The sequence below is a fragment of the Aerosakkonema sp. BLCC-F183 genome, from assembly GCF_041929145.1.
Lineage (GTDB): Bacteria > Cyanobacteriota > Cyanobacteriia > Cyanobacteriales > Aerosakkonemataceae > Aerosakkonema.
This window is the reverse complement of sequence record NZ_JBHFNU010000040.1, coordinates 173015-230685: the sequence shown is the minus strand read 5'-3', so window position 1 is coordinate 230685 and position 57671 is coordinate 173015. Positions and strand designations below refer to the sequence as shown.

General features: G+C 45.8%; 41 protein-coding genes (2 of these 41 running past the window's edge). 19 read left to right on the top strand and 22 right to left on the bottom strand.

Annotated elements, in window-relative coordinates; translation table 11 throughout:
• The 4 genes from ACE1CD_RS10455 to rpsT all read right to left on the bottom strand — a co-directional run.
• Positions 1–1760, bottom strand: the 5' portion of a protein-coding gene (locus tag ACE1CD_RS10455; protein ID WP_374796512.1) for a DNA-directed RNA polymerase subunit gamma. 112 nt of this gene lie to the left of the window's left edge; the window shows 1760 of its 1872 coding nt (coding positions 1–1760); it begins with the start codon at positions 1758–1760; its stop codon lies off the left edge, out of view.
• A 150-nt stretch (positions 1761–1910) separates the two neighbouring features.
• Positions 1911–5342, bottom strand: a complete 3432-nt coding sequence (locus ACE1CD_RS10450) for a DNA-directed RNA polymerase subunit beta (RefSeq protein ID WP_374796514.1) — start codon at positions 5340–5342, stop codon at positions 1911–1913.
• A gap of 684 nt (positions 5343–6026) precedes the next feature.
• On the bottom strand, positions 6027–6851 hold the full coding sequence (locus ACE1CD_RS10445; RefSeq protein ID WP_374823738.1) for a TatD family hydrolase: 825 nt from the start codon (positions 6849–6851) through the stop codon (positions 6027–6029).
• Between the two features lie 167 nt (positions 6852–7018).
• Positions 7019–7324, bottom strand: a complete 306-nt coding sequence (gene rpsT / locus ACE1CD_RS10440; RefSeq protein ID WP_374796516.1) for a 30S ribosomal protein S20 — start codon at positions 7322–7324, stop codon at positions 7019–7021.
• A gap of 215 nt (positions 7325–7539) precedes the next feature.
• Here rpsT and hisD point away from each other — a divergent pair, with 215 nt between their 5' ends.
• The 3 genes from hisD (at position 7540) to ACE1CD_RS10425 (ending at position 10695) form a co-directional block, all read left to right on the top strand.
• A complete protein-coding gene (gene hisD, locus ACE1CD_RS10435) occupies positions 7540–8931 on the top strand; it encodes a histidinol dehydrogenase (protein WP_374796518.1) in 1392 nt (463 codons plus the stop codon).
• Positions 8932–9194: 263 nt separating this feature from the next.
• Positions 9195–9620, top strand: a complete 426-nt coding sequence (locus ACE1CD_RS10430) for a universal stress protein (RefSeq protein WP_374796520.1) — start codon at positions 9195–9197, stop codon at positions 9618–9620.
• Between the two features lie 184 nt (positions 9621–9804).
• A complete protein-coding gene (locus ACE1CD_RS10425; protein WP_374823736.1) occupies positions 9805–10695 on the top strand; it encodes a DUF928 domain-containing protein in 891 nt (296 codons plus the stop codon).
• A gap of 228 nt (positions 10696–10923) precedes the next feature.
• Here ACE1CD_RS10425 and ACE1CD_RS10420 read toward each other — a convergent pair whose 3' ends face one another.
• The gene (locus tag ACE1CD_RS10420; protein ID WP_374796524.1) at positions 10924–11313 is read right to left on the bottom strand and encodes a hypothetical protein; all 390 of its coding nucleotides are present in this window, start codon (positions 11311–11313) and stop codon (positions 10924–10926) included.
• 181 nt (positions 11314–11494) lie between these two features.
• On the opposite strand from ACE1CD_RS10420, the gene hslO reads away from it, so the two are divergent.
• Positions 11495–12391 (top strand): Hsp33 family molecular chaperone HslO, encoded by an 897-nt coding sequence (gene hslO / locus ACE1CD_RS10415; RefSeq protein WP_374796526.1) that lies wholly within the window; start codon positions 11495–11497, stop codon positions 12389–12391.
• Between the two features lie 249 nt (positions 12392–12640).
• A complete protein-coding gene (locus tag ACE1CD_RS10410) occupies positions 12641–14830 on the top strand; it encodes a hypothetical protein (RefSeq protein WP_374823733.1) in 2190 nt (729 codons plus the stop codon).
• On the opposite strand, the gene ACE1CD_RS10405 is transcribed toward ACE1CD_RS10410, so the two are convergent.
• Together ACE1CD_RS10405 and crtD are read right to left on the bottom strand one after the other, a co-directional pair.
• Complete coding sequence (locus ACE1CD_RS10405) at positions 14817–17159, bottom strand: tetratricopeptide repeat protein (RefSeq protein ID WP_374823730.1); 2343 nt, start codon at positions 17157–17159, stop codon at positions 14817–14819. The two genes, ACE1CD_RS10410 and ACE1CD_RS10405, sit on opposite strands and share 14 nt — an antisense overlap.
• A gap of 72 nt (positions 17160–17231) precedes the next feature.
• Entirely contained in the window at positions 17232–18779 is a 1548-nt protein-coding gene (crtD, locus tag ACE1CD_RS10400) for a C-3',4' desaturase CrtD (protein ID WP_374823727.1), read from the bottom strand.
• 193 nt (positions 18780–18972) lie between these two features.
• On the opposite strand from crtD, the gene ACE1CD_RS10395 reads away from it, so the two are divergent.
• Positions 18973–20286: a M16 family metallopeptidase gene (locus ACE1CD_RS10395; protein ID WP_374796534.1), complete on the top strand. Its 1314-nt coding sequence runs from the start codon at positions 18973–18975 to the stop codon at positions 20284–20286.
• A 156-nt stretch (positions 20287–20442) separates the two neighbouring features.
• Complete coding sequence (locus ACE1CD_RS10390) at positions 20443–21309, top strand: fructosamine kinase family protein (protein ID WP_374796536.1); 867 nt, start codon at positions 20443–20445, stop codon at positions 21307–21309.
• Positions 21310–21470: 161 nt separating this feature from the next.
• Here ACE1CD_RS10390 and ACE1CD_RS10385 read toward each other — a convergent pair whose 3' ends face one another.
• On the bottom strand, positions 21471–22766 hold the full coding sequence (locus ACE1CD_RS10385; RefSeq protein WP_374823750.1) for a HetZ-related protein: 1296 nt from the start codon (positions 22764–22766) through the stop codon (positions 21471–21473).
• 711 nt (positions 22767–23477) lie between these two features.
• Between ACE1CD_RS10385 and ACE1CD_RS10380 the strand changes: the two genes are divergently transcribed.
• Positions 23478–25970 carry a tetratricopeptide repeat protein gene (locus ACE1CD_RS10380; protein WP_374796538.1) on the top strand — a complete coding sequence of 831 codons (2493 nt, stop codon included), beginning with the start codon at positions 23478–23480 and terminating at the stop codon, positions 25968–25970.
• Positions 25971–26015: 45 nt separating this feature from the next.
• Here the strand turns inward: ACE1CD_RS10380 and ACE1CD_RS10375 are convergent, their stop codons facing one another.
• The 9 genes from ACE1CD_RS10375 to ACE1CD_RS10335 all read right to left on the bottom strand — a co-directional run bounded on the left by ACE1CD_RS10375 (position 26016) and on the right by ACE1CD_RS10335 (position 40293).
• Positions 26016–27920, bottom strand: a complete 1905-nt coding sequence (locus ACE1CD_RS10375) for a M10 family metallopeptidase C-terminal domain-containing protein (RefSeq protein WP_374796540.1) — start codon at positions 27918–27920, stop codon at positions 26016–26018.
• Positions 27921–28031: 111 nt separating this feature from the next.
• On the bottom strand, positions 28032–30413 hold the full coding sequence (locus ACE1CD_RS10370; RefSeq protein WP_374823724.1) for a M10 family metallopeptidase: 2382 nt from the start codon (positions 30411–30413) through the stop codon (positions 28032–28034).
• Between the two features lie 97 nt (positions 30414–30510).
• Positions 30511–33768: a M10 family metallopeptidase gene (locus ACE1CD_RS10365; protein WP_374823721.1), complete on the bottom strand. Its 3258-nt coding sequence runs from the start codon at positions 33766–33768 to the stop codon at positions 30511–30513.
• Between the two features lie 214 nt (positions 33769–33982).
• Entirely contained in the window at positions 33983–36364 is a 2382-nt protein-coding gene (locus ACE1CD_RS10360; RefSeq protein ID WP_374823718.1) for a M10 family metallopeptidase, read from the bottom strand.
• A 331-nt stretch (positions 36365–36695) separates the two neighbouring features.
• A complete protein-coding gene (locus ACE1CD_RS10355) occupies positions 36696–37604 on the bottom strand; it encodes a S1 RNA-binding domain-containing protein (protein ID WP_374796548.1) in 909 nt (302 codons plus the stop codon).
• Between the two features lie 13 nt (positions 37605–37617).
• On the bottom strand, positions 37618–37752 hold the full coding sequence (locus ACE1CD_RS10350; RefSeq protein WP_374796550.1) for a hypothetical protein: 135 nt from the start codon (positions 37750–37752) through the stop codon (positions 37618–37620).
• Between the two features lie 106 nt (positions 37753–37858).
• Complete coding sequence (locus ACE1CD_RS10345; protein ID WP_374823716.1) at positions 37859–38620, bottom strand: dienelactone hydrolase family protein; 762 nt, start codon at positions 38618–38620, stop codon at positions 37859–37861.
• Positions 38621–38655: 35 nt separating this feature from the next.
• Positions 38656–38805 (bottom strand): hypothetical protein, encoded by a 150-nt coding sequence (locus tag ACE1CD_RS10340; protein WP_374796554.1) that lies wholly within the window; start codon positions 38803–38805, stop codon positions 38656–38658.
• 267 nt (positions 38806–39072) lie between these two features.
• Positions 39073–40293 carry an RNA-guided endonuclease InsQ/TnpB family protein gene (locus ACE1CD_RS10335; RefSeq protein ID WP_374823713.1) on the bottom strand — a complete coding sequence of 407 codons (1221 nt, stop codon included), beginning with the start codon at positions 40291–40293 and terminating at the stop codon, positions 39073–39075.
• Positions 40294–40577: 284 nt separating this feature from the next.
• On the opposite strand from ACE1CD_RS10335, the gene ACE1CD_RS10330 reads away from it, so the two are divergent.
• Positions 40578–41561 carry a GntR family transcriptional regulator gene (locus ACE1CD_RS10330; RefSeq protein WP_374796556.1) on the top strand — a complete coding sequence of 328 codons (984 nt, stop codon included), beginning with the start codon at positions 40578–40580 and terminating at the stop codon, positions 41559–41561.
• Between the two features lie 291 nt (positions 41562–41852).
• On the opposite strand, the gene ACE1CD_RS10325 is transcribed toward ACE1CD_RS10330, so the two are convergent.
• The 4 genes from ACE1CD_RS10325 to tig all read right to left on the bottom strand — a co-directional run bounded on the left by ACE1CD_RS10325 (position 41853) and on the right by tig (position 47226).
• Positions 41853–42713, bottom strand: a complete 861-nt coding sequence (locus ACE1CD_RS10325; RefSeq protein ID WP_374823710.1) for an alpha/beta fold hydrolase — start codon at positions 42711–42713, stop codon at positions 41853–41855.
• 115 nt (positions 42714–42828) lie between these two features.
• Positions 42829–44172 (bottom strand): ATP-dependent protease ATP-binding subunit ClpX, encoded by a 1344-nt coding sequence (clpX, locus tag ACE1CD_RS10320; RefSeq protein WP_374796560.1) that lies wholly within the window; start codon positions 44170–44172, stop codon positions 42829–42831.
• A 480-nt stretch (positions 44173–44652) separates the two neighbouring features.
• The gene (gene clpP / locus ACE1CD_RS10315) at positions 44653–45357 is read right to left on the bottom strand and encodes an ATP-dependent Clp endopeptidase proteolytic subunit ClpP (RefSeq protein WP_374796562.1); all 705 of its coding nucleotides are present in this window, start codon (positions 45355–45357) and stop codon (positions 44653–44655) included.
• Positions 45358–45747: 390 nt separating this feature from the next.
• On the bottom strand, positions 45748–47226 hold the full coding sequence (gene tig, locus ACE1CD_RS10310; protein WP_374797057.1) for a trigger factor: 1479 nt from the start codon (positions 47224–47226) through the stop codon (positions 45748–45750).
• A 769-nt stretch (positions 47227–47995) separates the two neighbouring features.
• On the opposite strand from tig, the gene ACE1CD_RS10305 reads away from it, so the two are divergent.
• From ACE1CD_RS10305 to ACE1CD_RS10290, 4 genes are all read left to right on the top strand, one after another.
• On the top strand, positions 47996–49039 hold the full coding sequence (locus tag ACE1CD_RS10305) for an aspartate-semialdehyde dehydrogenase (protein WP_374796564.1): 1044 nt from the start codon (positions 47996–47998) through the stop codon (positions 49037–49039).
• Between the two features lie 104 nt (positions 49040–49143).
• The gene (gene dapA / locus ACE1CD_RS10300) at positions 49144–50028 is read left to right on the top strand and encodes a 4-hydroxy-tetrahydrodipicolinate synthase (protein ID WP_374823707.1); all 885 of its coding nucleotides are present in this window, start codon (positions 49144–49146) and stop codon (positions 50026–50028) included.
• A gap of 170 nt (positions 50029–50198) precedes the next feature.
• A complete protein-coding gene (locus ACE1CD_RS10295) occupies positions 50199–51959 on the top strand; it encodes a ribonuclease J (RefSeq protein WP_374796568.1) in 1761 nt (586 codons plus the stop codon).
• A 529-nt stretch (positions 51960–52488) separates the two neighbouring features.
• Positions 52489–52860 (top strand): Mo-dependent nitrogenase C-terminal domain-containing protein, encoded by a 372-nt coding sequence (locus tag ACE1CD_RS10290; protein WP_374796570.1) that lies wholly within the window; start codon positions 52489–52491, stop codon positions 52858–52860.
• Positions 52861–52908: 48 nt separating this feature from the next.
• Here ACE1CD_RS10290 and ACE1CD_RS10285 read toward each other — a convergent pair whose 3' ends face one another.
• Entirely contained in the window at positions 52909–53760 is an 852-nt protein-coding gene (locus tag ACE1CD_RS10285) for an ADP-ribosylglycohydrolase family protein (protein ID WP_374796572.1), read from the bottom strand.
• Positions 53761–54329: 569 nt separating this feature from the next.
• Between ACE1CD_RS10285 and ACE1CD_RS10280 the strand changes: the two genes are divergently transcribed.
• From ACE1CD_RS10280 to ACE1CD_RS10255, 6 genes are all read left to right on the top strand, one after another.
• Positions 54330–55100 (top strand): hypothetical protein, encoded by a 771-nt coding sequence (locus ACE1CD_RS10280; protein ID WP_374796574.1) that lies wholly within the window; start codon positions 54330–54332, stop codon positions 55098–55100.
• A gap of 197 nt (positions 55101–55297) precedes the next feature.
• Entirely contained in the window at positions 55298–55558 is a 261-nt protein-coding gene (locus ACE1CD_RS10275) for a hypothetical protein (RefSeq protein WP_374796576.1), read from the top strand.
• Positions 55555–56712, top strand: coding sequence for a murein transglycosylase A (locus ACE1CD_RS10270; RefSeq protein ID WP_374823704.1), 1158 nt, complete (start codon positions 55555–55557; stop codon positions 56710–56712). The genes ACE1CD_RS10275 and ACE1CD_RS10270 overlap by 4 nt, the downstream gene beginning before the upstream one ends.
• 100 nt (positions 56713–56812) lie before the next feature.
• A complete protein-coding gene (locus ACE1CD_RS10265; RefSeq protein WP_374796580.1) occupies positions 56813–57040 on the top strand; it encodes a hypothetical protein in 228 nt (75 codons plus the stop codon).
• Positions 57041–57179: 139 nt separating this feature from the next.
• A complete protein-coding gene (locus ACE1CD_RS10260; RefSeq protein ID WP_374796582.1) occupies positions 57180–57344 on the top strand; it encodes a hypothetical protein in 165 nt (54 codons plus the stop codon).
• A gap of 96 nt (positions 57345–57440) precedes the next feature.
• Positions 57441–57671, top strand: partial view of a cation:proton antiporter gene (locus ACE1CD_RS10255; protein ID WP_374796584.1) — the 5' end (the start) only. The gene runs 1656 nt beyond the window's last position; only the first 231 of its 1887 coding nucleotides appear in the window; the start codon lies at positions 57441–57443; its stop codon lies beyond the right edge, outside the window.

The window sequence follows — 57671 nt, the reverse complement described above, 5'->3', positions numbered from 1 at the left end:
TAAATTTGGATGATGCTACCATCTGCTTCTGTGGTAACTTTGAGCGGTTCGCTCTCCGGTTCGTCGGTTTCCATCGGTCCGTCGTAACGCACCCAGATGTATTGATGCAGGTCGATTTTGCCTTGTTCGTAAGCGACTGTCACATCTTCTAAGTTGGCGAAATAACGTTCTTGTTTATTTGCCAACGCTGGGTTTTCCGCAGTCAGGTAATAGCAACCCAATACCATATCTTGGCTGGGTGTCACGATCGGACGACCTGTCGCCGGCGATAATATATTGTTCGATGCCAACATCAACAATCTCGCCTCCGCTTGCGATTCCAAGGAAAGAGGAACGTGAACCGCCATTTGGTCGCCATCGAAGTCCGCATTGAACGCCGGACACACCAGCGGATGCAGTTGAATGGCGCGACCTTCTACCAGAATCGGTTCAAAGGCTTGGATACCCAATCTGTGCAGCGTCGGGGCGCGGTTCAGCAGGACTGGATGACCTTCAATCACTTCTTCCAACACATCCCAAACACTGGGGTCATTGCGCTGTATTAACTTTTTGGCCGCTTTGATATTATTTACCAACCCCTGCCGAATCAATCTATGGATCACAAAAGGTTGGAAAAGTTCGATCGCCATCTCTCTCGGCAATCCGCATTGATGGATTTTCAACTTTGGCCCCACCACAATCACCGATCGCCCCGAATAATCCACCCGCTTACCCAAGAGGTTCTGCCGGAATCTTCCCTGCTTACCCTCAATAATATCGCTGAGAGATTTTAAGGGACGGTTATTTGCCCCCACCACCGTCCGTCCCCGCCGACCATTATCGATTAAGGCATCCACTGCTTCCTGCAACATCCGCTTCTCATTACGGACAATGATTTCCGGTGCGAGGATTTCTTGCAATCTCGCCAATCGATTATTCCGATTAATCACCCGGCGATAGAGGTCGTTCAAATCGCTAGTCGCAAATCTTCCCCCATCCAACTGCACCATCGGACGCAAGTCGGGCGGGATGACCGGAATCACAGTCAGCACCATCCACTCCGGCTTCGACCCAGTAGCAATAAAATTGTCGATCACCCGCAGCCGTTTGATTAATTTGGCACGTTTCTGTCCCTTCGCATTCGCAATTTCTTCCCGCAGCTGCTCCGCCTCCGTCTCCAAGTTGATATTCTGCAACAGAGTTTGCAAAGCTTCCGCACCAATGCCCACTTCTATCCCCACCAGATGCGAATCTTCGCTATATAGCTGGTCTTCGATTTCCATCCACTGGTCTTCCGTCAACAATTGCTTATAGGTGAGATTATCCGCATTGCCGGGATTGAGCACCACATAGGCATTGAAATAAACAATTTGCTCCACATCCCGCAACGGCATATCTAACAGGATAGAAATGTAGCTGGGAATGCCCTTGAGATACCAAACATGGGCGACAGGAGCCGCCAATTTAATGTAGCCCATCCGATGGCGGCGCACCCTCGATTCCGTTACCTCCACACCGCAGCGTTCGCAAACAATACCTCTGTGACGGACGCGCTTGTATTTACCGCAATGACATTCCCAATCCTTCGCCGGACCGAAAATGCGCTCGCAGAACAAACCATCCATCTCCGGTTTGAGCGTGCGATAATTTATCGTTTCCGGCTTAGTAACTTCTCCTACGATTTGACCGTTAGGAAGCGTGCGTTCTCCCCACTGCCGAATCCGGTCTGGAGAAGCAAGACCGATTTTGACGTAATCAAAGCGCTGTTCGAGTTTTGCCATCAGTCAATTTTGGATTTTAGATTTTAGATTTTAGCTTTTAGATTTTAGATTTTAGATTTTGGATGAGAGGAGATTCGATCGACTATTGAGCGATCGTGCAAAATTTCCTCATTGCTTAACCCCAATTCCATTATCTAAAATCTCAAATTCTCAGTCTTCTTCGTCAACTAAATCTTCGCGAGTCAAAGATTCATAAGTCGGCTTCGTAGGTGTGCGACGAGTGCCCACATCGGCCATCAAGTCCACCTCTACATCCCGGCTACTACCATCTGCGGCAGTTTCCACCTTATGAACCGCAATATCCAATCCCAAAGATTGCAATTCCCTCATCAAGACCTTGAAAGATTCGGGTGTACCGGGACGGGGAATCGCTTTACCTTTAACGATCGCATTCAATGCCTCATTGCGTCCCTGCATATCGTCCGACTTCACAGTTAACAATTCCTGCAAGGTATAAGCCGCACCGAAAGCTTCCAATGCCCACACTTCCATCTCTCCAAATCGCTGACCGCCTTGTTGAGCTTTGCCGCCCAGCGGTTGTTGCGTCACCAGCGAGTAAGGACCGGTGGAACGAGCGTGGATTTTGTCATCGACTAAGTGGACGAGTTTGAGCATATACGCCTTACCCACCGTAATCGGGCGATCGAACGCCTCCCCAGTACGTCCGTCATAAACCACTATTTTGCCCGGATTATCTGGATTGAACAGCCAATCGTAACCAGTTTCATCCGCCGCTTGAGCGAGTTTGCCATGAACTGTCGTGCGGGAAGCTTCTTGGCCGTAGCGTTCGTCAAAAGGCGTAATCTTGAACCGGAATCCCATATTTTCTCCCGCCCAGGAAAGCAAACACTCGAACACTTGACCCACATTCATCCGGCTCGGCACCCCCAGAGGATTGAGGACAATATCTACCGGTGTCCCGTCAGGCAGGTAGGGCATATCTTCCGGTGGGAGGATGCGGGAAATAATCCCCTTGTTACCATGGCGTCCCGCCATCTTATCGCCAACTTGGATTTTACGTTTTTGCGCCACATAGACCCGCACCACCATATTGGCACCGGGGGGCAGTTCGTCACCTTGTTCGCGAGTGAACACGCGCACATCCACGACTCTCCCCTTTTCTCCGTTGGGGACGCGCAGAGAGTTATCCCGCACATCACGGGCTTTTTCCCCAAAGATAGCTCGCAGCAGTTTTTCTTCTGGAGGTTGGTCGCTTTCGCCTTTGGGCGTAACCTTCCCCACCAAAATATCGCCCGATTCTACCCACGCACCAATACGGATGATGCCCGTTTCGTCAAGTTGGCGCAGCGCATCTTCCCCCACATTAGGAATTTCGCGCGTGATTTCTTCCGGGCCCAGTTTGGTTTGGCGAGCTTCGATTTCGTATTTTTCAATGTGGATGCTGGTATATATGTCATCAATGACGAGGCGCTCGCTGATCAGGATGGCGTCTTCGTAGTTATAGCCTTCCCAAGGCATATAAGCGACCAGGATATTGTGACCCAGCGCGATTTCGCCCCCTTCTGTAGCAGAGCCATCCGCAATCACTTGACCCGCCTTGACCCGATCGCCTACCTTGCTCAAAGGGCGTTGATTGAGGCAGGTGTCTTGATTCGATCGCTGATATTTCTGGAGTTGGTATTCGTGGCAGTTGCCATATTTTTCCCGGAAAGCAGAGCTATTTTTCGATCGCAACTCGTCATAATCGCGGATGAGAAATTCTGAGGTAGGGGTGAGGGAATAGGGAGTGGGGGATAGGGAGGAAGAGCGAGAATTATCACCCCCCTGCTCTCCCGCCCGCACGATCATCCTCGTCGCATCTACGTAAATCACTTCTCCATCAATGCGAGAAACAATCACCATACCGCTATCTCTAGCAGCTTGAGCCTCCAAACCAGTCCCCACCAACGGACGTTCCGGCTTCAGCAAAGGCACCGCCTGCCGCTGCATATTGGAACCCATCAGAGCCCGGTTAGCATCATCGTGTTCCAGAAATGGAATCAGCGACGTCGCCACCGAAATGATTTGCACCGGCGAAACAGCCACGAAATCCACTTGGTCGGGCGTCGTAGTAGTGAATTCCTGACGATAGCGCACCGGCACAGTTTCCCCCAAGATTTTGCCATCCTCATCAACCGGAATATCCCCAGGCGCAACGCGCTTATCATCCTCCTCATCCGCAGTCATATAGGCAGGGATGCGATCGTTCAGGATGCGTCCATTTTCCACCGGCCAGAAGGGTGTTTCCAGAAAGCCGTATTGATTCACCCGCGCATGAGTCGCGAGAGAACTGATTAAGCCCGCATTCGGCCCTTCTGGAGTTTCGATCGGGCAAATACGTCCGTAGTGCGAAGGATGGATATCCCGCACCGCAAAACCCGCCCTCTCCCTCGTCAAACCACCCGGCCCCAGAGCAGAAAGGCGACGTTTGTGTGTGAGTTCCGCCAGAGGATTCGTTTGATCCATAAACTGGCTGAGTTGGGAAGAACCGAAAAATTCCTTAATCGCCGCCACCAGAGGTTTGGGATTGACTAAACTAGCAGGAGTGAGAGATTCCGCATCGGAAACAGTCATCCGTTCCCGAATAATCCTTTCCAACCGGTTCAACCCCACCCGCACTTGGTTCTGGAGCAATTCCCCCACACTCCGCACCCTCCTATTACCCAAGTGGTCAATATCATCCGTTTGGCCGATGTCGAATTCCAAATTAATCAAGTAATCAATACTGGCCAGGATATCTTGAGCAGTCAGTACCCGCACGGTATCCGCCACATTGAGGCGCAGTTTTTTATTCAACTTATATCTTCCCACGCGACCCAAGTCGTAGCGTTTCGGGTCGAAGAAGCGACTATCCAACAGCTGCTGTCCGCCAGAAACAGTCGGGGGTTCTCCCGGACGCAGCTTGCGATAGAGTTCCATCAACGCCTCTTCTTCACTGGGATTACCCTCCTTCTCCAAAGTTTTCTGGAAATATTCCGGATGGCGCAGCGCGTCAAAAATTTCGTTATCCCCCAATCCCAAAGATTTCAACAGCACCTGCGCGGAGAGTTTGCGAGTTTTATCGATCCTCACCCACACCAAGTCATTTTTATCCGTCTCGAACTTCAACCACGCGCCACGATTGGGGATGAGCGAAGCAGAATAAGTACGCCGACCGTTTTTATCCGTTTCTGACTTGTAATAAACACCGGGCGATCGGACAATTTGGTTAACGATCACTCGCTCCGCACCGTTGATGATGAAAGTACCACGATCGGTCATCAACGGCAAATCGCCGATAAAGACTTCCTGCTCCTTAATTTCGCCAGTTTCCTTATTAATCAACCGCGTCGGCACATACATCTGCACCGCGTAGGTGCTATCCCGTCGCTTAGCTTCGTCCACATCGTATTTAGGACGCTTGAGCTTGTAGTCTTTCCCCAAAAAGTGCAATTCCAACTTGCCAGTATAGTCGGTGATAGGAGAGAAGCTATTGAGTTCTTCAATCAGTCCTTCTTCTAGGAACCAGCGGAAACTAGCCCGCTGAATTTCCACTAAATCCGGTAAGGTAACGGTGGGTTCGGTGTAGGTCTGGTTAGTCATGCGTATTATTTTTGCTTAACTGTAGGAGGGCAAGAAGTTCCAAATGCTATCTTGGAAAAAACCGACGATCGATCGCCAGGACAGGTCGATAAATATTTAAGGGTGGGATGTCATTTATCCCTGCTTTGGGGAGCGGCTTTAAGTATTACCGCCTTCAAAGCCGACAGACATGATATTTGGTACAATCCGCTCCTCTTTTCAGAACGCTTTGCTATGGGCAGGAATATTCTCATTCATCAATCCGCGATGCAATATGGTAGAGGTATTTCATGTAGACGCTCTCTACTGTCTTCTGTTTAGGACTTTTTCGGATCTTCGTAAAATCTTTTGTTTACGCTCCAATATTTTAAGCGTTCTCCATCTTAACACCTACTCTCGCCTTTGGGGGAGATAAATCTTTTGTGGCGCGTCACTGTAGGCCAAACTGTAGGCCAAAATGGCATTTGCTCTTCAGCTTCATTCCTATTTTCATACCAGATATTCCTCTACCAATTATGACATAGCATTTGGAGACGTTATACCTAACGTCTTTACCTTAGAGCAGACTCAGCGGCTTAAAATATTGTCGCTCCCCATAAGCCAGAATATATTGACGCAAAAATTAACCGGAACCCGTAATTTTTGCCACGACAAAATAGGCAAAATATGAGGAGTCCGGAATTTAACCACCGAGCATAAGCCCTTTTAAAGGCCAAACAGCTTACAGGCATTTTCGGTTGTAGTTTGGGCGATCGCTTCTGTTGATACGCTCCGCAGACGAGCCATATGCTCGGCGACGTATCGCACGTAAGCCGGTTCGTTGCGTTTGCCCCGCTTGGGTATTGGTGCCAGAAAAGGGCAATCCGTCTCAATCAACAAGCGCGATTCTGGTACTATCCTAGCCGATTCGTGAATTTGGGTGGCGTTTTTAAAGGTGATGATACCACTAAAGCTGATATAGAAACCCAAATTTAAAAACCATTGGGTTTCTTCTGGCCCTCCTCCCCAGCAGTGCATCACTCCTCTTACTGGCCCTCGACGCTGCCAAAATTCTGCCAATAGGTCTCGCATTCGTACCGCTGCATCCCGACAGTGAATTATGACAGGCTTATCTAGCTTTTTAGCCAGATCGAGATGAGCCAGAAAGACGGTTTCCTGTGTGGATTGGTTTTCTGCCTTATAGAAGTCTAATCCGGTTTCGCCGATAGCAACTACTTTCGGATCGGACTGTGCTAAAGAGAAAATTTTCTCTTCGTACTCAGGTATCCATTTATGGGCGTCCAGAGGATGCAAACCCACAGCAAAGTAAACCTCTGGAAACTTGTGCGCGATGCTTTGAATAGTTGTAAATTCGTCTGGCTCCACGCAGGAATGTACCAGACGAATGACACCTGCTTCTAACCATCGCTGGCGCACAGACTCCAGTTCGCGCTCGCACGAATCAAAATTACCTTCTTGGGGCGGCAGCATTTTTGAGTCGCCCCACGAGCCAATCAAATTAATGTGGACGTGGGTGTCAATTAATTGCATGGGCACTGTGGGGTGGGCGTCCCGCCCGTCGTACAGCTGAAGCATCTAGCGTGAAGCATCTGGCACGGCAATAATTAAAGTCGGGCCAGATGGGGGATAAAAGCGGCGGTCATTAGGCATCGCAATATTATGCTATTGACTGATGACTCACCACAAAAAACAAACAGCTAAGAAGCAGCAGATACCTTAGTGCTGTAGCGCTTGAGGGTGCGTGCCAAACGAGATTTTTTGCGAGCCCCATTATTGCGGTGCAGGACGCCTCGCTTAACTGCTTTGTCGATTTTGCTGTATGCAGCTGACATACGCTGCTGTACCTCCTGTAGCAATTCAGGGGTGGGGTTGGCTGCGTAGGTTTCGACAGATGCCAAGAAGTTCTTGGTCAGCGTCTTGACCGCCGAAGCGTAAGCTTTATTACGCAAACGATTGCGTTCTGCTATTTCAACGCGCTTAATTGCGGACTTGGTGTTAGCCACTGCTCAATACCGAAGGGACACTATAATAATGAACATTCAAAATCCTGGAAAAACTAATATAACATCTATACTGCCGAGGGAGCGATCCCGATAAAAATCCACGTTAAGCTAGAGAAACGAGTAGGGGTTAAGTTGGCATCTACATATTTTCGCCTGAATGCCTTTTAACCCTTTCTCAAAGCGGGTAATTCCTAACTAAGGGCGTTCCTAACTTCATGCTGCGAATCATTACTCAGCGGACTGAGGCAGAGGCGGAACTGCGGCGTATCCGCGATCGCACTTCCACTGACCAGATTGTTCACAAAGAAGCAACGGTTCGGGAAGTCCTACAGGCGGTACAGCGCCAAGGTGACCGGGCAGTCTTGCATTATACCCAAGAATTCGATCGACAATTCCTGACTCCAGAACAACTGCGGGTGAGCGGCTCGGAATTAGATGCCGCTTATCAACAGGTGTCCAAAGAGTTGTTGGATGCAATTCAGTTAGCGCGAGCCCAGATAGAAGCGTTTCACCGACAGAGAGTGCCTAAATCCTGGGTTCAATTTAAAGAAGATGAGGTAGTGCTGGGAAAGCGCTACAACCCAGTAGATCGGGCTGGAATCTACGTTCCTGGAGGTCGTGCTGCCTATCCCAGTACCGTGTTGATGAATGCTATCCCAGCTAAAGTGGCTGGAGTGCCCCGAATTGTGATGGTGACGCCGCCCGCGCCGCCTACTGGGCACATCGGCCTAGACGAAAGCGAAAAAAAGTCCACTCTTTCGCCGACATCTGCAAGCATCTCCCCTGCGCCAATTAACCCAGCTGTGCTGGTAGCTGCCCAAGAAGCAGGGATCTCCGAAATCTACCGTGTGGGGGGCGCTCAAGCGATCGCTGCTTTGGCCTACGGAACCGAAACTATACCGAAGGTAGACGTAATTACTGGCCCAGGTAACATTTACGTTACCCTGGCTAAAAAATTAGTCTACGGCACAGTGGGGATTGACTCGTTAGCAGGGCCATCGGAAGTACTGGTGATTGCAGACACAACTGCCAATCCAGTCTACGTAGCGGCAGACTTGCTGGCACAAGCGGAACACGACCCAATGGCAGCTGCCATTCTGCTGACGACTGATGCCGTGCTGGCGCAGAAAGTACAGGCAGAAGTCGAATGGCAATTGCGAGACCATCCGCGACGCCTGCTGACGGAGAAAGCCCTCGCTCACTATGGCTCGATCGTTGTCGTGGATTCAATCGCCGAGGCAGCAGAGCTTTCCAACGAGTTCGCACCCGAACACTTGGAACTGGAAGTAGATGACCCTTGGGCGATGTTGGATCTGATTCGCCATGCAGGTGCCATATTTATGGGTACCTCGACCCCCGAAGCAGTGGGCGATTACTTGGCTGGGCCCAACCATACCCTACCGACTTCCGGTGCAGCTCGCTACGCTTCAGCGCTGGGAGTGGAAACCTTTATGAAGCACTCCTCAATCATCAGTTACTCGCCAACCGCGCTTCAAAAGGTTGCTAACCAGATCGATGTGCTGGCTAATGCTGAAGGACTCCCTTCTCACGCCGACTCAGTGCGACTCCGTATGCCCAGACGAGAAGGTGGAAACCAGGGATTGTAAGCACCCAAGCTGGAAAGGAAGAGGGCGAAAAGAGAGGGAAATGCGAAGCATCTGGAAAAAGTCTTTTTCGATGGTTCGCGAATAAATTCAGAGGCTAGAACCCAAATTAATGAGCTTTTTCAGCGTAATGTTGCAAATCCCTCTTGCCTCGCGCTCTCCCACTCGCCGTCTCCCTTTTTGGTCAGAATATCGCTAAACTAAAGCCAGTAGTGACGCTCGGTGCCGATCGCTGAGTTTTAAATTCTTGTGAGGAGGTCTCATCTGTGATCGAAACAATTCTGGTGGCACTTGATGGATCGGAGCTATCGGAGCAAGTGATTGAGACTATAAACAGCATCCAATTGCAATCAGGGACAAAAATCGTCCTTTCTCATGTCATGCCTCCGCCAGATGCTGATGTTCAATGGGCAGCCGATCGGCCTCACAGTAATTCCGAGGAACTGCCCTACAGACACATTGAAAAGCAGCTGCAATCCTACCAGCGTTATCTGCCTTGCCAGAGTGAATTGGAAATAGTCACTGGAGACCCAGCAGAAGAAATCATTCGTCTTGCAAATATCTATCGAGCCGACCTAATTGTCATCGGGAATCGAGGCTTAACTGGCTTAAAGCGGATTTTGCAGGGGTCTGTCAGCAGTCAAGTCGTAGCGGATGCCCCTTGTTCGGTGTTGGTAGTTAAGCCAAAATAGCAACAAAGCGACTTGATAACGGCTGGCTGAGCAGTGCTGTGCCAGAACGAACAAACCCCACCGAGTTGTTAAATTTTGCTTAAGAAACTCCGATCGACCTAGAAATAAAATCCCAACTAGAACTAAATCTAAAATTTGGGAGTCTATACTACTGCCTTTAAAAACGCTGTAAAGAGCGAAGATTATGCTGATTTGCCGTCAACAGGCGACTGTGCTAACAGGTGCGATATCAATCGTTTTGGGCCAGTTGATTGCTGGGAGCAATACCCCGACCGATCGAACGTGGAACCACTTATCAATGGGACTAAGTTTAAACGCTGCCGTATTAGCCCAACTTCCTTCACAAGGTGGCACAGGCATTAATTACAAGCCCCCCAATCGAAGCGCTCCTTCGCAAACTGCGGCAGGTGGAGCTCGTAATTACGAGCAGCCAGCTATTTTGGAGTCAGGTGATGATTCGGTGATTCAGTTGCGGGGAAGTGATATACGTGGTCCTGCCCCTGCTCCCCCAGTCCGAGTGCAGTCTCTTCCCAGAGCGTGTTCCCAAAGGGTACCTGTACTCCTAGTTCCCCAGAATCACGCCGGAGAAACTATTTCGGGCCGTCCTACGTTTTTTTGGTATATGCGTGACACCACATCGGTGGAGTTTACCTTAACGAAAGTAGGGACAAATGAGCCAATATTTAAGGATGATCTGCAAATACCTAAAGCAGGCATAATTCAAACAGAAATTCCTAAAAACCTACCGGAATTAGCTGTAGGGCAAGACTACCTTTGGTCGGTGTCAGTTGCCTGCGATGGATTAGCTGGTAAGAAAGTTATTCTTCAAGCTGCTATCAGGCGCATCGCTCCTCCAGAGGAACTGAACAGGCAGTTAAAATCTGCCCGCTCGGAACGCGATCGCGCTAGAATCTACGCTCAGCAAGGATTCTGGTACGATGCCTTAAAAGAGCTTTCCAGCGCATCTGAAACTAAGCCGCAAGATCGGTTGATTTCTAACGATTTTTACTCGCTTTTAGAGCAAGTCGGGTTGAATGAAGTGGTAGCAAAACAGCGGCAAAATCGACAAAGGTAGTCATTTTGCGCTCGGAAAATCTCCCTCCAGAAATTTTCTGGTTTGCACCTAAAACAATAGGATTATGGTTATTTTCTGTCAAGAAGTGAGTGTCTAAACCTGAAGATGCCTCGATTGTGGAGGATTTTTACTCGTTTCTCAAACAAGTTGGTTTAGATGGAGTGGTGGAGCAAGTCTGACAACAATCGTAAAGATAGTGCCGATCGCCTGCTAATTGTCAAGAATTAGCTAGGTGCTTTGTTTGGCTTGTAAAAATTGTTTAAGCTGGAGCAAACTCAGAGTTTGGCCCAAACTTAGGGGCAGCAGAGACACCCCTTCTAGACGAGACTGCACCCAACCATCTCCCCAGCACCATTCGTGAAAACCGTCAATACCCTGACTTAATAAAAAACGCAGACAGTTGGATTCTGCCACATCAACTCGGTGTTGAATAGCTACCGGGCCGATTTGGCTGGTGAATGTCAGGCCACGGGAGAACTGTTCCGGTAATCCAGAGGATAAGTTGAGAGGCCACAGCCATTGTTGCAGCTGGCTCGGTTGCAGTAGACTATCCCGGATGGCTGTTTCTTCAGCTTCTATCTCGATTCGCAGATTGCTTTTTTGAAATGTACCCAGCATCTTTAAAATTGCCTGTAGCGAGTTTGGCTTTGAGGGGCGCTACTTATAGTTACCCCGCATTTGAGGCCGCAATATTTAAAGTATGGCAAAACTTGACAGTTTCTGACCAAATGCCTGTGGATGGCCAGCTGCTCGATCGCCAACTTAAAATAGGATATGTGAAGAAATGTAAGGATTTTTCATGGCCGATCAGTTAATCCGCGCTACCGCAGCCGATGGTGGAATTCGTGCAGTTGGTGCGATTTCAACGCGCCTCACAGAAGAAGCCAAACGGCGGCACAAGCTTTCCTACGTGGCAACGGCGGCATTAGGCCGCACGATGACAGCAGGGCTGTTGCTAGTCTCCAATATGAAGCGAGCCGAATCAAGAGTAAATATCCGGGTCAAAGGTAACGGCCCTCTGGGTGGTATTCTTGTGGATGCAGGTTTGGATGGAACCGTGCGCGGCTATGTGGATAATCCCTCAATTGAGCTGCCACCAAATGCCAAGGGCAAACTCGATGTTGGTGGAGCTGTGGGTCATGATGGTTATCTCTATGTTGTCCGAGATGTAGGATACGGCTATCCCTATTCCAGTACTGTCGAGTTGGTTTCAGGTGAAATTGGCGATGATATAGCCAATTACCTAGTAACTTCAGAACAAACTCCCTCGGCTCTAGTTGTCGGTGTATTTCTAGAAGCTGGCGAAGTCAAAGCGGCTGGGGGTATTTTAGTCCAAGTTTTACCCAAAGCAGCAAGAGATGAAGCGCTGGTGGAAACTTTGGAGTCTCGTGTTGGCGCTCTATCCGGGTTTACACCTTTGTTGCAGGCAGGCAAGACACTGCCGGACATTTTTGAGCAGCTACTGGGAGATATGGGACTGGTGCTGCTACCAGAAATACAGTTGCTGCGCTTTCACTGCGGTTGTTCTAGAAGCCGCGTTATGGGTGCTTTAAAAATGCTGGGGGAAGCAGAACTCCAGGACATGATCGAGAAAGATAATGGTGCTGAGGCGACTTGTCACTTCTGTGGTGAGGTCTACCAAGCCAGTAGCGATGAACTCGCGCAACTGATTGTAGATTTACGGGCTCAATCTTGAAAAAAGGTATGGGCAATTTGAGATTTGAGATTGAAATTGAATTTGAGTCTCCATTTGAAATCGCTCTCTAACTAATTACGAATATCAGCCCTCTAAGTTAAGGTGGAGTATTACAGGCATAGGCCAACTAAGGATATAATCCACAAGATCTAGCTTTTTTGGGATTAGAGGGGTAGGATCGCTCTTAAATTGATGTTCGAGCCGAACCAGCCAAGCCTTGGCCAATGCACGATCGATTTGGTGTGAGCTATGAGAGAACGGGGAAGTTCAGACCGACAGTCTGGCACCAGAGGTTCAGAACAGAAGGATAACGCATCTGCGCCGCTACGCGAACGCAACCGATTCCGCATTCCGCCGCTGATTCCTGGAAGGGCTGTTGTGCCGCCGACTGTCGCTGCTCCAGTATCCGCAGAAACTACTATGATGCCGAAAACACAATCTTCTGGATCGGAACGCGCTGATGGGGAGCTGTTAGAAAAAGTGGAGCCAGGAAAATCAGCACCTGTTGAGGCCGAAGTTTCGCAAAAGTTGCGACACTGGTCGAGCCATTGGCAGTTTTGGGCAGGTTTGGCAACGGTGACGGCGGGTGGAGTAGGATTTACGGCAGTGGCCTTATTGCTGAAGCTGCCAACTGTGCCGAACTGTCCGTCGATGTACTGGCCAACTGCCTCGGCATCGATGCGCCTGTATTGCGCTCAGTTAGCGGCTAAGAAGCAGACGGTGAAAGATTTGCTGGAAGCGATCGCGCTTGTCCAAAGTCTGCCGCCGGATCACCCGATGCGCGAGGAAGTCAACGCAGAAATCGAAGACTGGTCAAAAGACATTTTGGATCTGGCGGAAAAATCGTTTGATGCAGGTAAGCTGGATGAGGCGATCGCCATCGCTAGAAAAATTCCGGCTGATGTACCTGCCTACAAATTGGTGGAAGATCGGATTAAAAGTTGGAAATCTCTTTGGTCTAGGGCAGAGAAAGTTTATAAGGACGCGGAAGATGAACTGCGTAAGCAAAACTGGTCTCAAGCTTTTCGGGAAGCTGTACGTTTGCTCTACATAGGTAATACTTATTGGGAAACGACTAAGTATGAGGAACTGAACCAGCTGATCGCGTCAGCGCGGGATGATGGTGAGACGTTGGGTAAGGCGCAAAATCAAGCAAGACGCGGCGGATTGAAGAATCTGCTTAAGGCGATCGAGCTAGTGCAGTCAATCGACGCCAAGAGTTACCTATATAAGGAAGCTCAAGCGGCTATTGTGGAATTTGGCGGCAAAATGATGGAGCTGGCAGAGGCGCAATTGGAGTCGCGGAATGTGGATGAAGCGATTGCGATCGCCCGTCAGATTCCCGGTCGTGCCAATATGCAGGCCCAGGTACAAGATTTTATCGATCTGGCTAGAGCCCAATCTGTGGCACAACAAGGCACGGCTGCTAGTTTGTCAGAGGCGATCGCGCTTGTGAAAAAGCTTACTCCTGACCGACCTCTGTATAGTAAGGGCCAGGATTTGATTATTCGCTGGCAGCGAGAACTCGAAGACATCGCTCATCTGGAAAAAGCACGCCAACTGGCTCAACTGGGTACTGCTAGCGACCTAAAATCCGCAATTAAAGAGGCGCAACTCATCCCCGCCAGTCATCCTCGCGGTGACGAAGCAAAAACGGAAATCTCTCGCTGGACATCTCAAATTCAGACGATGGAAGATCGTCCTTATCTAAGTCGCGCCGAACAAATGGCGAGTTTGGGCGATGAAACTTCTCTGCAAGCGGCAATTGATGAGGCAAGTCAAATTGCTGTCGGTCGGGCTCTTTATCGGGAAGCTCAAGATAAGGTTAAGCAATGGACGGGTCAGATTCAGCGCATTCAAGACCAGCCTTATCTGGATCAAGCTCGGCAGTTGGCACGTGGGGGCAATCTTGTTGATGCTATTGCTATTGCCCAACAAATTAAATCGGGAAGGGCGTTATCCGGCGAGGCGCAAGCGGCTACAAAGGATTGGCAAGCACAAATCCAAGCTCAACAAAATTTGCAACAAGCACGCAGCGTCGCAACTCAAGCAACTCCAGATGCTTTGGCGTCGGCGATTCGATTGGCAAAGCAAGTACCCAACTCTAGCCCGTTGCGATCGGAAGCTGAAGAAGCTATAAATCAGTGGAGCTATCAAATGCTGAGTCAGGCGCAAGACCGGGCAACTTACGATTTGCAAGGTGCGATCGCAATTGCTAAAACTATACCTTCCGGTACGAGTGCCTATGGAGAAGCGAGGGCGCAGATCGATGTCTGGCAAAATATTCTCAATCCTCCAGCTTTACCCAGTCCAGAACCTATTGCACCCAGTCCGGAACCTGTTGCTCCACCACCAGTAGAGCAGACACAGCAAAGTACTCCACCTCCAGAGTTTGCTCCTTCGGAACAGTCAACTCCTGCACCTACTACTGTTCCTTAGAAACTTGATATTTTTCTCGGACTACCTGCTGATAAAATTCCTCCAGCGCTGCTACACAAGTCTTGTCATTGTAAAGATAAGGGTGGCGCTGGTTCATTTTTTTGACTATACTTTCTCGCCACGATCGATCCAAACCCAATCTCACAGCAATTTCGATATATTCAGTTTCATCTTTAGCAATTGTTTCTGTCACTCCTAGCATTTTCAAAATTGCATAGGAATGGCGACCGCGCATAAACTCACCCGGACAGGTGACAATAGGTAAATTACAGGTAATCGCTTCTAAGGTTGTTCTACCTCCAGACCAACTGAGAGTATCTAAAAATATATCGGAAATCAAATTAAGGTTCCAATAGTCAATTTGATATTGCTGGGGCAATATTTTACAATAATCCTCGCTGTTCAATCCAACGCGCTCGAAAGCACGTTGCAGTCGCTGACGAAACAGCTTGGTAACATGACTGCTTTTGTTAGATATAAAAGCAAATTGAGCTTGGGGAATACGTTTGCTAATTTCAGCAAATATATAGTCATACTGTGGTAGATATTTATAAAGTGACTGACAGCATAAATAAACGAGCGCATTCTCTCGCAGTTGATAATCTTTCCGCGTTTTTGTTACTTTGGGAATTGCTGTTTTGGGGTAGGATATCCCAATATTAGGTAAGCGGATTAATTTTTCTGAGTAATGGTTTTCAGCATCATATGGTTCCATTAAATCGCTCGATAAGAAGTAATCTATTGTCGGTAACCCAGTAGTCACAGGATGCGCCCATGTACTGCATTGAATCGGGGCTAATCTTAAGCTCCCAAATACGTTCATGTACGGGTGCATACCTATGTCTAGAAAAACCAGTACATGAAGGCGATCGCTAATAATTTTTTCGGCTGTTTTTCTGATATAATCTATGTCTAAGCTTTGGTCGTGTGCTAGGCGATCAAAATTATTGCTATACTGTTCTAAAAACTTAACTATTCCTATGTCGGAAGGATTACCTAGCTGATAGCAAGACACATTAAATTTGTGGCGATCGCAATGACGCAGCCAACCGAGAAATAAATGAGGCACTGTATGATAACTATAGAAATAGTTAGAAATATACCCGATATGAATCTTGCCATCTTCGCTCAGTTTAGGCATTGGTATATCCTTGATAAATTCAGGATAATTTGCTGCCATAATTTGATGAAAATATTGTCCATAACGAGTTTGTAGTTCTAAGTCATTCTTACCTTGATAGGCTAAATAAAAGTTTGTGTGCGCTCCCACAGACATTAAAGCATTTTTTATAGTTTCGAGAGTTGTTAAAGAGGTTTGTTCAATTAGTTCTTCTAATCCTTGTGTAAAGCGATCGCGGTAATAATCTATTTCTTCTTCGCTTTCATAAACAACAGGAAGTATTAATGAATTTTGCCGTAGTAAATCTAAATGATTTTTCAGTAATTTCGGTTGTAAATTTGCGATTTTTACAGCTTCTTTTGCTCGGCCATCTAAATGTAAAAATTCAAATAGCTGGGCTTGCAATCTATCTACATTTGGATAATTTTCTATTGCTTCGCGATAGGCTTTAATTGCCTCTTCATCCTGTTCTAAGCGATAAAGACTGGTAATTAAGTTAAAGTATGCTTCAAGGATAAGCTCTGCATTTATAGGATTTTCTTGAGAAATAGCTAAAAAATCTTCGTAATATTTAACTGCTTGGGCATAATTATTTTGGTAATAGAACGCATGGCCGAGGTAAAGTAACCCGATTGGTTCTGGCCGAGCTTGACTCTGCAATGCCGTTCCCAAATCGGACAAAATATTAAAATCATCATTTTGGATACTTAGGGCTTTTTTATAAGCAGCTATCCCTGACTCTACTTGACGGCGTGCTATTAAAACTTTGCCTAAATAATAGTAAATATCTGCACGATTTACTTGGCGAGCGATCGCCTGCATCAAAACTGATTCAGCTTTGGAAAGGTTGCCTTGTTCAAATAATATCCGTCCTAAGTTTACATAAGAGTCAATCCAATTATTATCGAGGACGATCGACTGTTGATAAGCGCGGATCGAACGGGAGATTTCACCTGTTTTTTCTAGCAGTAAACCAAGTCTATAATAGTAAATTTGTTTGGGTGAGCCAAGGTTTAAGGCGCGATCGATCGCCTCTAATCCTTCTTGATATCTATCCATTTGATAATATAAGACAGATAAATCGCTCCAAATATCTGGATTATTTGGATGCGACTGCAAAGCCTCTTTATATTTTTGTTCCGCTTGGACAAAACATTTCTGGTTGTGCCAAGCTAGAGCCTCTTGATGCAGAGTAGTTAAATTGGACATTTTTGCCTTTAGGGGCTATGGAGAGAGTGGGGGAGTGGAAATTTTGACTTTTGACTTTTGACTTTTGACTTTCTAGCCCCTAGCTTCGATTTGCCGCACTACAGTTAAAGCAGAATAAGATACTCCAGCAGTTCCTTCACCTGGATGAGTGGAATCGCCGACCAACCAAAGATTCTGGATAGGCGTGCGATTGGCAAATCCAAACGGGCCAAAAGTTGGTATTCTCTGACCTACACCGCCAACGATACCTCGATCGCGTGCCGTAAAGCGAGCAAAAGTGCGCGGTGTCGCAGCTTCCACATGAATGATAGTTTCCGGTGTCAGGTGGAAATATTGGGAAAGACGAGCGATCGCTTCCTCAGTATATTTTCGTTTCAAATCTTCATAATTATTATGAGAGTTCCACCACTGTCTCACATCGGTAAAAGAAGAAGCGGTAATCGTTGCTTTTCCTTGTGGTGCGCGACCGTCTCCCGGATGACTGACCGAAACAAACAAAGAATTGTTTTCACCGATAGGCCCTTCATAATCGTAAAGAAATTGCAGATGCGGCGGACATCCAGCAGGAATTGCAGATTCCTCTACACCCAGATAAATAACAAAAGCACCCGACGATGGCGGTAACTTCTCGACCCTGTGTTTGTAACCGCGCATTCGATTTGGGATTTGGGATTTGGGATTTTGGATGGCAAGATTTTCTGTTTGTTTCTCATCTAACAGATCGACAAGATTTTGTACTGTTACATTTGCCACAATGCGATCGGCTGTTTCAGTCCAGACCTCGTTGGTTTTCAGATCGCGAATGCGAACGCCGATTGCCTTTCCATTTTCCACAAATATACGATCGACACTGTGACGCACGAGCAGTTTACCACCATCTCGCTTTAGCGCTTCCACGAGACGATCGCTCAACACCTGCATACTACCTTGAAGATGATACAATCCCTGCGGTTCTTGAGAAACACCCAATGCAGTAGCAGCGTAAAGCAAAGCGGTTTCTTCTGCATCTACCTGAGAGTAGAGTTTCAGTTGCAAATCCAGAAATGTTTTCAGACGCAAATTGTCATCCAACCCATATCCGCGCAAAGCATCCCCCACTGTTAAAAATGTGTAAGGAAGGGTAAGCAAAGTATCGGGACGGACGGCTTTTGTCAATTGCCACAAATCCCATAAATTACGGGGTGGCAGTACCGGGTCGCGAGATTGAAAAGCCCAACTGTAACGGAACAAATTTGCCATTAACTGCCAAAAAGGTTCGCTACCGGGAAATTGTCGCTGCCGTTCTGCCTGCCACTTTTGCGGATTGCGCCAGACATTAATGGGTTCTGTTTCACCCGGTAAATAAACCGCACAAGCTGGATCGCAGGGTGTCGCCGCTGGCGGATCGATTTCTAATTCCGAGAATATGCGATGGTGAATCCCACCCGGTTCGAGTCCCGCAACTTGAGTAGCGCCGACATCGAAGGTAAATCCTTTTCTTTTAAAGCTGGAGGCGCATCCTCCGGGTACGATCGCTTGCTCCAAAACTAACACCCGATAGCCGCGATGAGCGAGTAAAGCTGCTGCTGTAAGACCGCCAATACCAGCGCCAATGACGATCGCTTGGGAAGATTTTGCCATGAACGTAAAACTTAACAATTTGTAACAAATCCGATCGTATGGCACTTGTATCGACGACGGCAATATCTGAAAAAAGAAATAGTCAACTCTGCATAAGGTTAATGCTTTACGTGTAATTACCAGATCTGATTAAGAACCGTAACGTTTAACATAAAAGAAGTAACAGTAACAGCGACGACAACTGTAACAACTCATGACATCAACCCTGCTCAAATCTATACCGCTAAACGCCCCCACGATTTGCCGACTGCCTAACGGGTTAACAATTGTGGCGGAACAGATGCCGGTGGAAGCCGTGAATCTAAGCTTGTGGGTGAGCGTCGGCTCAGCGATTGAATCGGATCGAATTAACGGTATGGCTCATTTCTTAGAGCATATGGTGTTTAAAGGAACCGAAAGGCTGGCAAGCGGTGAGTTTGAGCGTCTGGTTGAGGAGCGGGGTGCTGTCACGAATGCCGCCACCAGTCAAGATTACACTCACTTTTACACTACAGCCGCTCCTAAAGATTTTGCTGCTTTAGCACCATTGCAGATAGATGTGGTGGTTAACCCCAGCATTCCGGACGAGGCCTTTGAAAGGGAGCGGTTGGTAGTTTTAGAAGAAATTCGTCGATCGGAAGATAACCCCCGCCGCCGTATTTATCAGCGGTCTATGGAAACGGCGTTTGAGCGACTGCCTTACTATCGCCCAGTTTTGGGCCCAACATCGGTAATTGAGCAGCTTACTCCTCAGCAAATGCGCGATTTTCATGCTAGTTGGTATCAACCCAAGTCGATAACTGCTGTAGCGGTGGGTAATCTCCCAGCTAAGGAATTAATTGATATTGTGACGGATGGATTTGTTAGGAGTAGGGGCAGGTCATACCTAAATTCTATTCGCTCTGAGCAGATCGATCGCTCTATAGAAGATTTGGCATTTGAACCAGAACTGCCTTATCAAGAAATTGTGCGCCGAGAATATACAGATGAAAGCTTGCAGCAAGCACGCCTAATGATGCTTTGGCGAGTACCTGGGTTGACTCAATTACACCAAACCTATGGGCTGGATGTACTGGCGGCAATTTTAGGACAAGGGCGGACATCGCGACTGGTGAGGGATTTGCGGGAGAATCGACGCTTAGTTACCCATATTTCTGCCAGTAATGTCAGCCATCATTTACAGGGTATTTTCCAAATTTCCGCCCAGTTGCCAACGGAAAATCTCGCGGAAGTAGAAGCTGCGATCGTTCAACACATCCGCAGCCTTCAAACAGAACCTGTTACAGCCGCAGAAATTGGCCGCGTCCGCACCCAAGTGGCAAATCGATTTGTGTTTGCGAACGAGACGCCAAGCGATCGCGCAGGAATGTACGGTTACTATCAATCAATGGTAGGAGATTTAGCTCCCGCTTTGAACTACCCCGCTCGCATTCAAGCTTTGGATGAAGTGGATCTTCAACTGGCGGCTGAGCGGTTCTTGTCTCCTGATGCTTATGGTGTTGTGACGATATCGCCAGCTCAGAAGTAGAGTTTTTTTTTAACGCAGAGGAACGCAAAGGTTTACGCAGAGGAACGCAGAGGAGGTAGTTAATCGAGCAAAGGGTTGAAAGGTAATTGAAAGAAATGCGTCTGTTTGGGTATTTCTGTACTCGCATCTGCGTTCCTTTGCGTTAAAATCTCTCCCATGTGGACGAAAATTGATGCTCATATTACCGAGCTAACTGGCGAAGAATTTCACACTCAGCAGAGGCGATCGGTTGGGGGAGGCTGTATAAATCAAGGTTACGCGATCTCAGATGGCGATAGTACCTATTTTATCAAGCTCAACCAAGCCTCCCAAGTCGATATGTTCCAGGCAGAGGCGCTGGGGCTCCAACAAATGTGGGAAACCCAAACTATCCGCATTCCTAAGCCAATTTGCTATGGAATTGCGGATGATAAAGCTTACATAGTTATGGAATGGCTCGATTTGGGTCGTAGTGCTAAGGCGAGTGCTTGGGAGGAGATGGGGCGTCAGCTGGCGGGAATGCACAAAACTACTAGGAAAGCTTTTGGCTGGGATCGGAATAATACGATCGGTTCAACTCCGCAGATTAATACTTGGACTTCTGATTGGGCACAGTTTTTTGCCGAACACCGGATTGGCTATCAACTAAAATTGGCGTCTCGACGGGGTGGGCAGTTCAGTCAGGGAGAAAGTTTGCTTAAAGCAATACCGGAACTGTTAGGAAGTTATCAGCCTCAACCATCCTTGGTACATGGGGATTTATGGTCGGGTAATGCTGCTGTTACCGTAGCGGGGGAGCCGGTGATTCTCGATCCTGCACCTTATTATGGCGATCGCGAAGTGGATATCGCCATGACGGAATTGTTTGGCGGTTTTCCAGCAGCGTTTTATCGCGGTTATAACGAAGCTTGGCCTTTAGATGCGGGCTACGAACAGCGCAAAACGCTCTACAACTTATACCACATCCTCAATCACTTTAATTTGTTTGGCGGCAGTTACGGATCGCAGGCAAATCGAACGATCGAGGAAATTCTCACGGGTTAGGGGTTAGGGGTTAGGGGCTAGGGATTAGGGCTAGGGCGTCGGGAAAAAGAGGGAGGAGGGAAAAGGGAAAGCGAAAATATTAATTCTTCCGCTCCCCCGCTCCCCCACTCCCCTGCTCCCCCGCTCCCCCTAGCCCCTAATCCCTAACCCCTAATCCCTAGTTAAGCAACTCGCTTACTCTTCATAGCAAGAGGTAAGGGACAAGATGCTACAGCTACTGAAGAAGCTTCCCTACTGCTAAGAGCTTTTGGTTTCTGGGTTTCGGTGTTGCGAACCTTCCAGGCGAGCTCTAACATATTCATCCAGTGCTTTTGCACCTGTTTGAGTGTGATTTTGAGGGTTTTGGCGATTTCCTCGTCCAGTTTGTGGTTCTGTTTGAGGTGCAATATCTGCTGTTGTTGTGGGGAAAGTTGAACAAAGAATGTTTCCCACTGTTGAGAAGACATTCCCAGTTTTTGGTCGATGTCTGCTCCTAACCACTGGTGTACCAGTTTCCAGTGAGATACGCGAGCAAACTTTTCCACATGGTATTTAAAGCGCTGTTGCAGGTAATCGCGTTGCCGAGGTGTCAGACCCAGGATGGTATCAATATCTGGGGCTGCCAAGTCTTGCAGTTTTAAGACTAGGTAATCCAAGCAGTCTGATTGACCTTGGGATTCGAGGTATTGTAGCAGTTCGGCGATGACGCGATCGCGCAATACTTCTTCAGATGGGTCGATGGTATCGGCAATAATTTGCGATCGCAGCTGTTGCATCAGCGATGACTGAATGCTCGTTTGCTCTTGCTCTCCTTTCGGCATTTCCACAGCCTGCTCTATATCCAGAGGAGTTTCGGCTGGTTGGCGTCTGACAAACGCTTGGGCACGCAGAACTATCAGCTGCTGGGTGTTACCCTTTGGCAGGCTGATGCGGCGCTTGGCATAATGTTCGGTGAACGCCATATACTCGGCCAATTCCAACTGGGTGCGAGGTGTGTGGTCACTAGCCAGATCGTTTTCCCGCCGGAAAGCTTTGAGAGACTCGGCGTAAAACTCTTGCAAAAAGTCTTCAATCAGGTTAGTGCGCCCATAAAAGCCCAATTGAGATTGCGGCGGTGCAATGTATCGATAAACCATTGCACTGAGATTGCTGTGGAGTTCAACCCGGCCTTGTCTGGACCCCAAGCGGTAATAGGACAGGCACTTTTGCAAGCGATGGCGTGCCAGAGCGAGCTGCCAAGAGTGGATTTGACCCGAAGTTTGGATGCGGGAACTCTTTTGGCAAACTCGTTCTACTTCCAGCGCCATTCGAGTTGCGACACCCTTAACTTGTCTTCCTTGCGATCCGACTGACGCCGACAGTTCCTCAAGCAATAGCTGGACTAAAGCCTGAGTGTCGAAATTTTCTCCTAAATGTTCCGGAGACTCAAGGTTGCTGGTAGAAGTTGGATTGAGATCGTTGACGGTTGTTAAAGTCATTGTATTACCCCGACTGCGTTTATGAATTACATCGACAGAAAATAAACTTTTTGTAGGTGTCATCACCCGATTGTGTGTTTTAGATGTTGATAATGTGAACGTTTCATAAGGAAGGTTCCATATGTAGTGTGTGTGATAAACTCGGATTGCCAAGAAAGGTTTCCTTTACGCCAGAAAAATTTTATTTGCTGTCTTTTTGCGAGAGACTGTACGGAACCTTGTTCTCAGCGGAAAGCTATTGATGAAATCAATTGGCTATCCATGAGTGGTATTTCAATGGAATAAAATCTGTGGTTGTTGAAAGATTGCGATAATCCGCTCAATATCATTACAGAGTGGCAGAAACAATTTGTAACAACCAGAGCGAATGCTCCTGATGGGGAGTGTATTTCCCGAAAAGCTTAATTAGAGGAGTGGCAGAATCGGAACAGTTTTTGCCGCTTAAATTTTGTATAAACACTATAGACATAACTTTATGGCCTTACCAGCCAGAACTAATGTTGTGAGGTCAAAACCTTTCTTTCCATATCAACAGTTTCCTAGATCTTAGGGTCAGTGTCGATAATGATAAGTTAAGCAGTTTTTTTAGCTGAATTTAATCAAAAGATCGGGTAAAGTCAGGTAAGTTCAGAAAAGTTCAGGAAAGATCGGGAAAAGTCAGGTTATACTGAAAGGGTGGGTTAAGAAAACTGGCGCGAACAGAGAAAGCTAATGGAATTTGAAGAAGCATTAAAAGTTCTAGATGCAGCGGTTTTCGCTAAAAAAAAGGTTCACGTGAGAGACGTTGAAGTAGTGATACTTAAGGGCTCTTGGCAAGGTCAGAAGTATCACGAAATTGCCGCTGCTTCCGGTTACACCGAAACATACCTCAAGCAAGACATTGGGCCAAAATTATGGAAGTTGGTCTCTGAAGCATTAGGAGAAAAAGTCAGTAAAACGAATTTTCAAGCTGCTCTAGAGAGGCGATGGCGAGATTCATTGGGAGAAGCTAAAAAAGACCGGAAAGACCAAAGTCTTGAGGGGGTGGCTGGAGTAACGCCTGAAGCCAAGGGCCAAAAGCCAGCTGATGCTGGGAATTTCTCAGGCTCAGAACAAGAGGAGACAATCAATAATAACAAAGTCATTTTTATTGGGCGGGAAAAAGCGATCGCAGATCTCAACTCCCTAGTCAGACAAGGGGCTAAAATTATACTGATTCAGGGTGAGGGCGGTATAGGCAAGTCGCTGCTATCCTGGGAGTACCTCACATCTGCGGGCTTCGACTTAATTATGGAGACCTGGATGGCAAAGGAGATGCAACAAATCACCAATGCCAAAAGTGTAGTAGAAGAATGGTTAAAGCGACACTTTAACGAGGAGCCCAGTGTTGATTTTGGTGTCACTCTGGAGCGCTTAAGGCAAAAACTGCGAAACCCCTCACAAAGAGTGGGAGTGATAATTGATAACCTCGAACCGGCTTTGGATAAAGATGGCAAATTTATCCCCGCTCACCGCGACTATGTGGAATTATTAAGAGTTTTAGCCGATCGAGGTGGTAACTGCGTTACTTTAATCACCAGTCGGGAGCGGTTGGGAGAATCTGCTGTAAGTTTTCATGACTATCGCTTGCAAGGGTTGGATATAGCTGCGTGGCAAGTGTTTTTCAGCAGCCGCAATATCAACACCGAATCTTCAGTATTGAAGGAGATGCACCAAGCTTACGGAGGTAATGCCAAAGCTATGCACATTATCTCTGGCGCAATTCAAGCAGATTGGGAAGGGGATATTGAGGCTTATTGGCACCAAAATGGACAGAATTTGTTGATTGAAAGAGACTTAAAAGATTTAATTTCCAGTCAGTTCGATCGCCTGCAAGAACACGACCCGGAAGCTTATAAACTTCTCTGTCGTATGGGATGCTATCGCTATCAAGAGGTGCGCTCGGTATTATTGGATGGAGTTCTCCATTTGTTATGGGATATACCGGAGTCACAACGCAGACGAGTTATTCAATCTTTGCGGGAGCGCTCGTTATTGGATTTCTACAAAGGCGAACACTACCTGCATTCCGTAACTAGGGCGGAAGCTAGAATCAGACTAAAAGCGACTGAAGACTGGAAGATAGTTAATCGCAAAGCAGCAGATTTTTGGACAACCGGTGTTACAGTTATCGATACCACAGACGATGCAATCAAAGCTTTGGAAGCTTACTATCACTATATAGATATCGAAGAATTCGATCGCGCTGCCGATGTAATAGTCCTACAGAGAAAACTAAAACAGAGTGACTTGGGAGTGGCGGAGACGCTTTCTAACTCTTGTGGCAGAGTAGGTCTGTTTCAACACATGATTTCTGTCATCACTTTCTTAATTAAGAATATTACGAATGAGTATTCATTGACACACCTTTACAATGAATTGGGTAATATATTGATGCGAGCGGGTGATATACAAAAAGCTATTGAAGCCCACGAAAAGGCTATAGAAATGGCAAAGAGGAGCCAGGAATTAATCTTGCAAAAGGAAAATTCGGAAAAACTAAAATTTGAGCTAGAAAACATAAATATATCGATACTTTTCACAATAAGCAGCAGTAAACTAGCTCTTGGTGAAATTGAAGAAGGAATAAAATCTTATGAAGAGATCGTAACTGTTGCAGAAAATACTAATTTACATTTATATGCAGTAGGTGCTTGGTTAGCCATAGCTGTTTTATATTCGCAATTGAACCCGGAAGAATTTAAAGAAAAAGCCATAAGTTATGAAGAAAAGGCTAAGAAGGGTTACGACGAACTACCAAAGAGTCATTTGAGCGTATGGTTAAAAGCTTATAGCTCGGTCGGTTTCGGTATGATAGGTAGCAACTTGGGAAATTATGAAAAAGCGTTGGAAATGTATCGCGAAGCATTATCATATGCCGAAGAAAGTAACTATATTCAGGTTAAAGGTCAAGCGCTAAATGGTGTAGGAGTAGTTTATCGAAAGCAGCAGAACTTTGAATCGGCGCTCGTTAATCATACAAATGCCATAGAAATATTCAGTAAAATAGGAGCCAAAAGTAGTATTGCTGACGCTTACTATGAAAGGGGATTAACTTATCAAAATATGGGTGCGATCGACAAGAGCAAAACAGATTTTCTAGAAGCAATTCAATTCTACGAAAAGATAGGAGCGCCTAAGCAAGTTGCCAAAGTGAAAAAGGCAATGTCAGAGAATCAAAAATGATACACAGTTACTTTACTTTTTTTCATTTCATTTGCTAAAAACGAACTAAATAGAGGTAAAATCAGCAGATGCGATCGCATTTGCTGGAATACCCACCAGCACAGCTAAAAGTTCGCCGCTGCTAGCTACTTGGACAAAAGTATTGTTAGCATTTACACCCGTTCCCTGAGTAAAATTTAGAGAATTGGGAGTCAAACCACCCTGTAAGCTTAACCGATCCAAACCGTCAGTAAAATCTATAATTGTATCGGTAGCGCCACCGCCGGGAGTCAGTACAAAAGTATCGGCATCGCCGCCACCGACTAAAGTATCTCCACCAGCGCCGCCAATGAGGATATCGTAGCCGCCATTGCCAGCAATCCAATTACTGGCTGGGTTCCCGATAATATAGTCATTGCCTTGGGAACCGATCGCATTTTCTATAATTGTGCCATATGCGATCGCCGTCGCGTAACTATCTGTTGTGTAACTCGTAAAAGACATATCGTTTTCTGCGAAATACGACCCGTTATTCCTAGCACTATCAGTTGTCAGATGACCCCCCTCGTTCATGTCAAAATAGTAATTTTCGTTTGTTGGCAATGCAGAAAAATCCAACAAATCGATGCCACCGCTATCCCAAATAGCCTTCTTTATATCTAAAAAATTACTGCTATCAAAGTTGTACACTGTATCCGTATTATTAAAATTATTAGCACCATAAATATACTGAATAGCACGGATATCATAAGCCATCGGTGTAATAGGAAAAGGGTCGAGCGAAGGGTCATTGTAGCTCATCACTGTATTAATATTATTATCTTCCCAATCAGGAAGATATGGAGGTTCACCCTCGCTGTCTTTGCCATTGTAATTACCGGGATGTTTCAAACCCAAAGTATGACCGATTTCGTGAATTAAAGCTGCGTAGCCGCGACTGCCAGGGCCAGATGAAAAGGCATCAGACCTACCTTCAGCATTGCGGTTTAAATGTACGTCTCCATCAAGATCGTTATAGCCAAGCTCATAAGTATAAGCGTAAAAACCCGGTATATTATCTCCATTGGAAAACATGAATCGGATTTGACCGTGATTCGTACTTGTCTCTGGAACTTCAATAAAATTAAAGGGGAGAATGGGGGCATATAGGTTATAAAAAATATAGCGAATATTATTTTTAATTGCCTCACTCACTTCCCCGATATTTTTTTCTCGGCCTGTGTAGTTCAAAGCGCTAGCCGCTGTAACAAAACTAAATGTCAGCGTGCCACCTTCTGGAACTTTCCACCTAGCAGGAGGATTGTCAATTAAGGCAGCTATAGAGTTGCGATCGAAAAAAAGTGACGAACGGCGTCTTTCCGCATAGCCATAGTTTTGGAAATGTTGAAATGCTGTTTGACCGTTGTTAATACCTGCCGCAATTAAATCAGGATTTTGCGATAAATAATATGTCGGCTCGAACAGCACTAGAGGAGAAGCGCGGCGTCCCTCTGCTAAGCCGAACCTTTGAAAATGCTCAAACGCTTGTTGATTATTAAGACCCGCAGCAACTAAATCTGCATTGTGAGAAAGATAATAATTAACATCAAAAAAAGGTGAAAATTTGCGTCCTTCCCCTAAACCATTTTTTTGCAGATGTTCAAATAGTTGGCTGTCGGAAACAAAAGCAGCCGCTAAATCCGGGTTGTTATATCTATAGAAGAAAAGATCTACTAGCGGCGAAAATATTCTTCCCTCGTCTATACCGCTGTCTTGAAGATGGTTGAATAATTGGGTGTTTGTCGTTAAACCTGCCGCCGCTAAATCAAGGTTGTTTGAGCGATAAAAGTTAAGATTGACTAACGGTGAGAATTGGCGTCCTTCATTTAAGCCATAGTTTTGGAAATGGGAAAATGCTTGTGTATCGTTGAGATTAGCTAAGTCTGGATTGACAGCCCGATAATAATTGACATCAAATAATTGTACGGGCATAGATTATTTCCTGTTGGTGTTTACCTGTTCTAAAATTATTTGTTGTATAGGCAATACCCACCCAAAAACAAAGGTGTTTTTTTTGGGTGAGTATTACCCACTCAAGGATTACTAAACTGAAATGAAATCGGCAGAGTTAATTAATCCGACCGGGACACCCGTCAACACAGCCAAATATTCACGAGTACTAGAAATCCGGATTAAAGTATCGTTGGCATATGCACCAGAACCTTGAGTAATAGTGAGAGCCCCAAACGGCAAAGCAAGCGCTAAACCGATCTTATCCTGACCATCAGTAAAATCAGTAATAACATCAGCCGTTTCCGGAGTCAGTCCGCCATCGCCAGGAGCAAATACAAAAGTATCGGCTCCATCTCCACCAGTTAGTGTATCTTTGCCACGAGCGCCTGTTATCCTGTCATCACTTCCATTGCCTTTAATGTTATTGAACAAACTATTGCCCAAAATGTCATCTTTGCCATTAGACCCTACCAAATTTTCAATCTCAGATCCAAAAGCAACGCTTGTAGAATACAGACTGGTATTATATGGAGTAAGAACAGGAGATCCATCTTCATTAGTTTGATTGTCATCGTCACTGGGAACTAAATAAGTAGCAGTATTAAGAGCAACTTGTTGCGTGTTTTGACCGCCCTCATTCATGTCAAAGTAATAACCCACTTGATCCGGTGGTAAACCCGAAAAATCTAGTGTGTCGATGCCACCGCTGTCCCATATTGTCTGCTTGATACCAAAAAAATTGCCGGCATCAAAATTATATGTTGTATCGTTGCTGTTGAAATAACTGGCACCATACAAGAACTGTAATGCACGAATGTCATAAGACATTAACGTACTTGCCATTGCTCCGTTGTATCGTTCAGGCGAAAAGTTATCAGTCATTACAGTGTTGGTATTATTATCTTTACCAACATTCAGATTTGGCGATGAAACTATCGTTTGTTTTAGACCTAAAGCCCGACCAACATTTTGCAGCAATAATTCGTAAGAAAAAGTTCCTGGCCCAGTTGCGAAATCAATTACACTTTTATCACCATTTAAATGCACATCACCACCCAGACTATCCACAGGGTAGGTGAGAGTATCGTCACCAGGGTCTTTGGGATAGTAAGCGTAAGCTAAGGTATTTTGTGCCTGCTCCCTATTAGAATACATGAACCTGATCTGACCGATATTAGGAGGTCTATCTGTAACCTCAACAAAATTAACTGGAATGTATTGGCTATACAGCTGTAGGATACTGCGGATATTATTCTTAGTTTGGTCATCCAATTCCTTAATGCCTGTTTCTGACCCTTCGTACAAAAAGGCACTGGCAGTAGTCACAAAACTGTATGTGAGTACATTACTTGCCGGAACATTCCATTTAACCGTTGGTTGAAAAAATGTCGTCGGGTCAACGCTTGCTGGTTGAAAGTCTGTTCTGATCAATGCAGCTAAAGCCTGCGGATCGAAGAAAATAGATGAGCGACGACCTTCCTTTAAACCAGAAATTTGAAAGTGTTCAAAAGCTTCTTTGCTGGTCAGTTTTGCTGCTGCCAAGTCCGCGTTGTTATCGAGATAATATACCGGATTGAATAGAAGCGATGGGCGTCTTCCCTCATTCACACCAAAGTTTTGAAAGTGAGCGAACGCCTGCCGATAATTCATCCCGTTTGCACGCAGGTCGTGGTTATTATCTAGGTAGTATCTGACATCGAAAAACTGTGAAAATGAGCGTCCTTCGCCTAATCCATACTTTTGAAAATGGTCGTAAGCATCTCGTCGAGTCAGACCTGCTGTAACCAAGTCTGGGTTTTTATTTAGGTAGTAATCGAGGTCTAAAAAAGGTGAAAATTTTCGCCCTATGTCGGCTATCCCAAAGTTTTGGAAATGTTCCAACAGTTCCGCATCGGTATCTATTCCTGCTGCGACCAAATCAGGATTATTTTGTCGGTAAAATTCCACATCGAACAACTGATCGTTCTGGTTGGTGGGTGTTTCAACAGAGATACCGGAAAGTTGGAATTGCTCGAACAATTGTTGGTTGTCTAGCCCTGCAAAGTTGGGATTGCTAGCTCGGAAGGCATTTAAATCGACTGCTGGAGAGAAGGGACGCCCCTCAGCCAAACCAAAGTTTTTCAAATGCACAAATAATTGTGCGTTATCCAATTGCGCCAGGTCTGGGTTACTGGCTTGATAAAAATCCAGGTCAATGTATGAAGAAGTTTTGCGCCTTTCCGCAACACCTGTACTGAGAAAATGGTTCAATAATTGCTCGTTGTTTAAGTTACCCAATTCGGTGTTGTTGCTGCGATAATAACTTACATCGAAAAATGGCGAATATTTGAAACCTTGCGGTATACCAGTAGTAAGTAAGTGTCGTTCTAATTCTCTGCTGTTCAAATTAGCCAACTCTGGATAGTTAGCTCTATAAAAACTTTCGTCATATATTTCCTGTACGCTAAGTGGTAAAACAACAGGTGGAAACATAAATTTTTCCTAGCAGATACAAAGGTTGGCGTTGATTATCAGCTAGTTGTTAGTTATGTTTAAGCTCACTGTTAACAACTAGCCGATCGCACTATTCTCAAATAGCAGTAAAGTCGCTTTGGGTAATGGCAGCAGATGGAATTCCAGTCACTACAGCCAAGTATTCACCGCTCCTAGCAAGTCGGATGAAAGTGTCATTAGAGTTAGTGCCTGGGGATATCAGGATCTGAGAAAAACTCAAACCTATACCCAAGCCAATTCTATCCTGACCATCCACAAAATCAGTAATAATGTCAGCGTTTTCCGGATTGGGGCTGCCTTGACCGGGAACCACTACAAAAATATCGCTGCCAGCACCACCTGTTAATGTATCTTTACCGATGCCGCTGTTGATGATATCGTTGCCAGCACCGCCTGCAATATTATTGGACAAATTGTTGCCCAATATTTCATCATCGCCGGGAGAACCTACGAGGTTTTCGAGAGAGAAGCCAAACGCAACGGTGGTGCCAAAACTGTTAGTATTCAATGTGATGGGAGCGAGAGGATCGCTGTCAGTGCTGTTTGGGTTGGGAACGACATAGGTTGCGCCGTTAAGGGCAATTTGAGTTGTATTTTGTCCTCCTTCATTCATATCAAAGTAGTAACCGAAGGAAACGGCTGGCAATGCGGAAAAGTCAAATGTATCAATACCGCCGGCATCAAAAATAGTTTGTTTTATGCCATTTCTTCCGCTGAGATCGGTAGGCCCGAAATTGCTGGTATTAAACCTATATGTTGTATCGGTTTCATTTGCATAACCGGCACCGTAAAGGTACTGCAAAGCACGGATATCGTAAGACATAGGTGTGCTTGCAAATGAACCGTTATATGTTTGGGGAGGAGTATTATCGGTCATGACGGTATTTGTATTGTTATCCTTCCCAAAACTGAGAACGGGCTCAAAAACCGTAGCTAGAGTTTGTTTTTTGGGGTTTTGCAGGCCAAGAGCATTACCAATTACTGAGAGCAAAGTTTGGTAGTTATAAGTGCCAGGGCTCTGAGTATAATCAATGGTCGGATTTAAATGTACGTCACCGGCCAAACTGGTACCTGGGTTATCGGAAGGGGGGTTACCATAACCGGGTACACCGCGATTGGCAGCGCCGTCGGAATACATAATCCTGATGCGACCGACATTGGGAGGCGTGTCTGCAACCTCAACCACATTGATGCCGAGAACCTCATCATACTGTCGCATGATATTGCGAACGTTGTTTTTAACTGATTCGGGTACTTCCTTAACGTTGGTCTCCGACCCTTCGTACAAAAAGGCACCGGCTGTGCCAACAAAACTATAGGTGAGAGTGCCATTAGCTGGGATGTCCCCCCATTCGCGCACGTTTTGAAGCCAGTTAGGTAACGCTACTATGGGTACGGCGGGGTTTACTCTCAGGTCTAAAGCGTCGCCGGTTTGGTTTACGGCCAAAGGAAATAGTAGGGGGCCAATATCTTCTGGCTCGAATAAAATTGATGCCGATCGCGCTTCGACAAAACCCCTATTCTGAAAATGTACAAACGCATCCTTAAAACTCATTCCTATGGCAGCCAAGTCCGGGTTGTTATCGAGATAATAAACAGGATTAAATAGAATCGATGGGCGGCGTCCCTCATTTACACCAAAATTTTGAAAGTGAGAAAACGCTTGGCCGTAATCCATACCTGTTGCACGCAAATCGGCATTATTATCCAAATAGTATCGGACATCAAAAAATTGCGAAAACGGACGTCCCTCATCCAATCCGTAACGTTGAAAATGCTCGAATGCTTCCCGCCTAGTCAGACCTGCTGTCACCAAATCTGGGTTGTTAGCTAGGTAGTAGTCCAGGTCTAGAAATGGTGAAAATTTTCTGCCTGCATCGTCCAGACCGAAGTTTTGGAAGTGTTCCAACAATTGCGTATCGGTAACTATTCCTTCCTCTACCAAGTCAGGGTTATTGGTGCGATAAAAATCCGGGTCAAAAAACTGCGTAACAGCAGAACCTCCGCCGCTTCCCCCACTTATACCAGAAGTTACCAAGATATCGAATAAATCTCTATTACTCAGATTGGCATAATCTGGATTGCTATTTCGATAGACATTGAGATCGATGACCGGCGAGAAGATTCGTCCCTCAGCTAGCCCAAAGTTTTGGAAATGTTCAAACAATTGCTCGTTGCTCAAACCTGCCAAATCAGGGTTACTATTTCGGTACAAATTCAAATCGAAGAACTGTGAAAAAGCCAGTCCTCCCGGCACGCCAACGTCTTGCAAGTCTTGCCACAATTGTCTATTACTGAGAGTATCCGCTTTACCGTTGGCAACTCGATAGTAATTAAGATCGAAGAATGGGGAAATGGAACGACCTTGATCCAGACCTTCGGTAATCAATTGTTCCACTAATTGTTTGTCGCTCAGTCCAGCTAAGTCTCGATTTCTAGAACGATAAAAATCTAGATCGAAGAATGATGAAGAAGGGCGTCCCTCTTTTAAACCGAAGGATTGGAAGTGTTCCCACAATTGTTTGTTGTTCAGTCCACCCAAGTCTCGGTTGGCATCTCGGTAGAAATCCAAATCAAAGTAGCGAGAGAAAGTACGTCCCTGCGGCAAACCAATAAATTGGAATTGCTCGAATAATTGTCTATTACTCAAATTAGACAAGCTGGGGTTTTTAGATTTATAGTAGTTGATATCAAAGAACAGCGAGGCAGAAAGACCCTGCTCTATCCCAGTAGTAAGGAAGCTTTCTAGCAATCCTTGATTAGTAGTGATATTACTTGTTAATTCAGAGTTTCTAGCCCGGTATATATCGAAATCAAAATACGGCGAAAATTCACGTCCCTGCCCCATACCGGAAAGCTGAAAATGCTCGTACAATTGTCGATAATTCAGCCCTTGCAAATCCGGGTTATTATTTCGATAGTAATTAATATCGAATACTGGTGAGAAGGGACGAAAACCCTCAGAAACACCGAAATTTTTGAATTGTCGAAACAAATCTATGTTATCGAAACCAGCTAAATCGGAGTTGGCGGCTCGATAGAAATTTATATCGAAAAATTGGGAAAAATTGCGACCGTTGGCCAGCCCGCTGTTGAGAAAATGATCTACTAACTGCCTATTGGTAGTTAAAGTACTTAAGTCTGGATTGGCAAGCTTGTAGAAATTTGCATCGAAGTAGGGCGAAAACCTTCGCCCTTGATTTATGCCGAAATTTAGGAATTGTTGGTATAAATCCCGACTGTTTAAATAATTCAAGTCTGGATTATTAGCTCGATAAAAATTCTCATCGTATAGTTCTTGTATGCTTAAGGGTGAAGTAGCAGCTGTAGGCATAGTTTTTTCCTGCAAATACAAACTGGTATTAAGTCCGTTTAGCGACTTTACTTAACCTATGTTGTTGATTTTTCGTTGTTCCATTGTGTAGGTTACTGCGATCGCATAACCATTCCAAATGGAACAACTTGACAGATAACACAACTTTTCAACTTTTGTCCAACTCTACTGAGAATTCTCTTGCAAAGAAGCAGGCGGATATGCCAACTTATTTCTAAACAAACGTGAAATCAGCATTAGTGATAGCGAAAGATGGCACGCCAGTAAGTACAGCTAAGTATTCTCCGCTGCTGGCAACTTGGATAATAGTATCGTTGGGGTTAGTGCCGGGAGTAATACGTAGGCGATCGAATCTCAAACCAGCGCTTAGACCGATCGAATCTTCTCCATCCGTGAAATCGGTAATCACATCAGTCGAGCCCGGATTTGGCCCTCCATCGCCTGGAGCCAATACAAATATATCAGCTCCAGGGCCACCATTTATGATATCTGCACCACGGGCACCTGTAATCACATCGTTCCCCGGCCCTCCTGCAATGTTATTGGAAATATTATTTCCCAATATTTCATCATCTCCCTGAGAACCGACTAGATTTTCCAAAGTGAAACCAAAACCAATAGTTGTGCCAAAACTATTCGTAGTGAATATACCCTGAGCCGTGGAAGTTGTATAGGTAGAACCGTTGAGCGCCAGTTGTGTGGTGTTGTAACCTCCCTCATTCATGTTGAAGTAATAACCGAATAAAGTCGAGGGTAATGCTGAAAAATCAAATGTGTCAATTCCGCCTGTATCCCAGATTGTGATTTTTACTCCATTTTGCCCATTTGACTCATTTGCGCCAATAAAATTGTTGACATTAAACTGATAGTTCGTGTCACCTTCATTCAAACTACTGAAACCGTACAGTAACTGCAAAGCGCGGATATCATAGGCCATCGGTGTGCTGGCAAAAGAGCCATTGTAATTACCGGGAAAAAAGCTGTAACCCATCACAGTGTTGCTATCGTTATCCTTGCCCGCAGCTAGAGGTGGGTTACCCTCAAAAGGATGTTGCAAACCTAGTGCATGACCGATTTCGTGCAGTAAAACTTCATAGCTGAAACTACCGGCACCACTAGAAAAATCGATCAGACTTCTGTTAGGATTCAAATGTACGTCGCCAGCAAGATTACCTGTAGAGTCGGTGGGGTCGCCGGGGTAGTAGGCATAGGCCAGAACGTTTCCTTCTCGCGATTGATCGCGTGGCCCGTTGGAAAACATGAACCGTAGCTGCCCGACGTTGGGAGGTCTGTCTGAAACTTCAACTAAATCGAAGGGCAGTATGTTGTCGTAAAGTTGCAGGATGTTGCGAATATTGTTCTTAATTTGTGGGCTTAATTCCGCCACGCCAGATTCCTGCCCTTCGTACAAAGGGGCGCTGGCAGAGGTGACAAAGCTATATGTGAGTACCCCATCGGCGGGGATGTTCCATTTAAATTGGGGGATAACGGACTGAGGGGCAGCTATGAGGTCTGGAATGGTTTCCAGAATAAAGGGCTCGATCGATCTGGGATCGAAGTATACTGATGACGATCGCCTCTCGTCGATACCGAAGGTTTGAAAGTGTTCAAAAGCTTGTCTGTTTGTATATCCGGCTCTTTTTAAGTCCTGGTTATTGTCTAAGTAATATACCGGATCGAATATCAGGGAGGAACGGCGTCCCTCATTCAAACCAATGTTGACAAAATGATCGAATGCTTGCCGAGGAGTTAAACCTGCCGCTCTTAAGTCAGGTTGGTTAGCTAAGTAGTAATTAACATCAATGAAGGGTGAAAATCTGCGCCCTTCATCCAAACCGCGAGTTTGAAAATGATTGAACAATTCTTCATTGTCCAAACCTGCTAAAACTAAGTCGGGATTGCTTTCTCGGTAGTAGTTGATATCGAAAAATGGCGAAAATCTTCTTCCTTCTGTTATGCCAATATTTAGAAAATGCTCTGTTAATTCCTCGTTAGTGTAATTAGCATTGTCCAAGTCTTGGTTATTTGCTCGGTAAAAGTTGACATCAAATAAAGGTAAAAACGAGCGCCCATCGTTTATGCCAGCAGTGAGAAATTGTACGAATAATTCTTTGTTGTCGAATCCGCCCAGATCGGGGTTATTCTGTCGATAATAATTGAGATCGATTAAAGGTGAAAATCTTCTTCCTTCGTAAATACCATAATTTATCAGATGTTCGAGTAATTGGTTATTGTCTAAACCTGCTAGATCGGCGTAGCTTTGCTTATATAAATTTAGATCGACTACGGGCGAGAAAGGTCGCCCTTGGAAAAGACCTTCGTTGAAAAACTGCTGTACTAATTCCTGGCTTCCCAACGACCCTGTTACATCTGTGTTGTTAGTCCGATAATATGCAAAGTCAACAAACGGTGAAAATCTGAGCCTGGATGGAATTGCCACACCTGTTAGCAATCCATCTGCTTCTAACAAACCATATGTTAATAGGTGATTTAAGGCTTCATCATCGCTAAGCTGAGCTAAGTCTGGATTATTTAGGCGATAGTAATTAGCGTCAAATATTTGTTTTAGGGTTAAGCGAGTATCTGCGTTAGCCATGATTTCTCTACCTTTTTAAAACTAATCAAACCTGTAGATTTGTTGCACCCATAGAATACCAAGTTGCGATCGAATGTTGAATATTCTCGTTCCAGAAGGGAAAGAAGGCGAGAGAAATATACTTGTAAGAATGCAACTTGGTATAACGCTACATAGATTAAGTTACCTTTGAGAGTTAGCGCAGTCACCGACAGACATAGCCTATCTCAAAAGTGGGAGTTAGAGTTCCAAGTTAACGTAGCGATCTGATAGAGCTAAATTTATTTATACCAGACCGCTTGACAAGGACGCCGATTAGAATATTAAGCTTTTACCGAGGTAATCCGCAAGCTCAAGTTGCATTTGAAATATTTTTCTTGGCGCGTTGAGCGCGGGCATCGGCTGAAGCCATCACTTCAGCCATGTTTTCTATCATTTCACCTGGGTGATTTTCTAAGACTCTGGTGGAAAGAGAAATACGACTTTTTCCTTCATCTAAATCGACTATGACTGCTTTAATGGGCTGACCGACCTGAAACAGATTTGGCAGCGATTCAATGTAGGTTTGACTGATTTGTTTGATGTGGAGCAGACCGGTAGTACCTCCCAAATCGACGAATAAGCCGAAGGGTTTGATACCGCTAATTTTACCTTCTACTAGCTGTCCCAGTTCCATTTCGCTAAAGCGAGCGGATTGACTGGCTAAGCGCTGGGAAAGAACGAGTTTTTCGCGATCGCGATCGAGTTCCAAAAAGCTGGCAGTTAAGGGTTGACCGATCAGTTCTTCCAGCTTGTCTTTATCTATTAAGTGACTGCGCGGAATAAAACCCCGTACCCCCTTAACATCGACAGTGACACCACCTTTATTTACACCGCTGACTTTAACTTGAATTGTTTGACCGCTATCTTGCATTTCGGCCAGCTTATCCCAAGTTTGCTTAATTTGTAGCTGCTTTAAAGAAAGGGTAATTTGTCCGTCTGCATCTTGCTCGCGGATGATTAAAAATTCGCGTTCTTCCCCTAATGGTAAAAATTCCGACAAAGTGGTCGATTTTTTGAAGATAATCTCTTGCGTGGGGAGAAAAGCGGAGGATTTAGCACCAATGTCTATATACACACCATCGCTGGCGTATTCAAACGCCTTGCCGCGTACCACCTGCCCTTTTTCAAAGTTGTAGTCGTGTGTTTCGAGGGCTTTGGCAAAATCATCCATAGAAAAGGATGAGTTATTGGCTTGAGAAGGCGTCGATTTGGGTTTCATCTTTCTTTTCGATCTAGGTAAATTTTGATTTAGTTGCTGGCGCGGCAGGGTTGATGGCACGGCTGATAGTGTAGTTTAACGATCGCACTGCTTGACTGACGATCGATCGCCTTGATGCGATCGCTAAACCTGTTTTTGCTATGACCAAATTCCCACAGCAGCTACCCCAAGCATTTTACCTTTGGCTGTAACAAGTTTTTATCTCAGTTCCGGCCTCTAAACGGGGTAAAGCTTTTACAACCTCTGGCACATCCTCACTTACTTCCACTTGCTACCAGGAGATTCGTTTGAAACAATTGCTTAACCTGAACCCAAGCAGCTTCAGCTGCTGCTGCATCGTAGCTTCCGCGACGATCGCAAAAAAAACCGTGGTCAACTCCATCGTAGCGAAAGACGCGATGAGTAACCTGATGTTTCTCTAACTCTGCCTCAATTCGATCGACCTGTTCGGCTGGAATGCTGGCATCATCCATCCCAAAGAAGGCGTAGAGGATGCCTTTAATGTCTTTTGTGCGGGTTATTGTCGGTTCGCCGCCACCAGGAGTAGAATTGGCGATACCAGCGCCGTAGAATGAGGCAGTAGCTTTGATATCGGGTAAAGTTGCGGCAAGATAGGCCACATGACCGCCAAAACAAAAACCGATGCAGGCAATGCGATCGCCTTTTACCTGGGGCAGGCTTTTGAGATAATCTATTGTCGCCTGAATATCACCGAGCAACTCGGATGCTTTGGTTTGTTGTTTGTAATCTCTGCCGATTTTAATGTCTTCTGGAGTGTAACCGGTCTCAAAACTAGGAGCGATGCGTTGGAAGAGTGCAGGTGCGATCGCTACGTAACCTTCCTTAGCAATTCGTTCCGTCACGTCCCGGATGTGTTCGTTTACCCCGAAGATCTCTTGGAATACTATCACCGCCGGGAAAGGCATCGGGCTGGTTGGCTCAGCATAGTACGCATCAATTTGCAACTCCCCATTGGGTATTTTAACGTTAGATGTGCTAATCTCTAGGTCTGCCATCCTGTTTGACCGCTCGTGATATCACCGTATAGATTCTAGATTGAGAAAGCTACGAATGCGATCGGCCACTTCTTGTACGCCTTTCTGCTTTCCACCCGCGTCTGTGCGTATGCGATCGCCCGATTCTTCCGCAAGATAGATGTAGAAAGAATAACTGCTCTTCCATTTCCTCCAAGACGCTTCAAAAGCTGAAATAATTTTTCAGGTTTAATAATTGTGCATCAAACTACCATAAAAAGTTACATATTCATGCCAATAACCACTCTATTACACCTGCCCGTCAGGGTGGATATTAGCCATTATAATAAGCAATAATTTAGGCGACAATCGTACTTTATTTAAAATGAAAATTCGAGCATATTATTTTTTTGAATAATAGCTATGTTGTGGTTCTATATATCACCCATTCTGTTGACGTTCTCCCCGGCGTAAACGCACGGGGATTCTAGCCATCACTGACTAGACTTTCTCTTTCGTCGAGTTCCCTTACTTAGCTGCGTTTCCGCATCCAAACAGAGGGGAATCTCTCCAGAGACTTGAAATTCGGTGCGCCCCACCGTATTTGCCCATTCTCTTAAGGCTGACTTTAAAATATTCAACGCCGCATTGAAGTCCCTATCTGCCACAAACCCACAATGAGGGCATTTATGAGTTCTAGACGAGAGTGTTTTGACTACAGTCGCGCCACACTTCGAGCAATCTTGAGTGGTATAACTCGGATTAACAGCTATAACCGGAATACCATACACAACACCAAAGTACTCTAACCACTCTCGAAACCTGTACCATGCAGCATCAGATATCGATCTAGCTAAACAGTGGTTCTTGACCATGTTACGCACATTCAGGTTTTCAATCGCTACTAAGTCGTTAGACTTGATGACGCGCTGGGCTAATTTACAAACCCAATCGTTACGCCTGCGTGACACCTTCAAATGCGCTCTACCTAATTTATTTCTGGCTTTGGCTCTGTTTTTACTTCCCTTTTGAGTTTTAGATAAACGCCGTTGTAGTCTTTTAATTTTACGCTCATCTTTCTGGAAGAATCTGGGATTCTCTACTTTTTCACCAAAGCTATCTGTCAAGAAATGGCTTAAACCCATGTCTAGACCAACTTGCCTGAGAGTTAATTCCTTATTTTCCTCCCGTTTCCGGTCGATTAAAAACTGTGCGTAATAACCGTCATACCTCCTGACCACTCTTAACCGTTTAATTTGTTCTAGTTGGTAGCAGTGCAGATTTCTAGTTCCCCACAGCTTAAATACGCCTGCCTTAAATCCATCGGTGAATTCCACATAGCGCCTATCATCAGATAGTTTCCATCCGCTAACTTTATACTCTACCGATGCTCTTACTTGATGTTTTTTAAACTGAGGAAAACCCTTCTTCCCTTTAACTTGCGCTTTGCAATTGCGATAAAATCTCTCAATGCTTGCCCAAGCTCTTTCAGCATGAGCTTGCCGAGCTTGAGAATTTAACCAACTCGCCCAAGGAAATTGCGGATTATCGGCTAATACTTTGCAGTATTTATAGGCATCATTCCGACTTTTAACAAGCCCATCCAACCAAGCACGAATGATGGAATTACGCACAAAACGGCCAGTGCGAATAGCCCCGTCAAGAGCTTTGTATTGGTCGTCTGTTCCTTCTAACTTGGCTTCGTAGATGAGCATCTTATCGTTTGAAGCTACGATAAGATGATAGCACAAATCTAGAAAAGCCGTCCTGGAAGGACGGGGCCTTATACCCCTTTTTCGGTAATGTTATTTTTCTCAGTATTCGGTATGATGCAGTTTCAGATCGTCTGTGCTAACAAGTGCGGATTACCTACCCTAGAGGCGGTAAGCTGTTTGCAGGATAACAATACACTAGATATATCGACAAAAACACAATTTTATAGTGTCTACCGCCGCATTATCCCTTCAACAACTCGATCGGAGTCCCTGGAGGCTCTAAGATGGTTCAATTTCATATTCAGCCAGATAGTGAAATCCCAGCATCAACACAGCTATTTAATCAAATTCGGTTTGCGATCGCATCCCGTCAGTTTCCCCCCGGACACCGCCTCCCCAGCACCCGCGCATTAGCCATGCAGACGGGTCTGCATCGCAACACCATCAGTAAGGTATACCGTCACTTAGAAGACATCGGATTGGTCGAGTCTCTCGCCGGGTCGGGTATTTACGTCCGCGCTCAAGGTAATGAAGGTGGTGCGAGACTGAAATCACCTATTCTGCAACAGTACCCCCAAGCGAACAAAATTGTACAGGAAAGCTTGGACAAACTACTTGCCGAAGGTTGCACTCTCAACCAAGCCAGAGAGCTTTTTTTGGGAGAAATCGACTGGCGCTTGCGTTGCAGTGCTAGAGTGCTAGTCACAGCTCCCAAGCAGGATATTGGCGTTGGCGAGTTGATGGTACAGGAATTGGAACAAGCGCTCAAAATACCCGTACAACTCGTCCCTTTGGAGGAGTTAGGCGCATTTCTCGACCAAACTCATGGTGGTACGGTGGTGACCAGTCGCTATTTTATCGGAGAAGCAGAAGCGATCGTCGCACCCAAATCAGTCCGAGTTATCCCCGTCGATATCTACGACTACAGTTCGGAAATCCAGGTGGTCAAAAGCTTGCCAAAAGACAGCTGCGTCGGTCTTGTCAGTCTCAGTTCTGGTATTCTGCGAGCAGCAGAAGTAATAATTCACAGTCTCCGAGGCGACGATTTGCTAGTCATGACCGCTCAACGCGGAGACACCTACAAGCTTAACGCCTTAGTTCGCAGTGCCAGAACAATTATCAGCGACCAAGCTAGTTTTAGCGCCGTAAAAGCGACAGTTGCAGATGCTAGAGACGATATGATTCGTCCGCCTCAGCTAATTTGCTGCGAAAATTACATTGGCCTTAAGTCGATTAATTTGCTCAAACGCGAATTGGGATTGGGATGATATTTCGATCGCAAACCTACTTTCTCCAGCAATACCCTCGCCATTTCTTTGTAGGTTTGGTCTTTTTGAAGCGAAACCCAAAGCATTTATACCAAGTCCGGGTTAGCTACCCCCGTTATCTTCTTCCTCTTCTCTTCGCGCTCTAAAATGAAAAAGTCTTTCGCTGTGTTATCACGTTTAATTCGCGATCGCGAATCGCGACGAAGAGCGCAGTTCATTCAGGGGGTAATCAACCCGGATTTACTATAAATCAATGAGCAAAGGAAAGGTAAAATGATTACCTGCACCTACTTATTGGCACGACATTCCCAAAAACTCCCGCACTTTTTGTAAATAAGTTTCTGCATCTTCCAACATCGGAAAATGAGCGGTATTGGGAATAAGAACATACTCCACTTTTTCACTTAAAGCAGCCGCTTGTCGCCCCATTTCTGCCGGAATAATCAAATCGTATTCACCGGAAACTAAAAGCGTTGGCACTGATAATTTGGCAAATTCCTGCGGCATTACTTCAGATGCTTCTTTACTCACGGAAGTAAAAATTGTTCCTAAAGCGGCTTCGTAATCTGCTAATAGAAAATCATCCAAAAATGCTTTACTCATCGCTCTTGGTAGGGGGCGATGTAAGAAACGCTTCATAAAGAAGATATCGGCTAAAGGAATTTTTCCCAGCCAACGGGGACGGAATTTCACGACGTAGCCGCCGAATTTATGGAATGCGGCAAATGCTTTTTCGTCGTATTCAAAAATGCCACTACAAGTTAAAATGGCTTTTTCTACTTTTTCTGGGTAACGATTCAAAAATAGGGTGGCGACAGAAGCACCCATAGAATGAGCATTGAGATAAATGGGCCCCAATTGCAAAGCGTTTAATAATTCTGCCAAGTCGTCGGCAAACTCTTCTAGTTCGTATGTTAATGTAGGTGCATTTGCGATAGCTTGTGGTAATGGCAAACGCGATCGCCCAAATCCGCGCATATCGTACAGCAAACAATCAAAATTATCTGCTAGCACTTTTGCCGTACTTTCCCAATATCTAGCGGAACCTGCCCAGCCGTGCAGGAAAACCATGACTGGCTTGGATTTATCTGCTGCTGGCGATCGAATCCACTCGTAATAATGATCGACGCCTCGAACTTGAATTAATGGCATTTTTAAATTTTGGATTTTGAATTTTCGATTTTCGATCGATCGTCTATTTATTGTAATTTCAGATTCTTGCCTGTTACAACCAATCTAAAATCTAAAATCTAAAATCTAAAATCCACTAGGCTGATTCGGGCTTGGGTAGAGAGGAAGGATGGACAAGCAGTTCGGCGGTCGATCGCTTCTCTACCATTTCCTTTGTGATCGCACAACGAGTAACATCCTTGCGCGATGGCAGCTCGTACATCACATCCAGCATCAGTTCTTCTACAATACCGCGTAGCGCCCTAGCACCAGTTTTGCGCCGATATGCTTCTTGCGCGATCGCCCGGATCGCATCCGGCTTAAACTCGAGCTGCACGTTGTCCATCTTCAGCAACTTCTGGTACTGTTTCACCAGCGCATTGCGCGGCTGAGTCAAAATTGCCGTCAAAGTTTCTTCATCCAGTGGATCTACCACCGCAATCACCGGAATGCGACCAATAAACTCCGGAATCATGCCAAATTTAACCAGGTCATCCGGTTCCAATTGCTTGAGAATGTCCGCAGTCCGTTTTTCTTTCGATATCGGCTCTCCACCTTGGACAAAGCCCATTGACTTTTTGCCAATTCTCTGATCCACCACTTTTTCCAAACCGACAAAAGCACCGCCGCAGATAAACAGGATATTGCTGGTATCGATTTGGATGCAGTCTTGGTACGGGTGTTTGCGTCCGCCTTGGGGAGGTACGTTTGCCACTGTTCCCTCCAGCATCTTCAGCAGCGCTTGCTGGACGCCCTCGCCAGATACATCCCGCGTAATGGAGGGATTTTCGCTCTTGCGGGCAATCTTATCGATTTCATCGATATAAATGATCCCTCGCTGGGCTTCTTCCACATCGAAGTCTGCCACTTGCAGCAGTCGCAGCAGGATATTTTCCACATCTTCGCCGACATAACCCGCTTCCGTGAGCGTAGTAGCATCGGCTACTGCAAACGGCACATCCAGGATATTTGCCAGAGTTTGGGCCAAAAGTGTTTTCCCGCAGCCAGTCGGCCCCATCAGCAGGATATTGGATTTTTGGATTTCTACTGTATCTTCTTGCCCTGCTTTCCCGGTGTTTTTCGCTTGCTGAAAGCTAAGACGCTTGTAGTGGTTATAAACTGCTACTGAAAGAACTTTTTTAGCTTCGTCTTGGCCGATTACGTGTTCGTCTAAATATTTTTTTATTTCTCTTGGTTTGGGAATTTGATGCAGGGAAAGATGAGACGATCGGTTCCGCCGCTTTTGAGATGGTTCTGACCTTGCTGATGGTTGGGGAGATGTCGGCCCGGAATCCAACAGTTCCTCATCTAAAATTTCGTTACACAAATCTACGCATTCATCACAAATGTAGACTCCCGGACCGGCAATCAATTTGCGAACCTGCTCTTGAGACTTGCCGCAAAAGGAACATTTTAAATGGGAGTCGTACTTAGGTGACATAGCTGCCTCTTATTGAAGTGCGTTGACAATCTCCTGAATATAATTCAAGAAATTCTTGGTTCATCGACACACCTTAAAATTAGCTAGCCTTGGTCGGCAATTCTTAAACTAATTAACCGTACAAAATGTACCGTTCGACTAGCTTAACTTAGCTAACCCCAGAGGGCTTGTCTCCCCAAGCGTACTAGAATATTTATCTAGTGTTTTCCCGTGCCGCAGGATACGTTTTAGAGTCTCAGTGTTCACTGGTGTGATTGTGGGAAGCTTTAGACTTCCGTAGCTATTCCCTAGCTATTTTTGCGGAGGTTTTCGCCACCCTCATGCCTTTTTTTTCCAAGCTGTCCGCTGTGTTTAATGTTTAGCGGTTTTGGCGGTTATTCTACCTGGGCATACTTAAATTCTATATCAACGTGTAAGGACTTTGACTGCGAATCAATTCGGACTCGATCGCATTTCATCCTTGGTCTTCAGACCGCTGGCTTACACGCTGCCGTTATCCTTACTAAGAGAATTTCCCGATTTGGGGAGATTCTGCCTAGTGATGACCGCATCGATAATACCGTATTCTTTCGCTTCTGCGGCTGACATGAAGAAGTCGCGGTCAGTATCGATTTCCAACTTTTCCAGAGGTTGACCGGTATGATAAGCCAGTAATTCATTCAGCTTACGTTTGTGATAGAGAATTTCCTTGGCTTGGATCTCGATGTCAACCGCCTGACCTTGGGCACCGCCTAGTGGCTGGTGAATCATGATCCGGGAGTTGGCTAGAGACATCCGCTTCCCGCGAGTTCCCGCCGCCAACAAAAACGCTCCCATACTGGCAGCCAGTCCATAACAGATGGTGACAACATTGGGACGAATTTGTTGAATGGTGTCATAAATTGCCATCCCTGCGGTCACCGATCCTCCTGGGGAGTTGATGTACAGTTGGATGTCTTTTTCGGGATCTTCTGCGTCTAGGAACAGCAACTGGGCCACAATGGAGTCGGAAACTTCATCGTCAATTGGCGTTCCCAAAAACACTATGCGCTCCCGCAACAGGCGCGAGTATATGTCAAAAGCCCGTTCTCCCATACCAGACTGTTCGACGACCATAGGTACGACTGCTTCGGTGCGGTATGAGTCGTATACGTCTGAGTAGCGCAAACTGATGGGAGAGAGGTCAGGAGACTGAGATATGAGCATAAAACCTTATTAAACTTGTGCCTGTTGGTACTCGTGCTGTGAACTGAAAATGTAAAACGATCGCAACGACAACTATATTTGTTATAGCCAAGATCCACCGTGTTTGGCTATCTCTACGGGGGAAGTCTCAATTTTTGTATGGCCGAGATCGAAGGAGTGCGATTTTCCTTTTGACGTGGTATAACTACTTCTCTGGGCCGATCGCGATCTCGACATCGTTTATATAGGAAGCGACACCAAATTGAAAGTCAAATTCTATCTTGACTGTTACTTGGGCGGTACTGCCGCCCAAGCAATTTTTAGTTTTGCCACAGTATAAACGCGACAGAGCGCCTCTATTCTCGGCGTTTCTTTCGATCTCGGCAGATCGGTTGAAGCTTTGCCAGCGGCTTATGCTTCTGGCTGTTCGCCTTGAGTTGGCGCTATTTCCGCTTCCGCAGCTACCTCGGCATTGGCTATACTGGTTTCTGTTTCAGCAGCTATCTCAGCTGTCGCGCTAGCTTCCGCTTCCGACTGTTTTTCTTCGGTAGCCGCACTCAGAGAACCTTCCGGAACCAGTTCGATCGTGCTGTGTTCTTCCAGCCAAGCGACGATTTTTTCTGTGAGCAGCTCGTTTTCGACAAATTCTTGCAATCTTTGCGGATCTATATCTTTTCCATCCCCGTATTCTTCGAGCAGCTCTTGCACTCGTGCTTTTACGGCTGCGGGTTCCACCTCGATCGATTCCCGTTTGCCGATTTCTCGCAGTGCTAGAGTGCGCTTGATCCGATCGATCGCTTCCGGGCGCGATCGCTCTCGCAACTGCGGTATCATTTCCTGAGTAAACAGCCTCTTGATATCAATTCCCTGGTTACTCAGCCGCATTGCGGTTTGCGTCACCAATTCATTAATTTCTTCCTCGATCAGCGTTTGCGGCAAATCGACTTCCACCTGCTGGAGCAGTTCGTTCAGCAGCACTTCCTGCTTGTTAGCCTTAGTTTTGCTTTCCGCTTGCTCCTGAAACCTCGATTCCAAATGAGAGCGCAATTCTTCTAATGTTTGGAACTCGCTCACTTCATCGGCAAAGTCATCGTTGAGTTCGGGCAGCTCTTTTTCTTTGAGGTCTTTCAGCGTCACCTCAAATATCGCCGGCTTATCAGCCAAATCTTTTTGCGGATAGTCTGCGGGGAATTGGACGGAAATTTCTTTTGTTTCTCCCACATTCAGTCCCACTATGCCATCAACGAAACCTTTAATAAAGCGGCCTTCGGCTAACTCTACCTGAAAATCTTGGGCTTCTCCGCCGGGAATTTCCCCACCTGCTTCACCTTCACCCTCGCCAGTGCCAGTCAGCCGACCTTTAAAATCAACTACTGCGGTATCTCCCCATTGCGCCAAGCGTCCCGATACTGGCACTAACGTGGCGTGTTCTTTCCGACGCTCTTCTAAAAACTTGTCTACCGAGCTGGGATCGTACTTGACTTCTTCTGCCTTTAGTTGTAAACCAGTGTACTCTTTCAGGTTTACTACTGGCGGTACATCGACTGTGGCTGAGAAAGTCAGAGCTTTTCCAGGTTCAAACTGATTCACCAATCCATCGAAGTCAGAACGCAGCTGGTAGTTGCCAATAGCTTCGATCGACTCTTGTTTGATTGCTTCTTTAACTCCATCCCGAATTAGTTCTTCCAAAGCCGCTGCTTTTAGTCGCGTCGAGCCAAAGCGCTGTAGCAGGATGTGGCGAGGAACCTTACCTTTACGAAACCCAGGGATGTTGGCCGAGCGGGCAAGGTCTTGAAAAACTTGCTCGTAAGCCTTTTTGGACATTTCGGGCGAAATTTCTATTTCCAAGCCAATCTGGCTCTGGGGAAGCTTTTCCTGGGTAACTTTCATGCCTATTTTTTCTTTGACGATAACTGCTGCAATTTTTCCAATCATACCGGGGCTGCAACGACAGATTCCAAACCCTGTCTGGGATCGTCTGAGGTTAAAGCGCGGGTTATTTCACCCCCAACCCCAACTCTTGCACTCTTCAGGAGTTGGTTGAGACCGACAAGGAAGGGGACAAGATAATTTTCCGCTTCATCTTGCGACACCCTTGACGAGCAACTGGTGCCAGATCGCACTTAACCTCCAACAGATCTCTCTCAGCGTGATATGCTGGTGCAAGCAACCGGCGATGGGATCTCCCAACTTACCGTAGCTGGAAGCCTGTTAAGACTTCAGCCTCAAGGGAGGGAACATTTCCAGTCCCTTTGGTTTCCTATCTGATGATAGTACATCTGGATACTCATTTCTCACGAGCGCTGGCGATCGTTTCAATTTTGGCAAGATAATTATGTAAAATTTATATAAGGGCTTAGAAACAAAAACCAGTTTTCTGAATACACCATAGTACATGACTCAATAAGATATATAAATTAAAAAATCTACTTATTTATGGGGGGAGTAGGGGTGAATTTCACCTCCAATGCTTCTCCCTCCACTGATAACCTACACAAAGCCACTCCTTTTTTATAAAAAGTCTCCCAAAGCTAACATCGTCGGTAAAAACCATCCCGACACACTATCAACCCTGTTGACTCTTTTAAATATCGCGTCCAAAATTGTCCTTATCTTAAAATCCCAAACGTCTTAAATCTTTCAAGAGGAGGAACTGAATTTGTCAAAATCCTATCGAGTCGCCATCTTAGGAGCAACCGGAGCCGTAGGTACTGAGTTGCTGGAATTATTGGCAAGTCGTAAATTCCCGCTGGCCGATTTAAAACTCCTAGCTTCACCTCGCTCTGCCGGACGCACCATGCAGTTTGGCGAAGAAAAGCTGCCTGTCGAACCTGTGGGAGAACGTTCTTTCGAGAACGTGGATATCGTTTTAGCTTCCGCAGGTGGCTCAACCTCCAAAGCATGGGCTCCCAAAGCGGTAGAAGCGGGTGCAGTAGTCGTCGATAACTCCAGCGCTTTCCGTATGGAACCGCAAGTTCCTTTGGTAGTTCCGGAAGTAAACCCAGAGGCGGCAGCTGACCATCGCGGTATTATCGCCAATCCCAATTGCACAACTATTTTGATGTCTGTCGCAGTTTGGCCACTGCATCGGGTACAACCAGTCAAACGGATGGTAGCGGCAACCTATCAATCTGCTAGCGGTGCAGGTGCTAGAGCAATGGAGGAAGTGAAAGAGCAAGCTAAGGCTATTTTGGCAGGCGAAACACCCCAAAAAGAAATTTTTCCCTACCCCTTGGCGTTTAATTTGTTCCCCCACAACTCTAAGTTGAACGAATTGGGGTATTGTGAAGAAGAAATGAAAATGGTCAACGAAACGCGCAAGATCTTCGCCGCTCCAAAGATGAGAATTACGGCAACTTGCGTGCGGGTTCCCGTGCTGCGGGCGCACTCGGAAGCGATTAATCTAGAATTCGATCGACCTTTTTCTGTAGAAAAGGCCCGCGAAATTCTCAGTCAGGCTCCGGGGGTGCAGTTAGTCGAAGATTGGCAGGCAAATTATTTCCCGATGCCCATAGAAGCCAGCGGTAAAGATGAGGTTTTAGTGGGGAGAATTCGTGAAGATATTTCTAACCCAGGTGGATTAGAATTTTGGCTTTCAGGAGACCAAATTCGCAAAGGCGCAGCATTAAATGCAGTGCAAATAGCAGAACTGTTGGTAGCAAAAAATTGGGTTCGTCCAGCGGCAGCGGCTGTTTCTGTTTAATTATCGTCATTTTAAGTACGGATTTTGGATAAATTATTATTATTCTAAAATCCAAAATCTAAAATCCAAAATCTAAAATCTGTTGTTGAGGAGTTATTAAGAGTGTGGTAAGGTTTGGAAGAGTTGTAACGGCAATGATTACGCCGTTTAAACAAGACGGCAGCGTAGATTATGCTGTGGCAGAGCAGCTGGCAATCCATCTGGTAGATAACGGTTCGGACGGCTTAGTAGTGTGCGGTACTACTGGCGAATCGCCAACGTTAACTTGGTCAGAAGAATACGAACTATTTCAGGTAGTAAAAAAGGCAGTAGGCGGTAAAGCAAAAGTGCTGGCAGGCACAGGTTCAAATTCTACAAGCGAAGCGATCGCAGCTACGCAAAAAGCCGCTAAAATAGAATTAGATGGTTCTTTGCAAGTTGTTCCGTACTACAACAAACCACCGCAAGAAGGGCTGTACCGGCATTTTGAAGCGATCGCGCAATCCACACCCGATCTGCCGATCATGCTTTACAACGTACCGGGTCGCACCGGTCAAGAGCTTTTGCCAGAAACAGTTGCCCGCTTAGCTAAAATTCCCAATATCGTTGCCATTAAAGAAGCTAGCGGCAATCTGGATCGGGCAAGCCAAACAAAATGTTTAACTCCTCCGGAATTTGAGATATATTCAGGGGACGATTCCCTCACTTTACCAATGCTTGCAATTGGCGGTGTAGGTGTAGTAAGTGTAGCCAGTCATGTGGTGGGAACGCAGTTAAAACAAATGATTGAAGCTTTTTTTGCAGGAAAAACTCAAGAAGCATCTCAGATACATTTGGAACTTTTTCCGCTGTTTAAAGCTCTGTTTGCCACAACTAATCCGATTCCAGTAAAAGCAGCTTTAAAACTCCAAGGTTGGGATGTAGGTAGCCCCCGCCTACCTTTAAGCGAAGCAAGTACTGAAATTACTGAAAAATTAAAAGCTGTGCTAAAAGATCTTTCTCTGCTATAGCAGACACGATACTTATGCCAAGTTTTTAAACAACTGAATAATTTAGCTAATGGCTAATGGCTAATGGTTCGCAGTTCGCAGTTCATAGTTACTAACAATGAACGCTCGACAACGAACGATTGGCAAGGGAAACTTTTTGACACTTTTTGACACTTATCGTAAGGATGCAAATGACTAAAAACGGCAATTCCCCAACTATCAAAATTATTCCTCTCGGCGGTCTGCACGAAATCGGCAAGAATACTTGCGTGTTCGAGTACGACGATGAAATCGTGCTATTAGATGCAGGGTTGGCTTTTCCCACCGAGGGGATGCACGGAGTCAACATTGTTTTGCCAGATTTGACTTATTTGCGGGAAAATCGCCACAAAATAAAGGGTATGATTGTCACCCACGGTCACGAAGACCACATTGGCGGCATTCCCTATCACCTCAAACAATTTGATATTCCGGTAATTTATGGCCCGCGTTTGGCGATGGCTTTGTTGCAAGGCAAACTGGAAGAAGCGGGTGTTGCTAACCGCACCGAATTGCGATCGGTTATGCCTCGCGACATTGTTCGTATCGGTTCTTACTTTTTCGCGGAATTTATTCGGAATACTCACTCGATTTCCGATAGCTTTACTGTCGCTATTCATACCCCGGCTGGCGTCATCATTCACACAGGTGATTTTAAAATTGACCACACTCCCGTGGATGGCGAATTTTTCGATCTGCAAAAGCTAGCCGAACACGGGGAAAAGGGTGTTCTGTGTTTGATTAGCGATTCGACTAATTCGGAAGTTCCCGGTCAGACTCCTTCGGAAAGGTCTGTTTATCCGAATTTGGATCGGATTTTCTCCCAAGCACCGGGACGCTTGATGGTGACGACATTCGCTTCTTCGGTACACCGGATCGGTATGATTTTAGAGCTGGCGAAGAAGCACGATCGGGTGGTGTCGATTATCGGTCGATCGATGCTGAATGTGATTGCCCACGCACGCAATCTCGGTTATGTAAAATGTGAAGACAATTTGCTGCAACCTTGGCACACTGTCCGCAGCTTACCGGATGAGAAAATTCTGATTTTGACAACCGGATCGCAAGGGGAACCGTTGGCGGCGATGACTCGGATTGCCAATCAAGAACATCCTCATATTAAAATCCGCAAGGGCGATACGGTAGTTTTCTCGGCAAATCCCATTCCGGGAAATACGATCGCAGTTGTGACGACGATCGATAAGTTGATGATGCAGGGTGCTAACGTCATCTACGGTAGAGATAAGGGCATTCACGTTTCCGGTCACGGTTGTCAGGAAGACCAAAAGCTGATGATCGCTTTGACTCGTCCGAAATTCTTTTTGCCGGTACACGGGGAACACCGGATGCTGGTGCAGCACGCCAAGACTGCTCAGAATATGGGCATTCCAGCCGAAAATATGGTGATAATCGATAATGGCGATGTGGTGGAATTGTCTGAGGATAGTATCCGCATTGGTGGCAAGGTTCCCGCAGGTATTCAACTGGTCGATAACGCCGGTGTTCTGCACGACAGCATTCTCAAGGAACGCCAACAGCTGGCAGAAGATGGTGTTGTGACTGTGGCTGGTGCGATCGATTGGGAAGGCAAACTGGTGGCTAAGCCGGAAGTACACTTAAGAGGTGTGGTCACTACAGTGGAACGGTCTTTGCTGCAAAAGCTTGTCCAGCAGACGATCGAAAACTTGTTGAGCGATCGCTGGCAGGAATTCGCTCGTTCTTTTGATGGTGAAGAACTGGAAGTGGACTGGGCCGGTTTGCAAGTCCAAATCGAACAAGCGCTACAGCGACTGCTGCGCCGCGAACTCCAAAGTCGTCCTTTGCTGGTCTTTTTGATGCAAATTCCCGATGCACCACCTCCAGCTAAAGCTACAGGTCGTCGCCGTCGCGTCACTGCTAGAGTCGCTTCCTAGTTTCCTGGTTTGGCGATCGCTTGTTTTCTGGAAAGAGGGTAAAGGGAAAATATTTTCCTTTTACCGTCTTTATGTCATCTACCCTTATACTGATTTATGCAAAATCAGGGCAAAAATTTTGCCCTACGCACTTGACAACTTTAAAAAAATGTTAAACTCTGTGTGGTAATGTAAAGCTTCGCAATGTTGATCCTATTGTTATTGTTTCATTATCTACCTCGCAGATTGTCTCCAAGGAAGTAACGGAACTTCCCAGATTGCGTTCAAGTCAATCTACTTATCTCACCTCCAGTCAAAAGTTCCGTAATATTACCCTCGCAAAACTTTTTGGGTTGTGGAAAATAAATTGTTATATACCATCTCTCTCTTTAGAGAGAGGCAAAATATCAACCCTAAGTTCAGCGTCTAAAATCCGATCGCCATTCCAAAATCAACCAAACGGGTGTGACGATCCGGTAATTAAATTTGTCATGCTGTATTTAACCAACAGAGGAAAGCAGATCCTTAGTTGGTAAGAAGGAGAAGAAAAATGAGTGTAACTGATTCTACCATACAAAATCGTACATTGACAACTTGGGCATGGATTGACCAAGCAGATCTTGTAACCGCAACACCTTTGCAGCAGGGCCCTGCAAAGAAGAAGTTCGATCTGCTGCAACCTTTGCGCCGAATACTGGAGCGAGTGGATGTTAAAGATCGGGAATTAGCTCACCGCCTGTGTCAAATGATTCCCGCGCAGTGTCCCTTTGAGCGCGATGTGAAAGTGTTCGGTCGTACCCTGTTTCACATTCCGCCGATGTGCAAGCTCAATCCGCTTTATGAGGAAGTAAGTACTTTGCGTTTCCGCGCTTTGTGCTACCTGGCGGATGAATGCGGCGAAGACGTATCCAGCTATTGCTAATCTTGGGTAATTAAGGGAAAGGGCTAATTTTCGTGGCTCTGCTAGTTGTTAGCGATCGGTTTCTTCAAGTTTCCTCATTAACTGCCGATCCAACTCAATCAGATAATCTCTGCCATAGGAGCCATTCTCCAAGGTTTCGATAAGATGAACTGGAAGATCCTGGGAGATTTCCTCACTACACGAACCTGCCGCTAGTGCGATCGTCGCTACCGTATCCACATCTCCCCCAAAGGAAATACAATCCTTCAGCAGTTCGCTCAGAGAATTATTTCGCATCACTGCGGTAATTGCTGCCCTTACGCTCATCCAACCTTTCGATTTCACCTTTCCTTGCCACGGTTTCGACCATTCACCGGGTACGTACTCCTCTACAAACTGCCCTAACTTACTTTTTGCTCCCAGTCGGTAAATAAAGTAATGGGACATGAGAGCAGCGGCTGTGGCGGCGTTAATTCCATCCGGCGTATTATGAGTGATGGCCGCCTGGATTTTTGCATATTCCATTACTTTCTCTACTGTCGGGAAAACGCCTATCGGAGCAGCACGCATCGCTGCTCCGCTTTTGTCGCTATTAGGGTTTATTTTCGCTAAAAACTCTTCTCCATCGCTAATTTCGAGCAAAAAATGGTAAAACCTGTGAGCGTAACCTTCTCTGGGATCTCTTTTAAAGGCGGTGACAAACCATTTGGCCAAGACTTCCGGTGTCCAGGGTTTTCCAGCTACGATCGCTTCTGCGATCGCTATGCTCATCTGTGTGTCGTCAGTATAGCAGCCTGGTGTGAGCGGGTGTCTGGGATTCTGCACATATCTGCTCAAATCGTTGTAGCCAAGATCGATCGTCTCATCAGCGTATTCAAAACCTGCACCGTAGGCATCTGCGATCGCTAATTCCAGCAACATAGGTTTTTGTATTATTTATGTAACATAATTAATATACATATTTGAATTTATAATTAGCAAATTGAATTAAAAAATATATTTACAATTATTTACATAATATGAGCAATTACTTCAATTTTAAAAGAGGCGATATATTACTAAATAAATAAGCGCAAAGCTTTGTGAAGTAAGGCTTTTGAGAAATTAGATAAAAGTTTTAGCAACTGGTAAGAGACAAAAAGGTAAAGTTTAATTGCACAGGGTTGCTGCCTTTTGGTGTGGGTGGTAAATTAAGAATAGAAGCAAGAAAAGCTTCCCTGGCAGACCAAACAGCCAAGTGAAACTGAGTTAAGAGGAAAAAAGCGCTGTTTAATTTTAATCTGTCTCGTCCAAATACAATAACACCCAACCCAGAAGTTGATATTTCCTAAAATGGTTGATAGAGAGCTATAGAACTGATTGTTTTTACCGAAAGTCGGTGAATTGTTAAATCAGTGCAACTCTAGATAGAATTACCAAATAGAAGGAAATCACTCAGCAAGTAAGGGCTTGGGTGTTGTTGTATTTCAGGGAGAATTTGATAGGGCGACATGGCCATAATTGCTCTGAGAGCTTGGTATCTGGAAAAGTACGAGCCAGTAAAAGAACTAGAAAAGCGCCCCCAAGACTTGCGCCTTAGCAAAAATAGTCTGTTGAAAACTGGTTTGCGAGCCGACTTTTTAGAAGACAGCGAAGAAGTGAAACGATCGGCTTGGTTTGGGCGCTACCTGGACGGGGAAATCGTTGAGTTTTACATAGAAGGGAGCGGCGGATATGCCATTTCCAACATAGATTTAAGCAGTCACGAAATTTACTTCACCAAACAAGCGGTGATGGGGCAGCTAGATCCGATAATCTTTTTGTGCCATCAAACTGAGTATGCAGCCTCCAGCGAAGCACTGCGGCAAGAGCTGCTGGAAACTCTAGAAAAACTCAACAAGCGATCGCGCCTGCCGCTTAAATTAGAAGAATCCCAACGTCCCACGGATAGCCCCATCCGGCTGAACAGCTCGGTAATGCGTAAGATACGTAAAAGCTTGTTATTTATAGCTGACGGTACACCGATCGCTAGCATTGAAGGAACGGGAACCGCTCGCCAGATCTTACCCAGCCCCAAAGTTTGCTTGGAAGTAGGCTACGCTCTCCAAAACAAGCGCACAGAGCAAATCTTACTAGCGCAGATGGAGCGAAAAGATATGACAGGGCTCTATCCGTTCGATTTGCCGAACTATCAACAGCTATTGTTTAAAAACGCAGCAGAATTGGCTAAAATACTTCCCCAAGTCATTGAAGCTCAATTGCAGCGGTTTAATTTATTTTAGCGATCTCCTCCTGAAAGAAGAGTCGAGCGAAAAAATACATGGGTTCAAAAGAAAGCGGGTTTCTGGGAACGGAAGTCGATAATATAGGTTGGGAACGATCGCACAAACCTGATTTTGACTCCGAGCAAAGACTTTTTGGATCGCAGTCCCCGATGCAGCCCATAATATTTTCGATGCAGTAAACATAATTCAAGCTTATGCCCAGAACTCCTGACGAATTTGCCGTACACCTGTTACTAGAGGGTGGTCACCGGGAAGAAGTTCGTTTCAAGACTATTCAAGAATTCCAAAAGTGGTATAGTGGCGATTTGGTGCCGAAATCAGCCTCGAACGACTTTATTAACGTTCCCCTCAAAACAATAGAGGGAGAGTATATGGTGGCGCGTCCATCTCGAATTGTGGCGATTCGCGTCACACCAATCTATAAATCCAGTATCGATCGCTCCTACGTAGAATGATAAAGACTCTGGCTTCTGTGGCCCTCAGTTTGGGCATTGCATTTGGTAGTTTTTTGCCGGTTCTTTCCATTGTGCCCCTACAAGTTGTCAGTCCGGATCGGCAGGAAGAATTGGGTTTGGATGAGCAAATCTGGAGAAATTCCGGCCAAAAGGGGGATAGACAAGCGCTGTTGACTGCCATTGACCACAGTATGAGCTATTTGCGATCGCCGAGAGCAATAACAGCCTACCGACGATATCCGGTGCGTGGAATTACACGCGATCGCGTTATTCGCAGTTTAGAACGTTTCCGCGAGCTAGTTCTCTCTTCCAACTCGCCGGAAGAACTGCAAGCTGCTGTACGAGAGGAATTTGTGTTTTACCGTGCGACTGGTAAAGATGGTCGGGGAACTGTAGGTTTCACAGGTTATTTTGAACCTACCTACACAGCCAGTCGCGTCCCCACACAAGAGTATCGTTATCCACTATATCGGTTACCCCCCAACTTCAGTAGGTGGTCGCGTCCGCACCCCACCCGACTTCAGCTCGAAGGGGCAGATGGATTGTCGGGAGACGGTCGCTTGCGAGGCTTGGAATTAGTTTGGTTGCGCTATCGTTTGGAAGCTTTTCTGGTACAGATACAAGGTTCCGCACGACTGCAAATGACCGATGGTAGCATTATGACAGTCGGTTTTGCCGGTAAGACCGATCGACCTTACAGAAGTGTCGGTCGAGAACTGGTCAACGATGGCAAAATGAACCTGGCAGGCTTGACCTTACCGAGAGTGATCGAATATTTCGATTCATCCCCAGAGGAATTGAATCGCTATTTGCCGCGCAATCCCGGTTTTGTGTTTTTCCGGGAAACAGGCGGTGCTGCTGCAACGGGTAGCTTGTCTGTGCCAGTAACTGCGGAACGTTCTATTGCCACCGATAAATCTTTAATGCCGCCAGGAGCTTTGGCCCTAATTCATGCCCAGATACCTTTTCCCAGTCGGAACGGGGAATTAGAGCAACGACAAGTCAGTCGTTACGTCCTCGATCAGGATACCGGCGGAGCGATTAGAGGGCCGGGTCGCGTGGATATTTTTATGGGCACAGGGACGGAGGCAGGCGAGCGGGCTGGTAGGATCAACTCAAATGGCGAACTTTATTATCTGCTTCTGAAAAACTGAGATTGTTTTTGGGAAAATAAACCGGGTTTCTTTGCTGGCGGTAAAAGAAACCCGGTTTTTGCGATCGAAAAGCGATGAGTGATATCGTTGAATCAATCAAATGGAAAGTATAGCCAATTGTCCTAGCCACAATAAGGAAGTGATAGTGATTAATATTAATAACGAAATTAGGCAACAAAAAGCAGAAATTCAAGATGCTAAGGATAAAAGCGTTACCTTTAAACAAATTATTGAAATTGCTACACAGCTAGCAACTGCGGTCGGTTTAGCATCTGGTGGAATTGCCCAGTTAATGGACTGGCTAAAATCAGCCGGATTATTTCGCTAAATTAAATAGGGTGCATCAGAGGATAAAATTAGTGATTATCTGCACAATTATGGTATTTGACGCATCCTACCGCAGTCTGCCATCATCTCTAAATAGTATTACCAATCAAAGATGATTTTAAGTACGTACTTACACTAGGGTGCTAAAGCGCAACTACGTACCTCAGATCGATCGCTTTTCCATCCAGATGCTAAAATACCAAGACCGAGATATCGAGCCTTTTTCACCCAAAAATTTTTACGAAATTACGCCTTTTGGTAGATGCGCTAGCAAAACTGGAGAATCCAGTAGGAAAGTGGCCTAATCTCCAGTGAAACCTTCACCGAAATCTTCCCTTTCCCTGATTAAGCTAGTAAAGCAAGTATTTATACCTAATCGATCGGCTGCGACAAGAAGACTTATGGAAGCATCTTTTCAAATAACCTTGCAAATCGTCATAGCCGTCCTTGCAGGCACGCTAGCTCAGGTTTTGGCTGCATTCCTGAAAGTTCCTAGCATTGTCTTCTTGTTGCTGTTTGGCATTGTGCTGGGGCCAGATGTTTCTGGGTTACTGCATCCTAACTTGCTGAGTACGGGTCTGGAAGTTATTGTTGCCCTGTGCGTAGCCGTGATCCTGTTTGAGGGCGGTCTA

Coding starts and splice junctions, on each gene's coding strand:
- ACE1CD_RS10450 (WP_374796514.1), bottom strand. CDS start 5,342: ATGACTAACCAGACCTACACCGAACCCACCGTTACCTTACCGGATTTA.
- ACE1CD_RS10445 (WP_374823738.1), bottom strand. CDS start 6,851: ATGCAATTAATTGACACCCACGTCCACATTAATTTGATTGGCTCGTGG.
- hisD (WP_374796518.1), top strand. CDS start 7,540: ATGCTGCGAATCATTACTCAGCGGACTGAGGCAGAGGCGGAACTGCGG.
- ACE1CD_RS10425 (WP_374823736.1), top strand. CDS start 9,805: ATGCTGATTTGCCGTCAACAGGCGACTGTGCTAACAGGTGCGATATCA.
- ACE1CD_RS10420 (WP_374796524.1), bottom strand. CDS start 11,313: ATGCTGGGTACATTTCAAAAAAGCAATCTGCGAATCGAGATAGAAGCT.
- hslO (WP_374796526.1), top strand. CDS start 11,495: ATGGCCGATCAGTTAATCCGCGCTACCGCAGCCGATGGTGGAATTCGT.
- ACE1CD_RS10410 (WP_374823733.1), top strand. CDS start 12,641: ATGAGAGAACGGGGAAGTTCAGACCGACAGTCTGGCACCAGAGGTTCA.
- ACE1CD_RS10405 (WP_374823730.1), bottom strand. CDS start 17,159: ATGTCCAATTTAACTACTCTGCATCAAGAGGCTCTAGCTTGGCACAAC.
- crtD (WP_374823727.1), bottom strand. CDS start 18,779: ATGGCAAAATCTTCCCAAGCGATCGTCATTGGCGCTGGTATTGGCGGT.
- ACE1CD_RS10395 (WP_374796534.1), top strand. CDS start 18,973: ATGACATCAACCCTGCTCAAATCTATACCGCTAAACGCCCCCACGATT.
- ACE1CD_RS10390 (WP_374796536.1), top strand. CDS start 20,443: ATGTGGACGAAAATTGATGCTCATATTACCGAGCTAACTGGCGAAGAA.
- ACE1CD_RS10385 (WP_374823750.1), bottom strand. CDS start 22,766: ATGACTTTAACAACCGTCAACGATCTCAATCCAACTTCTACCAGCAAC.
- ACE1CD_RS10380 (WP_374796538.1), top strand. CDS start 23,478: ATGGAATTTGAAGAAGCATTAAAAGTTCTAGATGCAGCGGTTTTCGCT.
- ACE1CD_RS10375 (WP_374796540.1), bottom strand. CDS start 27,920: ATGCCCGTACAATTATTTGATGTCAATTATTATCGGGCTGTCAATCCA.
- ACE1CD_RS10370 (WP_374823724.1), bottom strand. CDS start 30,413: ATGTTTCCACCTGTTGTTTTACCACTTAGCGTACAGGAAATATATGAC.
- ACE1CD_RS10365 (WP_374823721.1), bottom strand. CDS start 33,768: ATGCCTACAGCTGCTACTTCACCCTTAAGCATACAAGAACTATACGAT.
- ACE1CD_RS10360 (WP_374823718.1), bottom strand. CDS start 36,364: ATGGCTAACGCAGATACTCGCTTAACCCTAAAACAAATATTTGACGCT.
- ACE1CD_RS10355 (WP_374796548.1), bottom strand. CDS start 37,604: ATGAAACCCAAATCGACGCCTTCTCAAGCCAATAACTCATCCTTTTCT.
- ACE1CD_RS10345 (WP_374823716.1), bottom strand. CDS start 38,620: ATGGCAGACCTAGAGATTAGCACATCTAACGTTAAAATACCCAATGGG.
- ACE1CD_RS10335 (WP_374823713.1), bottom strand. CDS start 40,293: ATGCTCATCTACGAAGCCAAGTTAGAAGGAACAGACGACCAATACAAA.
- ACE1CD_RS10330 (WP_374796556.1), top strand. CDS start 40,578: ATGGTTCAATTTCATATTCAGCCAGATAGTGAAATCCCAGCATCAACA.
- ACE1CD_RS10325 (WP_374823710.1), bottom strand. CDS start 42,713: ATGCCATTAATTCAAGTTCGAGGCGTCGATCATTATTACGAGTGGATT.
- clpX (WP_374796560.1), bottom strand. CDS start 44,172: ATGTCACCTAAGTACGACTCCCATTTAAAATGTTCCTTTTGCGGCAAG.
- clpP (WP_374796562.1), bottom strand. CDS start 45,357: ATGCTCATATCTCAGTCTCCTGACCTCTCTCCCATCAGTTTGCGCTAC.
- tig (WP_374797057.1), bottom strand. CDS start 47,226: ATGAAAGTTACCCAGGAAAAGCTTCCCCAGAGCCAGATTGGCTTGGAA.
- ACE1CD_RS10295 (WP_374796568.1), top strand. CDS start 50,199: ATGACTAAAAACGGCAATTCCCCAACTATCAAAATTATTCCTCTCGGC.
- ACE1CD_RS10290 (WP_374796570.1), top strand. CDS start 52,489: ATGAGTGTAACTGATTCTACCATACAAAATCGTACATTGACAACTTGG.
- ACE1CD_RS10285 (WP_374796572.1), bottom strand. CDS start 53,760: ATGTTGCTGGAATTAGCGATCGCAGATGCCTACGGTGCAGGTTTTGAA.
- ACE1CD_RS10280 (WP_374796574.1), top strand. CDS start 54,330: ATGGCCATAATTGCTCTGAGAGCTTGGTATCTGGAAAAGTACGAGCCA.
- ACE1CD_RS10275 (WP_374796576.1), top strand. CDS start 55,298: ATGCCCAGAACTCCTGACGAATTTGCCGTACACCTGTTACTAGAGGGT.
- ACE1CD_RS10270 (WP_374823704.1), top strand. CDS start 55,555: ATGATAAAGACTCTGGCTTCTGTGGCCCTCAGTTTGGGCATTGCATTT.
- ACE1CD_RS10265 (WP_374796580.1), top strand. CDS start 56,813: ATGGAAAGTATAGCCAATTGTCCTAGCCACAATAAGGAAGTGATAGTG.